The organism is Butyrivibrio sp. AE2005 (assembly GCF_000686965.1).
GTDB classification, from domain to species: Bacteria; Bacillota; Clostridia; order Lachnospirales; family Lachnospiraceae; genus Butyrivibrio; species Butyrivibrio hungatei_A.
The window spans coordinates 173,015-217,403 of record NZ_JMMD01000004.1 but is presented as its reverse complement, the minus strand read 5'-3'; the positions used below and the strand labels follow the sequence as shown (position 1 = coordinate 217,403).

At 41.3% G+C, this 44,389-nt stretch carries 47 protein-coding genes; 12 read left to right on the top strand and 35 right to left on the bottom strand.

Going from position 1 to position 44,389, the window contains the following annotated elements; genetic code table 11:
- The 18 genes from DL92_RS18385 to DL92_RS0105650 form a co-directional block, all read right to left on the bottom strand.
- A partial coding sequence (locus DL92_RS18385; RefSeq protein WP_034468507.1) for an IS200/IS605 family transposase occupies nucleotides 1–163 on the bottom strand: 163 nt, incomplete at its 3' end.
- A gap of 177 nt (nucleotides 164–340) precedes the next feature.
- Nucleotides 341–1,630, bottom strand: a complete 1,290-nt coding sequence (locus tag DL92_RS0105740; protein WP_026667166.1) for a sensor histidine kinase — start codon at nucleotides 1,628–1,630, stop codon at nucleotides 341–343.
- A complete protein-coding gene (locus DL92_RS0105735; RefSeq protein ID WP_026667165.1) occupies nucleotides 1,624–2,301 on the bottom strand; it encodes a response regulator transcription factor in 678 nt (225 codons plus the stop codon). Before DL92_RS0105735 ends, DL92_RS0105740 begins: the two co-directional genes overlap by 7 nt.
- Before the next feature lie 89 nt (nucleotides 2,302–2,390).
- Nucleotides 2,391–3,272: a hypothetical protein gene (locus tag DL92_RS0105730; RefSeq protein ID WP_026667164.1), complete on the bottom strand. Its 882-nt coding sequence runs from the start codon at nucleotides 3,270–3,272 to the stop codon at nucleotides 2,391–2,393.
- 1,006 nt (nucleotides 3,273–4,278) lie between these two features.
- On the bottom strand, nucleotides 4,279–4,917 hold the full coding sequence (locus tag DL92_RS0105715) for a type I phosphoribosyltransferase (RefSeq protein ID WP_026667162.1): 639 nt from the start codon (nucleotides 4,915–4,917) through the stop codon (nucleotides 4,279–4,281).
- Nucleotides 4,918–5,011: 94 nt separating this feature from the next.
- Entirely contained in the window at nucleotides 5,012–5,416 is a 405-nt protein-coding gene (locus tag DL92_RS0105710; protein ID WP_026667161.1) for an amino acid-binding protein, read from the bottom strand.
- Between the two features lie 158 nt (nucleotides 5,417–5,574).
- Nucleotides 5,575–5,946, bottom strand: coding sequence for a response regulator (locus DL92_RS0105705; protein ID WP_026655941.1), 372 nt, complete (start codon nucleotides 5,944–5,946; stop codon nucleotides 5,575–5,577).
- A gap of 179 nt (nucleotides 5,947–6,125) precedes the next feature.
- On the bottom strand, nucleotides 6,126–7,784 hold the full coding sequence (locus DL92_RS0105700; RefSeq protein WP_026667160.1) for an AMP-binding protein: 1,659 nt from the start codon (nucleotides 7,782–7,784) through the stop codon (nucleotides 6,126–6,128).
- Nucleotides 7,785–7,792: 8 nt separating this feature from the next.
- A complete protein-coding gene (accA, locus tag DL92_RS0105695) occupies nucleotides 7,793–8,548 on the bottom strand; it encodes a carboxyltransferase subunit alpha (RefSeq protein ID WP_026655943.1) in 756 nt (251 codons plus the stop codon).
- 22 nt (nucleotides 8,549–8,570) lie between these two features.
- Nucleotides 8,571–9,404, bottom strand: coding sequence for an acetyl-CoA carboxylase carboxyltransferase subunit beta (locus tag DL92_RS0105690; protein ID WP_026667159.1), 834 nt, complete (start codon nucleotides 9,402–9,404; stop codon nucleotides 8,571–8,573).
- A gap of 3 nt (nucleotides 9,405–9,407) precedes the next feature.
- Entirely contained in the window at nucleotides 9,408–10,736 is a 1,329-nt protein-coding gene (locus tag DL92_RS0105685; protein ID WP_026655945.1) for an acetyl-CoA carboxylase biotin carboxylase subunit, read from the bottom strand.
- A 1-nt stretch (nucleotide 10,737) separates the two neighbouring features.
- Complete coding sequence (gene fabZ / locus DL92_RS0105680; protein WP_026655946.1) at nucleotides 10,738–11,178, bottom strand: 3-hydroxyacyl-ACP dehydratase FabZ; 441 nt, start codon at nucleotides 11,176–11,178, stop codon at nucleotides 10,738–10,740.
- Nucleotides 11,179–11,187: 9 nt separating this feature from the next.
- Entirely contained in the window at nucleotides 11,188–11,619 is a 432-nt protein-coding gene (locus DL92_RS21650; protein ID WP_026655947.1) for an acetyl-CoA carboxylase biotin carboxyl carrier protein, read from the bottom strand.
- 12 nt (nucleotides 11,620–11,631) lie between these two features.
- Nucleotides 11,632–12,867, bottom strand: a complete 1,236-nt coding sequence (gene fabF, locus DL92_RS0105670) for a beta-ketoacyl-ACP synthase II (protein WP_026667158.1) — start codon at nucleotides 12,865–12,867, stop codon at nucleotides 11,632–11,634.
- Nucleotides 12,860–13,600, bottom strand: coding sequence for a 3-oxoacyl-[acyl-carrier-protein] reductase (gene fabG / locus DL92_RS0105665; protein ID WP_026667157.1), 741 nt, complete (start codon nucleotides 13,598–13,600; stop codon nucleotides 12,860–12,862). The genes fabF and fabG overlap by 8 nt, the downstream gene beginning before the upstream one ends.
- Nucleotides 13,600–14,529, bottom strand: a complete 930-nt coding sequence (gene fabD, locus DL92_RS0105660) for an ACP S-malonyltransferase (protein WP_026655950.1) — start codon at nucleotides 14,527–14,529, stop codon at nucleotides 13,600–13,602. The genes fabG and fabD overlap by 1 nt, the downstream gene beginning before the upstream one ends.
- A 25-nt stretch (nucleotides 14,530–14,554) precedes the next feature.
- On the bottom strand, nucleotides 14,555–15,484 hold the full coding sequence (fabK, locus tag DL92_RS0105655; RefSeq protein ID WP_026655951.1) for an enoyl-[acyl-carrier-protein] reductase FabK: 930 nt from the start codon (nucleotides 15,482–15,484) through the stop codon (nucleotides 14,555–14,557).
- 21 nt (nucleotides 15,485–15,505) lie between these two features.
- A complete protein-coding gene (locus DL92_RS0105650; RefSeq protein ID WP_026513845.1) occupies nucleotides 15,506–15,727 on the bottom strand; it encodes an acyl carrier protein in 222 nt (73 codons plus the stop codon).
- A 146-nt stretch (nucleotides 15,728–15,873) separates the two neighbouring features.
- Between DL92_RS0105650 and DL92_RS0105645 the strand changes: the two genes are divergently transcribed.
- Both DL92_RS0105645 and DL92_RS0105640 read left to right on the top strand, forming a co-directional pair.
- A complete protein-coding gene (locus DL92_RS0105645; protein ID WP_026655952.1) occupies nucleotides 15,874–16,722 on the top strand; it encodes a MerR family transcriptional regulator in 849 nt (282 codons plus the stop codon).
- A 235-nt stretch (nucleotides 16,723–16,957) separates the two neighbouring features.
- Nucleotides 16,958–17,242: an HU family DNA-binding protein gene (locus DL92_RS0105640; RefSeq protein ID WP_013282588.1), complete on the top strand. Its 285-nt coding sequence runs from the start codon at nucleotides 16,958–16,960 to the stop codon at nucleotides 17,240–17,242.
- 68 nt (nucleotides 17,243–17,310) lie between these two features.
- On the opposite strand, the gene DL92_RS0105635 is transcribed toward DL92_RS0105640, so the two are convergent.
- Nucleotides 17,311–17,844, bottom strand: a complete 534-nt coding sequence (locus DL92_RS0105635; RefSeq protein WP_026667156.1) for a histidine phosphatase family protein — start codon at nucleotides 17,842–17,844, stop codon at nucleotides 17,311–17,313.
- Nucleotides 17,845–18,399: 555 nt separating this feature from the next.
- Between DL92_RS0105635 and DL92_RS0105630 the strand changes: the two genes are divergently transcribed.
- The gene (locus DL92_RS0105630; protein ID WP_026655954.1) at nucleotides 18,400–19,686 is read left to right on the top strand and encodes an aspartate aminotransferase type Ic; all 1,287 of its coding nucleotides are present in this window, start codon (nucleotides 18,400–18,402) and stop codon (nucleotides 19,684–19,686) included.
- Nucleotides 19,687–19,740: 54 nt separating this feature from the next.
- Here the strand turns inward: DL92_RS0105630 and DL92_RS0105625 are convergent, their stop codons facing one another.
- Complete coding sequence (locus DL92_RS0105625; RefSeq protein ID WP_197027237.1) at nucleotides 19,741–21,156, bottom strand: glycosyltransferase family protein; 1,416 nt, start codon at nucleotides 21,154–21,156, stop codon at nucleotides 19,741–19,743.
- Nucleotides 21,157–21,420: 264 nt separating this feature from the next.
- Here DL92_RS0105625 and DL92_RS0105620 point away from each other — a divergent pair, with 264 nt between their 5' ends.
- Nucleotides 21,421–22,077, top strand: a complete 657-nt coding sequence (locus DL92_RS0105620; protein WP_256379962.1) for a YgjV family protein — start codon at nucleotides 21,421–21,423, stop codon at nucleotides 22,075–22,077.
- Here the strand turns inward: DL92_RS0105620 and DL92_RS18380 are convergent, their stop codons facing one another.
- Nucleotides 22,078–22,311, bottom strand: a complete 234-nt coding sequence (locus tag DL92_RS18380) for a hypothetical protein (protein ID WP_034462078.1) — start codon at nucleotides 22,309–22,311, stop codon at nucleotides 22,078–22,080. It lies immediately after the preceding gene.
- A gap of 141 nt (nucleotides 22,312–22,452) precedes the next feature.
- On the opposite strand from DL92_RS18380, the gene pta reads away from it, so the two are divergent.
- Nucleotides 22,453–23,436: a phosphate acetyltransferase gene (gene pta / locus DL92_RS0105610; protein WP_026655957.1), complete on the top strand. Its 984-nt coding sequence runs from the start codon at nucleotides 22,453–22,455 to the stop codon at nucleotides 23,434–23,436.
- Between the two features lie 79 nt (nucleotides 23,437–23,515).
- On the opposite strand, the gene DL92_RS18375 is transcribed toward pta, so the two are convergent.
- From DL92_RS18375 to DL92_RS0105595, 3 genes are all read right to left on the bottom strand, one after another.
- Nucleotides 23,516–24,937 (bottom strand): diguanylate cyclase domain-containing protein, encoded by a 1,422-nt coding sequence (locus DL92_RS18375; RefSeq protein ID WP_026655958.1) that lies wholly within the window; start codon nucleotides 24,935–24,937, stop codon nucleotides 23,516–23,518.
- A gap of 74 nt (nucleotides 24,938–25,011) precedes the next feature.
- A complete protein-coding gene (locus tag DL92_RS0105600; RefSeq protein ID WP_026655959.1) occupies nucleotides 25,012–25,959 on the bottom strand; it encodes a GTP-binding protein in 948 nt (315 codons plus the stop codon).
- A 44-nt stretch (nucleotides 25,960–26,003) separates the two neighbouring features.
- Nucleotides 26,004–26,342 carry a hydrogenase maturation nickel metallochaperone HypA/HybF gene (locus DL92_RS0105595; RefSeq protein WP_242845836.1) on the bottom strand — a complete coding sequence of 113 codons (339 nt, stop codon included), beginning with the start codon at nucleotides 26,340–26,342 and terminating at the stop codon, nucleotides 26,004–26,006.
- Nucleotides 26,343–26,444: 102 nt separating this feature from the next.
- Here DL92_RS0105595 and DL92_RS0105590 point away from each other — a divergent pair, with 102 nt between their 5' ends.
- Nucleotides 26,445–26,660: a hypothetical protein gene (locus DL92_RS0105590; protein WP_026667152.1), complete on the top strand. Its 216-nt coding sequence runs from the start codon at nucleotides 26,445–26,447 to the stop codon at nucleotides 26,658–26,660.
- Between the two features lie 11 nt (nucleotides 26,661–26,671).
- Here the strand turns inward: DL92_RS0105590 and DL92_RS0105585 are convergent, their stop codons facing one another.
- The gene (locus DL92_RS0105585) at nucleotides 26,672–27,973 is read right to left on the bottom strand and encodes an ATP-binding protein (RefSeq protein WP_026655962.1); all 1,302 of its coding nucleotides are present in this window, start codon (nucleotides 27,971–27,973) and stop codon (nucleotides 26,672–26,674) included.
- A 132-nt stretch (nucleotides 27,974–28,105) separates the two neighbouring features.
- A complete protein-coding gene (locus DL92_RS0105580) occupies nucleotides 28,106–28,726 on the bottom strand; it encodes a GDSL-type esterase/lipase family protein (RefSeq protein ID WP_026655963.1) in 621 nt (206 codons plus the stop codon).
- Nucleotides 28,727–28,862: 136 nt separating this feature from the next.
- On the opposite strand from DL92_RS0105580, the gene DL92_RS0105575 reads away from it, so the two are divergent.
- Complete coding sequence (locus tag DL92_RS0105575) at nucleotides 28,863–30,029, top strand: serine hydrolase domain-containing protein (protein ID WP_026667151.1); 1,167 nt, start codon at nucleotides 28,863–28,865, stop codon at nucleotides 30,027–30,029.
- A gap of 83 nt (nucleotides 30,030–30,112) precedes the next feature.
- Here DL92_RS0105575 and DL92_RS0105570 read toward each other — a convergent pair whose 3' ends face one another.
- A complete protein-coding gene (locus DL92_RS0105570) occupies nucleotides 30,113–30,649 on the bottom strand; it encodes a biotin transporter BioY (protein ID WP_026667150.1) in 537 nt (178 codons plus the stop codon).
- Nucleotides 30,650–30,900: 251 nt separating this feature from the next.
- On the opposite strand from DL92_RS0105570, the gene bioB reads away from it, so the two are divergent.
- Nucleotides 30,901–31,860, top strand: a complete 960-nt coding sequence (gene bioB, locus DL92_RS0105565; protein WP_026655966.1) for a biotin synthase BioB — start codon at nucleotides 30,901–30,903, stop codon at nucleotides 31,858–31,860.
- A gap of 18 nt (nucleotides 31,861–31,878) precedes the next feature.
- On the opposite strand, the gene DL92_RS18370 is transcribed toward bioB, so the two are convergent.
- Complete coding sequence (locus DL92_RS18370; RefSeq protein WP_034462080.1) at nucleotides 31,879–32,772, bottom strand: biotin--[acetyl-CoA-carboxylase] ligase; 894 nt, start codon at nucleotides 32,770–32,772, stop codon at nucleotides 31,879–31,881.
- A 127-nt stretch (nucleotides 32,773–32,899) separates the two neighbouring features.
- Between DL92_RS18370 and DL92_RS0105555 the strand changes: the two genes are divergently transcribed.
- Genes DL92_RS0105555 through nadE form a run of 3 tightly spaced genes read left to right on the top strand, consistent with a single transcriptional unit; the run spans nucleotide 32,900 to nucleotide 35,406 of the window.
- On the top strand, nucleotides 32,900–33,418 hold the full coding sequence (locus DL92_RS0105555) for an adenylyltransferase/cytidyltransferase family protein (protein ID WP_026655967.1): 519 nt from the start codon (nucleotides 32,900–32,902) through the stop codon (nucleotides 33,416–33,418).
- Between the two features lie 29 nt (nucleotides 33,419–33,447).
- Entirely contained in the window at nucleotides 33,448–34,653 is a 1,206-nt protein-coding gene (gene pncB, locus DL92_RS0105550) for a nicotinate phosphoribosyltransferase (RefSeq protein WP_034462082.1), read from the top strand.
- Between the two features lie 3 nt (nucleotides 34,654–34,656).
- Complete coding sequence (gene nadE, locus DL92_RS0105545; protein WP_034462084.1) at nucleotides 34,657–35,406, top strand: NAD(+) synthase; 750 nt, start codon at nucleotides 34,657–34,659, stop codon at nucleotides 35,404–35,406.
- A gap of 86 nt (nucleotides 35,407–35,492) precedes the next feature.
- On the opposite strand, the gene DL92_RS0105540 is transcribed toward nadE, so the two are convergent.
- Nucleotides 35,493–35,699: a hypothetical protein gene (locus DL92_RS0105540; protein WP_026655970.1), complete on the bottom strand. Its 207-nt coding sequence runs from the start codon at nucleotides 35,697–35,699 to the stop codon at nucleotides 35,493–35,495.
- Between the two features lie 293 nt (nucleotides 35,700–35,992).
- Here DL92_RS0105540 and DL92_RS0105535 point away from each other — a divergent pair, with 293 nt between their 5' ends.
- Entirely contained in the window at nucleotides 35,993–37,270 is a 1,278-nt protein-coding gene (locus DL92_RS0105535; protein ID WP_026655971.1) for an O-acetylhomoserine aminocarboxypropyltransferase/cysteine synthase family protein, read from the top strand.
- A 115-nt stretch (nucleotides 37,271–37,385) separates the two neighbouring features.
- Here the strand turns inward: DL92_RS0105535 and DL92_RS0105530 are convergent, their stop codons facing one another.
- The 6 genes from DL92_RS0105530 to DL92_RS0105500 form a co-directional block, all read right to left on the bottom strand.
- Entirely contained in the window at nucleotides 37,386–38,093 is a 708-nt protein-coding gene (locus tag DL92_RS0105530) for a hypothetical protein (RefSeq protein ID WP_026667149.1), read from the bottom strand.
- A gap of 209 nt (nucleotides 38,094–38,302) precedes the next feature.
- Nucleotides 38,303–38,971 (bottom strand): beta-phosphoglucomutase, encoded by a 669-nt coding sequence (gene pgmB / locus DL92_RS18365; RefSeq protein ID WP_034468498.1) that lies wholly within the window; start codon nucleotides 38,969–38,971, stop codon nucleotides 38,303–38,305.
- Nucleotides 38,968–41,223, bottom strand: a complete 2,256-nt coding sequence (locus DL92_RS0105515; protein WP_034468495.1) for a glycoside hydrolase family 65 protein — start codon at nucleotides 41,221–41,223, stop codon at nucleotides 38,968–38,970. Before DL92_RS0105515 ends, pgmB begins: the two co-directional genes overlap by 4 nt.
- A gap of 17 nt (nucleotides 41,224–41,240) precedes the next feature.
- Nucleotides 41,241–42,083 (bottom strand): carbohydrate ABC transporter permease, encoded by an 843-nt coding sequence (locus DL92_RS0105510; protein WP_026667147.1) that lies wholly within the window; start codon nucleotides 42,081–42,083, stop codon nucleotides 41,241–41,243.
- Nucleotides 42,084–42,929, bottom strand: a complete 846-nt coding sequence (locus tag DL92_RS0105505) for a carbohydrate ABC transporter permease (RefSeq protein ID WP_026655976.1) — start codon at nucleotides 42,927–42,929, stop codon at nucleotides 42,084–42,086. It abuts the gene before it with no gap.
- Between the two features lie 65 nt (nucleotides 42,930–42,994).
- The gene (locus tag DL92_RS0105500; RefSeq protein ID WP_026655977.1) at nucleotides 42,995–44,260 is read right to left on the bottom strand and encodes a sugar ABC transporter substrate-binding protein; all 1,266 of its coding nucleotides are present in this window, start codon (nucleotides 44,258–44,260) and stop codon (nucleotides 42,995–42,997) included.
- Nucleotides 44,261–44,389 lie beyond the last annotated feature (129 nt).

Here is a 44,389-nt window from a genome sequence, read left to right as displayed (position 1 = left end):
CTGCCTCTATTATCTCTACACCTTTCCTCTTGCATAATGTACTGAGAATATTTGCAATGTCCTGCTTGATCTGACCATACGCAACCTTTCTCCTGAACTTAGGTGCAAATACTATGTGATACTTACACTCCCATCTAGTGTGTGATAAACTATTCATGTCCATTTTGGACTACCTCCTGTGCTTTACTTTGGTTGGCGAACCGTAGTAATTCTAGCACGGGAGGTTTTTTACTGTAAGCTGAAGCAGCTGTTGTCCCCCTGCATAGCAGGGGGTTTTATTAAAGATGCTACACAATAAAAAAAAGAGAAGTCCTTTTTCGACTTCTCTTTTTCAAGTAGATCAGATTATAACTTTTATTGTCATTGTTTTGCCGCTCGGACACTCTGCACTTATTGTGCCGCCATGAACTTCTGCCGCCGCCTTAGCAATCGCAAGTCCGACACCTGTACCTCCCGTCTCAGTACTTCTTGACGAGTCGGGTCTGTAAAAACGGTCAAACAGTTTTTCAGTATCCGGTATCGTACTAAGTTCACAGGTGTTAAAAACCTCGATCACCGCTCTGTTTTTCTTTTTATAAACACTTAACCTAATATCTCCGTTTGCATCGGAATACCTTATCGCGTTATCTAAAAGCACCGACAACATCTGATGAATCGCCGACTTATCTCCGTAAATATTCACATCATCCTGAATATCCACAGAAAAATTCTTTTCACTTGCCTTGGCCTGAACTTCAAACACCTCAGCTATCTCCCATGCGGCCGAACTTAAGGACAGATGTTCCTTGTCGGGAAGCGGAATATCTTCATCAAGCCTGGAGAGCTGTACAAGTTCGCTCACAAGCTTACTCATTCTCCCCGTCTGCTTCCTTATATTATCTATCCACTCATCTCCTTCATGTTCCATGCTAAGGACATCCAGACTTGTACTTATGGACGTAAGCGGAGTTTTCAGTTCATGGCTTGCATCCGTAATAAACTGCTTCTGCCTTCTGATATTATTTGCAATAGGGCGTATCGCCCTGTTTGAGAAAAGAACTACCAATATAAATACAAGTAAGAGACTTACACCGGAAACCGCAATCGTCAGTGTCCTTAAAGTATGCATTAATTGCAGCTCTCGCGTGGAATTAAGAAAAACGATTACTGTAGAATCTCTATACTTTACTTTTCCAAATCTGAATTCATTTTTATATCCACGTTCTTTTTTATCCAAATAGACTTGTTCTGCAAGCTGCTTTGCTCCCGAAGCATCGACTGAAGCGACAAAATCAAGCGATGTAGACATGACATTGCCGTTACCGTCAAGTCGCGCAATAAAAAAACGCGTCATATAACCGGCTTCCGCATCGGGTGAACCTCTAAAAGGGCCATCCGGCGGCGGTCCCGGTGGATTCCCATCAGGGCTTGGTGGATTTCCGTCAGGCACCGGTTGCCCGTTATTCATTCCGGAATCCGGTACCGGAGGCTTTCCGGCCTCAAATTCATGAATGGCCAAAATTGTTTCATCAAGCCTTTTTGTAACAACAGTGTAATTAATCAGATTAACAAGAAAGGCAACCATAAGTATTACTGCAAAAAAAGCAGCCATTGCTGCAATTATCACGCGGTAACGCATTCTTTTCAGCATGAGGTCACCTCCAGTGCATATCCGATGCCACGCATTGTCTTTATTTCCACATTGGCCTTGATCTGCCTTAACTTCTTTCGAACATATCCTATGGTAGTCCATACCACATCTATGTCAGATTCCGTATCATAGCCCCATATCTTTTCCATCAAATGCTCCGTTGAAAAGACCTGTCCCGGATGAAGAATAAAAAGTTCAATAAGTTGAAACTCCTTGTTTGTAAGCTTGATGCTCTTTTTGCCTACACTTATTTCGTACTTATTACTGTCAAGAATTATGTTTCCTATACTCTGAACAGAATCGTTGTAGTTCTCACTGCGGCGCCCCAGCGCCTTAACCCTTGCAATCAGTTCACTCGTAGCAAACGGTTTAGGCAGGTAATCATCGGCTCCCGCTTCAAGCCCTGCCACTCTGTCTTCAATCTCAGCCTTTGATGTAAGGAGCAGGACAGGCGTCCTGATTCCGTTCTGCCTTATGAGCGACAGAACTTCAAGCCCGCTTTTTCCCGGCATCATAATATCAAGCACGATCACTTCATACGAACCATCTTGTATGTAATCCCATGCAGCATCTCCGTTATGCACAATATCCACGGAGTACATCGCTTTCTCCATCAGGAGTTTAAGCGCTTTCGCCGTTGCAACCTCATCCTCAGCAATCAAGATTCTCATATACGCCCTCATTAAACGTTTTTACATCTTTAAAACATCTATAAATTAATAATATGATGCAAATGGAAAAAGGTCAAAGATACGAGACATCACTCACTAACCGTTTCAGGTACATCTTCTCCGGTATATGCGGAATCGTTTGTATATAGCTTGTCGAAAGTGCCATAGACCTTAAGCTTCAAATATATCTTTCCGTTATCCATAAGCACAGCAGTATACTCCGTACCATAGGTCGGAACAAGGCAATCTACAAATCTGCATTTCTCACCGGATTTAGTCTCGGTATCCTTATAACCGACCGCCCCGATTTCCGTTCCAAACTTAAAGTAATCCTCATACAACTCGTCGTCTCCAATAAGCTTTTTGATCTCAGATAATTGCGACTCTGTATAAGCTTTATTCAGTATGTCATCATTTATAAATGCTTTCTTATCTCGTGTATAATCTCTGCCGGCCCACACGTTCATCCCCAAACCGAGTAATCCTACCTGCTTGACATGCACGGTATCACCGTCCATTTCAAAGCTCAGATATTCATCTTCCGCTTCGGTATACTTGTAGACCGCAACATTATCTTTTACAAAAAGCGCGTCTCCTTCTATCTCCCCTGTGTGAAGGTAATAATAAAAGAAACCCGAAAAGTGAAATCCTTTTTCGCTCTGATCTGTTATTGTAATCTCCCCGCTATAAGACGAGTGCTCTCCGCCATACCATTTTCCTTCAAAATTAGCGGCATTAGGGCATTCTTTTGCCTCACTGTAAAGCTTGGACCAATAATCTTCTGAACTATCCAAAACGCTTGCACTGTCCTCTTCTGCCGAATCGACAGAAGCACCGGATACAACTTCCACCGAGGCTTCTGAACTTGTGCTTTCCTCACCGGACTCGATATTTACCTCATCCTTTCCACACCCGGTTGCAGAAGCCATGAGCAAAACAATCATCAGCGCCAAAATTCTTCTCTTATTCATCAGTACTCCAATCTCTAGCTCGTTAAACATCTATAGACAATAATATGGCGTATTGCAGAAATGGTCAAAATGATTCAGAACGGTCGTATCCCCCCCTGGCATACTTCTCAACTACAAATTTCACGGCTTCACAAAATCAAAGAAGCCTTCTGTACCATGAAAGAAAAGCCGAGAGGCCTCGTTAAACCGGTTGTGTATATTGAAGAATAAGCTAATACTATGATATAAATAGGAATAAAAAAATGACCTATCAGAAGTTATGGGATGAATCTGATAGGTCTGCTTTATTAATGATATTTATCCTTTGCTATTTTTCAAGTCATTCTCAGAAATATTATTTCATTCCAATCAGCAAATTGTCCAAAAAGAAATCACAAATCCCATTTACTAATTAGTTCATTTGTGGAAAAATTGAAAGTTTTATTAAATCGATTTCTTTATGATTAATCGTGTGATATAAATATATCGATTGGTTTTTTTGTTTTAAATTTGAGAAAAGAGGGATTGGAATGGCAGAAGTAAGTAATAGTTCTACTATGTTATCACAAGAAGAAATAGATAAGCTTATTAAAAAACTCGAAGAAGAAAAAGAGAATAACGCATAATATAAGGGGCTGTTTCAGCCCCTTTTGTGTTATATAGAGTTATCATAGCCAGCCCGAAATCAAAGTCATATGTTCGGAAAGTTTTACAGCTTTAGGCTTCATCGTATGGCTATAAGGCGGATTTTCTTGTTGTTGCATATGTTGATATTCAAGGCAAAAAAAAACTAAGTTTTTCATTCTTCGCTCCAAAACTCGCCCAAGAATGGGCTCAAACAGTTGGAGCGAAAACAGAATGAAAAGCTTAGTCTTTTTATTGCTCTTGAATATAGCAACATACGCAAATACTGCGAAAATCCGCCTTATAGCCATACGATGAAATTAAACCTAGAACTTTCCGAACATATGACTTTGATTCCGAGCGTTATAAAAGGCTGCAACACATAGTGCTACAGCCAGTTTTATTACAGCGTTGAATATCCAAATCCATTGCAGATTGCATCAACAGGAACTCCACTTTTGCACAGAGGGCATGAGTCCTGCGAAGCAGTTGAATAATCCGGAAGATCACGCACCGTGAACAACGCACGGATCGGAATGTTTTCAATCTGAGTAGCTAAAGAGAAGATCGCGGATATTCCAACAATTTCCCCTTTATAAAATCTAATAGACTCAAGCGCACTCTTTAACGTCTTTCCGGTCGTTGCTGAATCGATAAGGATAAGCACCTTCTTTTCATTTATCATGTGCTGATTATTCTCACGAAACATCATCTGACCGTTGACATTATATTCGGGTGCCGTAATGTACATGGACTTATGGGAATTCATGGATAATATTCCTGCCTCGGTAAGCTTATTGGCCATGTATGAGCCAACCACTTCCATTCCGTCAAGACACAGGATCGTATCGATAACATCGGAAGACATGTACATCTCAGCAAGCGATTCACCGGCCGCACGAGCCTCTTTCATTCTTGCTTTGGTATCACACAGATCAATATAGTAATTAACATGGGAATTTGGGGTTATGAAATGCCCCTTTGTATAACGAAGAATTACGTCAGTATTTCCGGTGTATTCAAGTTTTTTGTATCCTTGCATGTGTACCCTCCTATGAGCCCATCGGCAAACAACAAAACAACCTAAATCTTATTACCATATTTACTTACAATACCATTATAATTTATATCTTATATCAGATGCAATTATAGCCTCTATTAATAAGGATGTTTTCAACCTGTGCAATGTCGTCTGTATGGATCACCATAATAGGAAGACCTGAATCACGGTTAAAAGAAAGATATGTGTAATTTACGTTTATATTGCTGTCAAATAAGGTCTTTAAGATCTTATCCAAAGATCCGACTTCATCCTGACACTCAACGGCAAGAACAGGAGTTGTCTTGCAAATGTAGCCTGCGCTGCTGAGTACTTCGATGCTTTTTTCAGGATCTGAAACAACCATTCTTATTATTCCATATTCTGCAGAATCATTAGTTACAGATCCAAGAATATTGATTCCGTTTTGGCAAAGAATTCCTGTCACATTCTGTAAGCATCCTTTTTTATTTTCTGCATAAATAGATATTTGCTTTAACATATAATTGCCCCTCTTCCAGTTGATTTATGCATGTATTCTAACATTGCACTTTATTATTGTCCAGTGTAAAAGAACTCCTACACTCCTCAAAATTTCCTCGTATTCAAAAAGAAAAGCGAGGCTACAAGCATTATATAGCCTCGCTTATCGTAAATTTATTAACCTTCGCCCTCTTCAAAAGCTTTGTTCACCGCTCTCAAAACATCCGAAGTATTAAACGGCTTAACGATAAAGTCTTTTGCTCCCTTTTTTATTGCCAGGACTATCATTCCTTCATATTTCTGATCGGAACACATGATAACACGTGCTTTTGGATCGTATTCCCTCACAGCGACCAATGCATCTATCCCGTTCATCTTCGGCATATTTATGTCAAGAACCATAAGATCGGGATTCTTTTCTTTATACATATCGACTGCTTCGTCCCCGGTAACGGCTTCGCCTACAATATGATATTCTTCGGAGCTAAGCGCATTCTTTATCATCTCTCTGAATAATGCTGTATCATCTGCTATCAATACCTTCTTCATAACGTGGTCTCCTTTATTTGAAACATCAACGAATTGGCACGATTTGACTTTTGACACCTATATCATATGATATACGGATTGCTCCATGACTTTCGTCACCTATATCATATATATATTATGTCTACAAAAACGTATATATTTCAAATAAAATATTGATAAATATAGCACGATTTTTCAGCTTATTTTTTGTTGAGTCTGGCTAAATCCGCCTGTCTTATGCGGGCTCTGCTTATCTTTCCGCTGCTTGTTCTCGGTAATTCGTCTACGAATTTGATTATCCTGGGATACTTGTATATCGCAACACGCTTTTTTACGAATTCCTGAATCTCAGTTCCGAGCTTGCCTGTATCTTCAACGCCATCTTTGAGGATAATGCTCGCTTTTACAACGGCGCCTCTGTTCTTTGAAGGAAATCCCGTAACAGCGCACTCAAATACCGCAGGGTGGCACATTATAACGTCCTCTACTTCGGAAGGTCCTATACGGTAGCCGCTTGATTTAATGACATCGTCATTTCTTCCCAGGAAAAAGAAATGTCCGCTTTCATCCATGATAGCTTTATCCTTTGTATGATAAACGCCACCGTGCCAAACTTCCTTATATAATGCCTCATCACCGAGGTATCCCTTAAAAATGCCTATAGGTCTTTTGTCCCCTTCGGGAATTATGACTATCTCGCCCTCTTCACCTGCAGCAACAGGTTTATTATCCTCATCGACCAAAGTCACCTTATATAAAGGAGACGATACACCGATGGAGCCCTTTATCTGCTCTTTGCCTACAGGTGTGCATATCTGTAGCGCGGTTTCAGTCTGGCCGAACCCTTCGCGAATGCGGATTCCCGTCATGTCAAAAAACTTTTCCGCTACTTCTTCAGGCATCGGCTCGCCGGCAGTTGTCGCATTTTTTAAATTGCTAAGATCGTACCTGGAAATATCTTCCAGAATAAGATACTTATAAATAGTAGGCGGAGCACAGAACGTGCATATCTTTTCCTCAGCGATAAGCTTCAGCAAATCTGCGGCATAGAACTGCTCATAGTCATAGACCATTATGGCTGTTCCTATAAACCACTGGCCATACAGCTTGCCCCATGCAGACTTAGCCCACCCTGAATCGGCAACCGTAAGGTGCAGTCCGTCATATTCCACACCGTGCCAGCATTTAGCCGTGTAGATATGTGCTATCGGATATGAAAAGTCATGTATTACCGCCTTTGGCGCACCGCTTGTACCTGACGTAAAATAGTAAAGCATATTGTCATTTACATCGGTACTTATTCTGTCAAGTTCCTCAGAAGCTTCTTCCATGATTCCCGCAAAAGAGATTGTATCCTTATAGCTGTCTCCAACTACAATCTGAATGACATCATGCCCTGAAACGGCGCGTTCCACTTTATCACAGATCTGCTCTGAATTAACACAGATCACGGCCTTTGCTCCAGAGATATTAATTCTCTCTTTAATATCCTCGGAAGATACCATATGTGACGTAGGTATAGCTACGGCTCCAAGCTTATGAATCGCAAGAATGCTGATCCAGAACTCATATCTTCTTTTTAGAAGGAGCATTACAGGATCCCCTCGCTTTATTCCAAGCGATTTAAGAGCATTTGCAGCTTTATTGGTAAGTCTTTTAAGATCACCGAAAGTAAATCTCGTATCCCTGCCATCCATGCTTCTGTGCACCATAGCCGGCTTATCCGGACATTCTTCGGCAAATTTGTCTATCACATCATAAGCGAAATTGAAATTGTCATCAAAACTTGTTTCAATACTTACTATATTTCCGTCTTTATCGCATTTTTCCTTATAGTATTTTTGATATATGTTAATCATCTTTGCCTCTAATATCCGACTCTTCTGAATTTTTCATATCTTTCATCGGTAAGTGTATCAATATCCGTAGCCAACAATTTCTTAAGCTCCGAATATATATCGTTTTCTAAGTTCTCAAAAGAATCATTGCTACAAATCTTATCTATAAGTCCCAGTTTGTACAGCTTCTCGGCCGTAAGATAAAGCGCATCCGCGACCACATCTGCTTTTTCCGTACTTTTCCATAAGATATTCGCGCAACTCTCAGGTGATACCACGCTAAAATACGCATCCTCCAGCATCCATATTCTGTCCGCATGTGAAAGAGCAAGTGCGCCTCCGCTTCCACCTTCTCCGATAACTACCGATAAGATTGGTGTCCGCAGGTCAGACATTTCATACAGATTCTCGGCAATTGCTCTTCCCTGGCCGCGTTCTTCCGCATCTACGCCGCAGAAAGCACCTGCTGTATCTATAAAGCACACTATCGGTCTGTGAAACTTTTCCGCCTGCTTCATGAGTCTCAAGGCTTTTCTGTAGCCTTCGGGATGAGCGCTTCCAAAGTTATGAGCTATCCTGTCTTCGGTATTCTTACCTTTTTCAATTCCGATAACTGTCACAGGCATGTCTTTTATCATTCCTATACCTGCGATAACGGCTCCGTCATCACCAAAGTATCTGTCACCGTGAAATTCAATAAAATCACCGATAACGGCGTTCATATAATCAACCGCCGTGTACCGGTTGTCACTTCGTGCACCGAGCACGATATCATAATCTCTCATATCTGCCCTCTTGTATTCTTCTTTAGCAGTTGTGAATCTTAAGTATCTTTTCAAGGTAATCCCTTTGCTTATCTCTTGTTACAATGTCATCTATAAATCCGCATTCCAGAACTCTTTCTGCTTTCTGGAAGCCCTTGGGAAGCGCTCTGTTAAGAGTCTTCTCAATAACACGGGGGCCCGCAAATCCTATCCTTGCTCCGGGCTCTGCAAGCGTTATGTCCGCAAGCATCGCAAAGCTCGCATCCACGCCTCCCGTCGTAGGATTGGTCAAAAGATTTATATACAGATTTTCCGCATTGTTATGTCTTTTAACCGCCGCGGAAACCTTAGACATCTGCATAAGAGAAAGCATTCCTTCCTGCATTCTTGCTCCGCCGGAGACTGTAACTCCGATAACGGGAAGGCTCTTTTCGGTAGCATATTCAAAAAGACTTGTAATGCGCTCTCCGACAACCGCTCCCATTGACCCCATCATGAAGTTTGCATCCATTGCAAAAATGCATGTTCTGTAGCCGCCAATCGTTGCAACACCGCAGATAACGCCTTCATTTTCACGGCTCTTTTCCCTGGCTGCCTGCAACTTACTGTCATACTCGGGGAAATCAAGAATATTCTTTGACTCAAGATCTCCGAATAATTCCACAAAACTTCTTTTATCCGCGAGCATCAGTATTCTGCGCCTTGCTCTTACGGGAAAGTAGTGTCCGCAGTTCGGACATACGAAATTGTTTTTTCTAATCTTGGCTACGGCTGTCTCTTTCTGGCATCTCTTACAGGTTACTTTTCTGCTTTTCGGCTTAACATCGCCATATTCAAGCTCATTATTTGCTTTTAAAAAAAGACTTTTTAATTCCATAGTTTACAAAACCTTCTGACATATCCCCGTGTCGTAATTGCCGATCACAAATTTGTTGTTGTCCATGAACTTCATATGCATCTCTCTGTTGTTATCAACACCGACAAGCACAAACTCTGAGAGTGCACTTTTCATCTTACGGATCGCACCGTCCCTTGTATCCGCACAAACTATGAGTTTACCAAGCATGGAATCATAGAACGGAGTCACCTCATAGCTCTGATAGAGCGCCGAATCAAATCTCACGTCTACTCCTCCGGGTATATGCAAAAGCTCAACCTTTCCGGTAGACGGCCTAAAGTCTACTGAATTTTCCGCACAGATCCTACATTCAATTGCATGCTTATTGTGCGCGATATCTTCCTGATTAAAAGGAATATCTATTCCTGCCGCAGTCCTTATCTGCCACTCAACTATGTCTATGCCGCATACCATCTCAGTCACGGAGTGCTCAACCTGAAGACGGGTATTCATTTCCATAAAATAGAAGGAATCCCCTTTAACAAGAAACTCCACGGTTCCAACGGTTACATAGCCAACCGTTTTGGCAAGATCTGAAGCAGCTTTGTACATCTTTTCACGTGTTTCATCAGATAAAACAGGAGCAGGACACTCCTCTATAAGTTTCTGGTTTTTGCGCTGAACGGAGCAGTCTCTGTCGCCAAGGACAATTACTTTTCCTCTCTGGTCCGCAAGAATCTGAACCTCAACATGCTTTACGTTCTCGAGATACTTCTCCATAAAGATGGCATCATCTGCAAAAGAGCTCTTTGCTTCCTTTTTTACCTGCTCAAAAGCCGGTATTAATTCGCTTTCCTCTCTTACAACACGGATTCCCTTTCCGCCACCGCCGGCTCTCGCCTTGAGTATTACCGGATATCCTATCTCTTTTGCCCATCTGATCGCAGCCTTGTTGCTCTCTAAGATGTCGCTTCCGGGTGTGACGGGAACTCCGGTACTGACAGCAATCTGTCTCGCAATCTCTTTTTGTCCCATCTTCTCCATGACTTCGGAGCCCGGGCCTATAAGCGCAATGTCGTTTTCTTCACACTTCCTTGCAAACTCAGGATTCTCGGAAAGCATACCGTATCCGGGGTGGATTGCTTCAGCTCCGACAGCCTGAGCCAACGTAATTATGACGTTAATATTCAAATAGCTGTCGTTTACTAAAGGTCCGCCGATGCAGTAGCTCTCATCAGCCATCTCTACATGAAGTGCGTCCTTATCTGCATCGGAATAAACCGCAACGGTCTCTATTCCCATTTCCTTGCATGCTCTGATAACACGTACGGCAACTTCACCACGGTTTGCTATAAGAATCTTAGAAAACATGTCACGCTTCCTCTCTTTCTCCTACTTCCGTAATGGCAAAAGAAAAATCTCCGCTCATACATTTTTTCCCATCTACAGTCAGTTCCCCATGAAGTACATACATGGGGTGAAAAGACCTTATGACCTTAGTGTCGACTCTGATCCTGTCTCCGGGCTTAACCATGTTTCTGAAACGAACTTTATCAAGTCCCGTATAAACAGGAATAACTCCGCCATTCGCCATCTTATCCGCAAAAAGAACGCAGGCTGACTGTGCCATTATCTCGCACTGTATTACTCCGGGCACGATGGGATTACCGGGGAAATGTCCCTGTAAAAAATACTCATCGCCGCGCACGTTGTAATAACCTGTTGCCGTTCCGTCCTCATTGAGATACGCCTCATCAACAAGAAGCATCGGCTCTCTGTGCGGAAGTATCTTTTTCAATTCTTCTCTATTCATAAATTCCTCTTACTCAATAACAAAAAGTGTCTGTTTATACTCAACAAGCGCGCCGTCTGTAACACAGACTTTCTTGACAACCCCGCTCACGGGAGCTTTTACTTCATTCATCATTTTCATTGCCTCGATGGTGCAAAGTACGTCTCCTTCGGATACTTTGTCGCCTTCCTTGAGAGCTTTCTTTTCACCGACAGATGCATAGAAGATTCCAAGAAGCGGTGCGTTTACTGCAGTTCCGGAAATGCTTTCTTCCGCTCCCTGCGCGCTTTGAACGTCCGGAGCACTCTCCTTTTGTACCGGCGTAGCTTCTACTACCTTTACGCTCTCGGTCTTACAGGAGTTCTCTCTTTTCATTTGAATCTTAAAGTCTCCTTCTTCGACAGAAAGCTCTGTTAAATTCAATCTTAAAAAAAGATCACCGTACTCTTTTAATGAACTCATAATTGCCCTTTCTCAATTAACTTTCTTAAATGCTATACATGCGTTGTGTCCGCCAAATCCGAGTGATGTGCTGATCGCATAATCAACAGCAACTTCCTCAGCTTTGTTTACCGTATAGTTAAGATCGCACTCTTCATCTTTTTCTTTGTAATTGATTGTCGGAGGTATGATTCCGTCATTAAGTGCAAGAACGGAAGCAATCGCTTCAACCGCACCTGTTGCACCCATCATGTGTCCTGTCATAGACTTTGTTGAACTGATGTGGATGTCATATGCTTTCTTACCAAAGACTTTCTTTATTGCCTTTGTCTCCATCGCATCGTTAAGGTGTGTTCCTGTTCCGTGTGCATTGAAATAAATCTCGTCGCTGTCGCTTACTTTTGCTTCATTTACAGCAGCCTGGATTGCTCTTACTGCGCCGTCTCCTTCCGGATCGGGAGCTGTGATGTGATAAGCGTCAGATGTATTTCCGTATCCTACAACCTCAGCGTAGATCTTTGCTCCGCGCTTCTTTGCATGTTCGTATTCTTCAAGGATAAGGATTCCTGCGCCCTCACCCATCACGAAGCCGCCTCTTCTCTTATCAAAAGGAATACTTCCCTCTGAAGGATCTTCTGAAAGATTGAGCGCCTGACAGTTGATGAATCCTGCCATGGCAAGTTCATTGATTGAAGCTTCACTTCCTCCTGCGATGATCGCATCTGCATATCCGTGCTTGATAACTCTGTAAGCTTCACCGATTGTATGTGTTGAAGTAGCACATGCAGTAACAATAGGAAGTGTAGGACCTTTAGCGCCAAACTTGATTGATACGGCGCCTGCTGCCATATTGCTGATCATCATGGGAACAAAGAAAGGAGAAACCATCTCGGGGCCTTTTTCATCAAGCTTTCTTGTTTCGCGTATTGTTGTATTAATTCCGCCGATTCCTGATCCTATATATACTCCGAAGCGCTCTTTATCAAGTTCACTCTCAAGAATTCCGCTCTGCTCAACGGCCTGTCTTGCAGCTGCCATTGCATACTGCATGAAAAGATCCGACTTACGGATTTCCTGAACGGTGTCATAATATTTCTTTGGCTCAAACTCTTTTACTTCTGCATCGAGACTAACCTTAAGTCCTGAAGCATCAAATCTCTTTATCTTGTCAACGCCGCATTTTCCGGCCTTTAAGCTCTCCCAAAAAGTATCAATATCATTTCCAACAGGGGAGATTACTCCCATTCCTGTAACAACTACTCTACACATACATTCCTCCATCTACTTTAATAACTTCACCTGTGATATAAGAAGATCTGTCACTTGCAAGGAAAAGTGCAAGTTCAGCGATATCTTCCGGCTTTCCGAGTCTTGCAAGCGGAAGCTGCTTCTTAAGCTCCTCCGTCTGAGCTTCTGAGAGCTGCGCCGTCATCTCGGTAGCGATATATCCGGGTGCGATGGCATTGCATCTTATATTCTTTCTGCCATATTCTTTAGCTACAGTCTTTGTAAAACCTACTATTCCTGCTTTTGATGCAGCATAGTTTGCCTGGCCTTTATTTCCCATCAGTCCTACAACAGAACTGATATTTATGATGTTTCCACCTTTTCTCTTTATAAAATTACGGATAAAAGAGCGTGTTACATACATTGTTCCTTTTAAGTTAATGTCAATAACATCGTCTATATCCGCAATACTCAGTCCCGGAAGCAAGTTGTCTCTTGTTATTCCGGCATTATTTACTACTATGTCCACTCCGCCGAAGTCTGCCAGGATTTCCTCTGATACAGAAGTTACCTGATCGGCGTTCTTTATATCACACAGATATAACTTTACATCTGTACCGTTCTTCTTAAGTTCTTCGATAGCGGCCTGCGCCTTTTCATTGTCTTTTGTTGCGATTATCGCAAGGTTCGCACCGTTCTCTGCGTATTTCTTCGCAATGGCGTTGCCTATTCCTCTTGTTCCGCCTGTGATTACAGCAACTTTTCCCTTTAACATTATTTTTTCAGCTCCTCCACAACTTTATTCAATGAATCAATATCGCTCACGTTATAAATGTTTGCTCCGGGAACAGTTCTTTTTACAAATCCGGAAAGAGTTTTTCCGGGGCCACATTCTATGAATGTGTCAATTCCTGCTGCCGCCATATTGTTAAGTGTCTCTTCCCACTTAACACTGTTTGATATCTGATTCGAAATCGTATCGATTATGCCTTCTTTATCATCGGGATACGGCTTTGCAGTCATATTCGCATATACCGGAGTCTTGGGATCGTTTATGGAATACAGATTTTCGTTTCCTATCTCTTCCTGTAGTCCCAAAGACGCTTCCTTCATATACGGTGTATGGAAAGGACCGCCCACCGCGAGTGCCACGAATCTCACTCCTTTTTCGGAAAGAGCTTCTTTTAACTTCTCAATCCTGTCTTCCTCCCCGGAAACAACAATCTGTCCCGGGCAGTTATAATTGACAGGATATACTCCGAATTCATCGCATAATGATTCAAGCTCACTCTTATCCATTCGCATAACAGCTATCATGCTGCCTTTCTGCGCATCTGCAGCTGCCTGCATAAGCTTTCCTCTTTTACATACCAGTCTGAACGCATCATCTTTGGCGAGCGTTCCGGACATTCCCATAGCAACGACTTCTCCAAGTGAAAAGCCGGCGATTGCATCAGGTTCAACCCCACTGTTTACCAATGCTATCGCACTTGCAATATCAGCCAGAAAAAGACAAGGCTGTGTGTTCTCTGTTCTTTTCAGCTCCTCTTCCGTTCCCGAAAACATCTGATCAAGCGTTCCGGGCCTTACAGTTTCGGCAGTGTCAAAAAACTCCTTCACTTCAGTTACATTCTCATATAGGTCTTTTCCCATTCCGGCGTACTGACTCCCCTGACCGGCAAATAAAAATGCGATTTTATTCATATCTTCTCCACTTTTCTACCACTTTTCAGGCACCCATAAGTGCCATCGCTTCATTGTATATGCCCTTGATGATCTCCTCACAGGTTCCTTCGCTCTTAACGAGTCCGGCAATCTGTCCGCACATACATGAACCGTACTTTACGTCTCCGTCTATAGCTGCTTTTCTAAGTGCGCCTGCGCCCATTGCTTCAAGCTCTTCACTTGTAGTATTGGGATCAAGCTCTTTTGCCTGAAAATCTCTTGTCATTCTGTTCTTCAAAGCTCTTACGGGATGACCGAGAGACTTTCCTGTTACTATCGTGTCTCTGTCTTTTGCACTAAGGACTTTCTCCTTATAGTTTTCATGCACACCACACTCTTTTGCTGTAAGGAATCTTGTTCCCATCTGTACAGCCTTTGCTCCAAGCATATATGCTGCAGCCATTCCTCTTCCGTCGGCAATTCCGCCTGCAGCGATAACAGGGATGTTTACTGCATCTACAACCTGAGGTACAAGTGCCATGGTCGTTGTCTCTCCGACGTGTCCGCCTGATTCGCATCCTTCCGCGATAACAGCGCTTGCGCCCATACGTTCAACCATTACGGCAAGTGCAACACTGGCAACAACACAGATGACCTTTATATTTGCGCCTTTAAGCTTTTCCATGTATTTCGAAGGATTTCCTGCTCCTGTGGTAACAACTGAAATACCTTCTTCACATACAACATCCACAGCCTCTTCAATAAATGGGCTCATCAGCATCAGATTTACTCCAAAGGGCTTATCTGTAAGCTTTTTGGCCTCTTTTATCTGAGCCCTTAACTGTTCGCCGTTTGAGTTCATCGCAGCGATAAGTCCAAGCCCACCGGCATTCGAAACTGCTGCGGCAAGCTTTGCATCGGCAATCCAAGCCATTCCACCTTGTATTACTGGGTATTCAATCCCAAGCATTTCGCAAACAGGATTTTTTTCCATCTTCTTAGTCCTCCAAGCGGATCACTGCTTTTCAATAAGCTCCGCAAGCTTGTCAATTGTTGTGATTTCCTGAGAAAGCTCGATCTTGCAATCAAGTTCTTCCTGCATCTGCATTACAAGTTCCATGATGTCGAGTGAATCAAGTCCGATTTCTGTAAAAGTATCAGTTGTCTTGATCTCTGACTCCTCCTTATCAAGGTACTCTGCGATTATACGTACAATTGTTGCTTTTACATCTTTCATGTTTTTTTCTCCCTTTTCCTAATTATTTTTCCTATTTTCTGAAAATAGGATTGTGAAAACTTAATTCTCTGTTACAATAAACTTGGGTGTTACCCCCAGGTCAAGTGTCTTTTTGATATTTTTTTATCATTTTTAAGGAGGTTTCTGTGACAAGATTTAGTGACTTCAAAGAAGAAGACATAGAGTATTCACTGAGCGTAAGCTCGTTTGCAAAACTATGTGGTACCACAAGAGATACCCTCAGATATTATTACGAACAAAATATTTTGACTCCGCGAGTTGATCCCAACAATGGCTATCACTACTATTCGGCATCACAGATCAGTTCATTCTTTTTTATAAATACAATGCGAAAAGCCGGTTGTTCGATAAAAGAAATAAGCACTACCATTCACAATTCCAGTAAAGAAAGTATCTCAAAATTGGTAAATTCAAAAATACTGGATATGCAACGTGAGTTATTTCTTATCAATAAAAAGATTAGTTCTCTTCACCTTGGACTTTGGATCTTGGAAAAATATGACGGTTGCAAACCCGGTGTTCCGTTCCTTGACACTATTCCTGATATGAGTTTTTCATCGACAAAAGTAAAAGATAAATCTTCTTCCTATCACGCCGCCGATGTTGCCAAGGATATCTCCGCCCATTTGGCAAAAGCCAGTTCAGACTCTTCTTTTGCCGCATTTCCTTCGGGAGTAACTATCGATTATAAAGATCTTTTAAAAGGGGATTACGTATATAACAATATAATAACTTTGTCTTTTTTGCCTGCGGATAATGTTGATTCGTTCCCTCTTCCGAGCAGAAGAGTGATAAGTTGTTATCACGATCACAACACTTCGGGAATAGACAAGACATATAAGAAAATGGTTACATTCATAAAAAGGAACAAGCTGACCGCCTGCTCCGATCTTTTTTCCGTGAGTCTTATAAATATATATAATAAAGAAGCAGACCACACGTATTTTAAGTATTTGTTCATCTGCGTCGAGTAATCTTACCTAAATAATGCAACTTTTAGACACATCATTATTTTATTTCGTTAATTACTCTGACATTAAGGCCTCACCCTCATTTTAAACCATTTAATCATGCGTCTTTTCAGAATTATGCACTAAAAAATACTATAATTTTTGGCGTTTTTTCGATTCAAAGCTCTTGTAAGGCGCATAAAAACATTGTAAAATCTTGATTAGTAGTTAAAATACTCATTTTGAGGGAGGTATTATCATGAATAAGACAGAACTCGTTGATGCTATTGCAAAAGAGACCGGTCTTTCTAAGAAGGATTCTGAGAAGGCTGTAAAGGCTTTCACAGAGGCAGTTTCTAAGGAACTCAAGAAAAAGGGCAAAGTTCAGCTTGTTGGATTTGGTACTTTCGAGACAGCTAAAAGAGCTGCCAGAACAGGTAAGAATCCTCAGACTGGCGCAGCTATTAAGATTCCTGCAGCTACTGTTCCTAAGTTCAAGGCTGGTAAGGCTCTTAAGGATGCTGTTAACGGTAAGAAGAAATAATAATTTCAATTCCCCTGCTTATCAGTGTTGATTTGCAGGGGATTGTTTTTGCTTAATTAATCGTAATATCAATATTCATATCTTCTGATCTCGCAATTATTTATCCCAAATCTTGAGAATTCTTCGTTATCCATTTCCCTGAAATAAGATTCTACAATCCTTACGATTCCGTTATGTGCAACAAGTATATACTCTTTATCGTCTTTCTTAATATCATCAAGAAGGTTATATATTCTCTGAGCCAGTTGCATCATTGATTCACCGGTTTTGAAACGGCTTGCCATGTGCTTTTTAGCTTCATGAAACTCAAGTCCGTCTCTGGCCGTCGATTCGTATATTCCAAAATTCTGTTCTATAAGCCTCTGCTCAACTCTTACCGGAATACCGGTGACTTCCGAGATATGTTTTGCCGTATCGTATGCTCGCAACAATGGGGAAGTAAGTATCTCATCCGCCTTGATATTCTTTCCCTTGATCATGCGTCCAACCTCGATTGCCTGTTCATGCCCTCTTTCGGTCAGTGCGATGTCAGTTGCTCCACAAATCTTGTTTTCAACGTTCCAGATGGTTTCCCCATGTCGTACAAAATAAAAATGATCCATTTGTAATTATCCTTCCAAAAATAAATGTGATATTTTATTATTTTCGTTTTTTCGAAAACTTAAATTAAGTTTCACCTTTAATTATATTCACATAATGAACACAACTTTTTCACATAAATAACACACGAAAAAGCGAAAATAGCTATTGCGATTTGCAGGAATCGACAATCCGGTTTTCGATTATATATTTTAAGAAAGAATATCTTCTACACTAAACATCTTTCAGTTTCGGCTACAAATTCCAATGTGTTTTTTTATTTCTTTCTAGCTAAAAAATCTTATTCGCTATTTTAGGAATAAGCGTCTTTAATTGAAATGATTTTTCTTTTCTGTTATCTTTGGCTCCTTCGAGACTTGTCCGTCATGATCCTGCAGTCACCGGCACTATGTCACGAAGGAGTATCCTTATTATATCAAAAGACAACCGTTCGGGGCACCGCCATTTGCGCACTTTTACGATATGCCTTATTTATACTTGACTTGTCAGGACGATACTGCAATAATATGTTAGATACATACCAAAATACTTGTATACAATTTGCAGGGGATTGATTTATGAAAAAATACAGTGAACTGTCACAAGATGAATTAATTAAAGAGAAAGAAGTTCTTTCAAACGAGTACAAAAAGTGGCAAGCCAAAGGCCTCAAGCTCGATATGAGCCGCGGAAAGCCTTCTGTTGAGCAGCTCAATCTTTCTATGCCTATTTTTGATATCTTAGACGGTAAGTCTTTAATGAGATGCATGAATGGTGTTGAAACAAGAAACTATGGTTGTTTGGAAGGTATCGTTGAGGCTCAGCATCTGATGGCCGAAATAATGGACTGTCAGCCCGAGCAGGTTATCGTTTGCGGTAACTCTTCCTTAAATATAATGTTTGATACCGTTGCGCGCGGATATATGTTTGGTTTTGGCGGCTGCACACCTTGGTGCAAGCTTGATAAAGTTAAGTGGCTCTGCCCTGTACCGGGATATGACAGACACTTTGCCATAACACAGCATTTCGGATTTGAGATGATAAACATCCCCATGAACGAAGACGGTCCTGATATGGATATGATCGAAGATCTCGTATCAAAGGATGACTCGATCAAGGGAATCTGGTGCGTTCCGAAATATTCAAACCCTCAGGGAATTGTTTATTCGGATGAAGTTGTTCGTCGCATGGCTAACCTTAAGCCTGCAGCAAAAGATTTCAGAATCTTCTGGGACAACGCTTACGCAGTACATCACTTATATAAAGAAAAATGCAAGATCTTAAATATCCTTCATGAATGTGAAGAAGCAGATAATCCAAGCCTTGCCTTTGAATTCGCTTCAACTTCAAAAATCACATTTGCAGGTGGCGGAATCGCTGCCATTGCCTGCAACAACGCAAACAGACAGGAACTTAAGAAAACTCTCACTGTTCAGACTATTGGATTCGATAAGATCAACATGCTTCGTCATGCAAGATACTTCATGGATGTTGAATCCGTAGATGAGCACATGAAAAAGCATGCCAAGATCTTAAGACCTAAATTCGAGATGGTCATCAAGACTATGGAACGAGATCTCGGTGATACAGGTTGCGGAACATGGACTTCTCCAAAGGGTGGTTATTTTATCACTTATGAAGCTCCAAAGGGTACTGCTTCACGTATCGTTGAGCTTGCAAAAGAAGCAGGTGTCATCTTAACTCCTGCAGGAGCACCTTTCCCTTATCACATGGATCCTATGGATTCCGTAATAAGATTTGCTCCTTCACTTCCGCCTCTTGAAGAACTTGAGCAGGCTGCAGACATCTTTACAGTATGTGCAAGGATCGCATACTTAGAAAAACTGATATTAGCCAAAGCATAATTTCACACCATACGAAAAAGCTCGGACATTTACCATAAAATGTCCGAGCTTTTTTTATTTTCTTTTATTCACGATACTTTTTAATTTAGTAAGATACTCCATCTTCTTTGCAATATCAAAAAAATTACTCATACCAAGAATTCCGGTAATGACATATATCGGAGCAAAAACAATCAGATACCTCGGCTGCGCCTCAAACAACATAACAAAGGCAGATAAGCCTATAATACTCAGCATAATAAAACGATAATTCCATTCATTTTTTATAAACAGACTAAAGAAAAGAATTCCAAGCCACATAAGCTGCGTAAGATTCAGATAAACCGGAAAGCCTTTATGATCCGGTCTGTAAAAAAATCTGATTCCTGAATTCGCCGGTGTATCCTCCGAAAACTTATCGGTAATAAATCCTTCTCCGTCAAGGCCGTTTCCGAAAGAACCGTCATTGTAATTTAAAATAAGTTTATGGATCATCAATTCACAAAATCCGCCGGGACCCATTTCTTTCAAACGTTTCTTTATAACCTTTTTATTTTGTGACACACGCTCTTCTCTATCGGAAATATAATGTGAAAAGTTATCATCCTCGCCGTTAAACGTACCGTCAGAATCAACATTCATACCGATCATCAGCCAGTGAAACATTGAAAAGCTCTTTTCCCGATCATGTTCCATTCCCGTTTCACTTTCAAAAGTCTTGATCACGGAATAACTTCCCAGTTTAAATGCCGGCACCAGAAGTACCAATATAAGTATTATCGGAACAAGCTTTTTAACAATTTCCACTCCCTTATTTTCAACAAGCACATAAACGGAATGTGCTATAACAATTGCAATCAGCATTATCAGCGATTCCGCTTTGATATGAAAACCGATTATCGAGACAAGAAGCAGCACTATCCACTTTATGATTGTTTTTTTTACAGAGTTCTCATTAATAGATAGGTATATCCACAACACAAGCACCGGGAAGATAATCCCCAATGAGTCCGTATATAATACAAAATTCCAAGGTGAGATACATACGAATACATAACATACCAAGAATCCCAACGACCGCATTTTCTTATCGCCCGTCAGCTTGTATATACTATCGGCAAGAAGCAGTCCCACACAGTAATAAACAATGCAATTAAATACCACACAAAATCCGTAAGCGGATATATAAGAAAATAATCCGATATGCGTAGCTAATGAAAACAGTTTGGCATATATAACCAGTGAAAGCATGTTGTTGGTGTAATGCGAGTAATATCCCGGCTCAAAAGAATTTCCAACCGCCAGATTATATGCATCTTCGGTAAGCGTTCCCGCATCCCATCCGGTTCCATACATCGAACATAGAGCGATTATCACCTGAACAACAAAAAGAACTATAAGAATGACGCCGCTTTTAATTTTGAATCTTTGAAAATCAAAACGCTCAAAGCACCAATATAATAAAGAAAAAAATATGATTCCAAATAGCATCAAAATGGCGTTCTCCAAAACAAGATTTCTTTTAAAATATTCATTGTAAGGGATAAACGTTGATATCAGGATAAAAAACAATGCTACTATAATAAGAATTCGAAAAAGTACAGAAATACTGCTGTTTAATATTTTTTTTAACTGCAACATAAGGACCGCTCTTTTCTCTTAAGATATTATTCCTTCAAATTTTCGCTTAATTCTAACATTGCCAAAATAAGCGGTCAACCTACGCAGGACATAATTTGAATATCGTATAATCTTTTGTTATCATACGTATATCAAATACTTTTTTTATATAATTGGAGCGTTATTATGAATAATACATTTATTGAAGCAATCGGATATTTAGGATCGACATTGGTTCTTGTTTCTTTCCTTATGGCCTCTGTGGCAAAATTAAGAATCGTAAATTCGATAGGTAGTGCGATCTTCACATTATATGCGTTTATCATTCACTCTTATCCCACTGCGATAATGAATATATGCCTTGTTTTGATAAACATATATTATCTTGTAAAGCTGAATAATACATCTGTTGAATACACTTGTATAAAAATATCAAAGGATGATTCTGTAATAAAGCATTTCCTTGATCACTACAAGGAAGATATTTTCAAGTGTTTTCCGGGCATCAATACCAACTTCGAATCGGCAGATGTCGGATATGCGATTCTACACGAAGGAACTCCTGCCGGAGTATTTCTTGGAAAAAGACAAGCCGATGACAATGTAGACATTCTTTTAGACTATTCTATTCCTCAATTCAGAGACTTCTCTATAGGTAAGTTCTTGTATTCAAAGCTTCCCGCCGACGGAATAAAAACCCTTACCTATAGCGGTCCCGATAAGCATCACATGAAATATCTTGCAAAGCTTGGTTTTGAGAAATATGAAAGCTGTTACAAAAAAAGATTTTGATTACCTGTTTTTGGCGATATCCATTATCTGCTGAAAAGTTGTTATATCATTGGCGGTTATCTTAATGTTTGACTCAATCTCTTTTCCGTCAGGTGTAGTCACTTTCACGGCAATAATTGTTCCTTCTTTCATTGAATCATTTCCGATTGCTTTGAAAAAAGCGATGATCTTGGGATGTTCCTGTTGGAATATCTGAAAGCGCTGTTGTAATTGCATTAAACTCATTGGATTCATATTTTTAAAATTTCTCCTGTTTTTCTTTTTATACTAATGTAAAACTTGAGCGAAATCAAATTATTTTCCCGACAATAGGTCTAGAATATGTATGCGCTTACATATTAAAGAAATACCTGATATATAAAAGGAGGATAATAAATGTACGGATTTGGTGATATGATACAGAAGCTTAAGGCAAACCCGAAGACCATCGTTTTTCCCGAAGGATCAGATCCCAGAATCTTGGAGGCTGCTTCACGTCTTCTTGCCGGAAACTTTTTGAAACCTATATTGCTTGGAAATGTTGACGAGATCAATCGTTCTGCCGAAGATGCCGGATATAACATCAGAGGCGCTCAGATAATCGATCCCGAGAACTATGATAGATTTGATGAAATGGTAGAGACTTTCTGCGAACTTCGTAAGAGCAAGGGAATGACTCCCGAGAAAGCTATACCGATTCTCAAGCAGACAAACTATTTTGGAACAATGCTTGTAAAGATGGGACTTGGTGACTGTCTTCTCGGTGGTGCAACATACTCAACTGCAGATACAGTAAGACCTGCACTCCAGATCATTAAGACAAAACCTGAAAACACTATTGTTTCATCATGCTTTATTCTTGTTCGTCCTTCAGCTACAGGGGAGAACGAAGTGATAGCAATGGCAGATTGCGGTATCAACATCAACCCCAACGAAGACGAGCTTGTTGAGATCTGCGGTGAGACTGTAAACTGCGCTCAGAGATTTGGTGTTAATCCCAAAGTTGCTTTCCTTTCATTCTCTACAAAGGGCTCTGCAAAAGATGAGACAGTTACAAAGATGCAGAACGCAACAAAGAAAGCTCAGGCAAAATATCCTGATGTTCCGATCGACGGAGAGCTTCAGTTTGACGCTGCGGTAGCTCCCAATGTTGCAAAGCAGAAGGCTCCCGGTTCACCTGTTGCAGGATATGCAAACACATTCATATTCCCTGACATCAACGCAGGAAACCTTGGATACAAGATTGCTCAGCGTATGGGCAACTTCGAAGCATACGGACCTATTCTTCTTGGTCTTAACGCTCCGATCAACGACCTTTCTCGTGGCTGTAATGCAATCGAAGTTTACTCAATGTCTATCATTACAGCTTCTCTTGCATAAAGCAGTTTCTTTGTAAAATATAAACGAACATAAAACACCCCATAGAAATCAGATATCCTGACTTTTATGGGGGTATTTTTTACTCATCTTTATTTAGTTCGTGCTTTCCTCTGCGTTCGTGTTCTTTATCTTTGTAATAAGCAGCCTTATCTTCATACATACGCTCATCTGCTTTTTTAACAGCTTTATTGATTTCCCTTGAATCTTCAAGCCATATATAGCCTGTCGCAGCAGATACTTTTTCCAGTTTAGTGCGAAGTTTTTTCACAAGCTCTGTAAACTTCTCTTCGGTTATCTCGGGGATGATGGCTATAAACTCATCTCCGCCTATCCTGTAACAATACTTCCTCTTAAATACCGAAGCAACGATTGACGATGTCTCTCTTATCTTTTCATCTCCGGCATCATGTCCTTCAGTTGCATTGATTGCTTTAAGTCCGTTTATATCTATGTAGCACACGCCTACTACAGAAGACATTCCTGACAAAACAAGCAGCGCCTGATTCAGAGAGTTTCTGTTTCCAAGCCCCGTCAGCGCATCGTGGCTTCCAAGATACATCATCTCTTTTGTCAGAGCTCTGTTTCTCATATCGTAGGAAATAAAGATTGCTACCGACTCCATTACTTCTGCGACATTTATCGGCAACGAATTTTCATAATTATCGGCAACAAGGTATCCGATGATCTCATCGTTATCATGAAGCGTTGTCACTATATATCTCGAAACACTTCCCGCAAGAAGTCCGTTATAAACCTCTTCTTCATACTGCTGGATAATAGAAGTGTCATTTATAACTATAGTGTTCTTTCCCTTAAGCTGTCTGTCCCACATATCAACTATGTTCATCCGCTCAAAATCTTTTCGACTCGGAAGATTAGAAGCATGTGCATCATTAAGCCACTCTCTTACATCTACAACCTTTTTGTCTTTTACCTCAACGATTCCTACACGGTCAGCTTTTATCGCCTGTCCGAGTAGCTTCAGTACTTTACGTATTCCTTTGCCAAACTCTGCGGATGACAAGGCTGTAGCGCAATCAATAACAAGCTTACTGGTATTGGAAGCAAGCTCGCGATTATCCTCACTCTTTTTTGCAATTGTTATGTCATGGATTATAAATGCACAAAAGCCCTTCTGATAAACAGGAACAGCGCAGTATTCAAGCCACTTGTCATGTTGTGTGTTATAAGTCCTTATTGTCGAAGACTGTCTTAAGATCGCAGCCTGATAACTATATTTGATCCAGTCCTCATCTCTGTTCATAACAGTCTTTAAATATGTATTGCCAACAAGCTCAGCCGAAGGCTTTCCGACAAGCTGAGAATACTTCTCATTTGCGAACAAAAAAAGCATATCCTTCACTGTTCCGAAAGGATCTGTCATAACTTTAAAAATACAATATGCATCCGGCAGATCTTTTAGCATATACAAAATATCACTCGGCGCAAAATTAGAAGATGATGAGTATCCAATTTTTCCGTCATTCTGATTGTCCGGCATCTGCATTCTCCTTAATTAAGTATATTCTTTTACTTCCTTTCGTAAATTATACTATAAAACAGTACACTTTGCACCTATACCGATGGCTCCCCTACATATTTTACCAATTCCGCGCGGTCAAGATTTTCTCCGATTATTATAAGTACCGCCCTGTCTGTGTTTACGCGCTTTGTATCATACCTTTTCCTTGTAACATTAAGTTCAATCTTTTCGGTATCGCCTACTTGGATAAATCCCTTTATCCTGTGCACATTCCCGCATTTCTCATCCTCAAATATCTTAGTTACCGTTTCATGCAACAGTTCTTCATCTATTGTAAAATCAAAATAAAACAGCGTTTGATATCCGGAATCTCCTACGTGCATTCGCTTGGGATAATCAGCTTTTTTATATCCCGAACCGATCATCTTGTTATAATCCGCATCTGAAAATTCATCCCAGTTTTTCGCGATTATATCTTCAGGTCTTATTACTCTCGAGCACTCAAATTCATCCATGACTGATTCGATATGCGAAAGAATCTCATCTCTTTTTTTCTCATTTTCTTCGTCCAACTTACTTACGACAACCACTCCTGCCGACGCAATCTCAGACATCAGCATATAACGGGACTCCTGTGACAGATCCGCCACGTGCTCCGCATCGTATATACATATGACGCTTCCCATCTCATACCACATATCTATCGGCGACTCATACAATATGTCAAATAACTCATCCGGATCAAAAACGCCTGACGGCTCGATTATTACCCTGTCATATCCAAGCATTCCCATCGCTATAAGCTTTGTCTTTAGCCTTCGCTGATGCGCCACCTCTCCGTCTCCGCCGACTATCATCTCAATATTACAGTTTTCACCGAGCAGCTCCTGCAAAAGAACCATATCTACATTTATGGCTCCGAAATCATTTTCGATGATGCATATTTTTTCACCTTTTTCCATGAGCTTTTTTGCATATTTTTTTAAAAAAGTGGTCTTTCCCGATCCGAGAAATCCTGTTATAAGATCGACTTTGGTCATTCTTTCTCCATCCCAAAAAAGAGGCCCATAAGACCTCTCTTTTCTTAATCTTCAACTGTTATACTCTCTATCACTATGTCCTTGCCCTCTATTATCTTTGCCTTTTTCCCGCCGCAATTAGGGCATAAATATCTGTTGCTCTTATCGGGAAAATACTCTTTTCCGCACTCCTCGCACAGCGCTTTAACAGGAACCTCTTCGCATATCAGCTCAGCTCCGTCAAGCGGTGTGCCTTCCACGACTTTTGTAAAATACTTATTTAAGTAATATGGCAACACTCCGCTCGTCTTACCGACAAGAACATGAATACTCTTTATCTTGCTGTCTTTTGCCGAGTCCATCGCCATCGCCACTATTTTCGTAACGTAACTCATTTCATGCATAACATTCACCATACATCATATTTTAATTATCATTTTATAGCATTTTAATTGAATAAATCCTGCGTTAAAAAGATAATATTAATACCTAAAGGAGGGTTTACCATGTCACATAATACCACAAAAATCTGCATAGGCTGCGGTCGTACATTTAATGCCCGCAACAGTAACATGCCCTTTTGCTGTAAATTCTGTAAAAAGAGATACTCCTATCACTACACTTTCAAATGCAGTGATTGCAGAAACGCAGCATGTGAAGTAAGAAACAACTATTTAAGCGGCTGTGCAATAGGCTGTCCCAATCTTAAATGGGTTCCGTAAGTCTCTTGTTATCACATGCCAAGCAAATGGTTAATAAACTGCTGCGCAACACGACCGGAGATGCCGCCGTGGTTCATTTCCCATCTGTCTGCCTCTCTAAACAATTCTTCTTCCTTCATATCTATTTTATTCCTGATTGCCAATTTTTTGACAATATCGTAATATTCCTGTCTTGAAGGCTTATAATAGCCGATCGTCACACCAAATCTGTTTGCAAGCGAAAGCTTCTCTTCCATTGTATCCGAGTGATGAATATCAGCATTCTGTTCAACATCATGCCTGTCTCTCCAAGTCTCGCGGATGAGATGCCTTCTGTTTGACGTCGCATAAATAAGGATATTATCGGGTCTTGTCTCAACGCCACCTTCGATAACCGCTTTGAGGAACTTATAATCGGATTCATCTTCTTCAAAAGAAAGATCGTCCATATAAATAATAAACTTATAGTTTCTGTTCTTGATCTGCGAAATAAGTCCGGATAACAGCCTGAACTGATACTTATATATCTCGATCATTCTAAGTCCGTCGCTGTAAAACTCATTTACTATAGCTTTTATACTTGTCGATTTCCCCGTACCGCTGTCACCAAAAAGAAGTACGTTGTTCGCTTTCTTTCCCTCAACAAATGCCTTGGTATTTTCAACAAGTTTCTTCTTCTGGATTTCATATCCCACAAGGTCGTCAAGCACAACACTGTCCATGTTGTTTATTGATGAGAAAAGAATCTTTCCGTCGTTTCCCTCATTTAATCTGAACGCCTTATTAAGACCGAATGCGCCAACACCGATTTCCTTGTAAAAATTCGTTACGGTATCAAAAAAAGCATTTTCATCCTTAGCATTTTCAAGCTTTTCAGAAAGGCTTCTCACCTTTTCGCTTACGTTGTGATTGTACATAAGCTCAGGCTTCTCAATTGCCTTATAATCCGTTATGCATGAAAAACAATCTATCTCAAGCGCATCTTCTATTTCTGAGAAATCATATTCAAAAAGTTTTTTGAAAACGCCAAAATCACTCTTTGCAAAATGATTTACGCTTCCGTCCTTGCTTCCGACTTTTTCACATGTCAAAGAAAAAGGATTTTCCTGCATGATCAGAAGATATGTCAGATAGTTATGCCATAAGTTTTTATCAAAAGCATAATCTGTTCCCAACTCAAGAATTCTTTTTATCTGTTTATATATTCTTGTCGTCAGGTCTGTCTTATCATAATCATTTGAGTGAAAATCCTTAAAAACAGACGCAAGCTGCATTAATATTGAGTTTTGAGGCTGATCGCCGTAAATCAGCAAATTTGATACCAATTGTTCCATAATATTCTCCGATAATAATTTCTATGATGATATACAAATTCTTTTTTGTACCTACATCATGTATGATAGGTAAATTATATATCAGTTATCTGAACTTGGCACCATTTTGCATTTATTTTATTCGGTATTTCCTTAGATCTGCATAGCTTTGATCTTACTTGATATAGCGGTAGCAAGCGCCTCATGACCTTTTTCATCAAGGTGCTCATCGTCGCGCTTACTGGGTGAAGCATATGAAGAAGCCGCAAGGAAAGTGTTTCCTCTTTTTTCCGCAATCTTCTTGTAAGTTTTTGCGAGTTCTTTACTGCGGTTCACAGAATCCGTGTCAAACTCCGGATCCTTTGTGGGCTGCCACACATCGTCGCCGAGGTGAATGGGCGATACGACCAAAACTTTCTCAGGCGATACATATTTTTCAATCTCCTCTATGCAACGCTCGAGGCCTTTTCCTATCACATGTGGGTTGGCATGGTAGTATGTTTTGCAGTCATTTGTTCCGAGCATGATTATTACTCCGTCTAAAGGAGAAGCACTCTCAAGAATAAGGGGAAGTGTATCGACACCTTTTCTGAAAGGTCTTATCTCATCTTCAAATACGGTTGTTCTTCCGCAAAGTCCCTCTTCTATTATTTTTGTATCATTAAGTTTGTTCTGAACAAGTCCCGTCCATCTGATCTCATCGGGATATCTTTCCTTTGTTCCGGGGATAAGCCCCCATGTATTCGAATCACCAAACGCAAGTATGTTTTTCATAGTTTTTTGTACTCCTTTGATAATTCCATTATGCTATTCAAACTTTATTTTGTATAATATTGACATCTTATAGGCAGACATAAGCATTTCATATTACAATATTTAAAAGTCATTACTTATGAAAGGAAAGATATTTATGAGAGATAAGCAGAAACTTATTCAAGAATGCATGGACAGAGCCGTTGAGAATCAGGAAGTAGCAGGAGTTATCGCACTTGAGATAAAGGATGGAAAAGAAATCTTTTTTGCAAAAAGCGGCTATGCCGATATAAAAAACAATATTCCGATCGGTCGCGACAATATCTTCAGATTATATTCACAGTCAAAGCCGATAACAGCGACTGCCGCCATGATGCTCATAGAAGACGGAATCCTTGACCTTGGCGAGCCCGTCGGCAACTACATCGAAAGCTATAACAAGCAGACTTATCTTTCCAAAGACAAGGTTCATAAAGTACCGGAAGAAAATAAAATGAGAATACGCGAGCTCCTTAACATGACTTCAGGACTCGTATATCCCGGACTCAATACCGCTTCCGAAGTTGAAGTCGGCCGTCTCATGAACAAGATGGAGAAAAAACTCGGATCGGATAAGATGATGACTACAATGGAATTTGCGGACGAACTCGGAAAGATCCCTCTTAATTTCATACCCGGAAGTCATTTCCAATATGGTACAAGTGCGGACGTTCTCGGTGCCGTTATAGAGAAAGCTTCGGGAATGAGCTTTGGAGACTTTGTAAGATCAAGAATCCTTGAGCCGCTTGATATGAAAGACACTGATTTCTATGTTCCCGACAGTAAGAAGGACCGCCTTGTAAAAGCATACAGATTCACAAAAGGAAAGCTTTGCAAGTACTCCGGTGACCATCTTGCCATTAGAAACAACGGTGATCCCAATCCGTTTGAATCAGGCGGAGCAGGTCTTTTCTCAACAATAGATGATTACGCACATTTCGGACAGATGCTCCTAAACGGCGGAACATATGAAGGCAAGCAGCTCCTTACCCCTAACAGTGTAAAGTATCTGACTTCCGGAAAACTAAACGGGACTCAGCAACTCGACCTTCAGAAATGGCAGGGACTCGAGGGCTACACCTACGGAAATCTCATGCGCGTTTTGGATGATCCGAGGCAGGCTTCTCTCATTGCCAACAAAGGGGAATACGGATGGGACGGATGGCTTGGTGCACACTTCTCAAACGATCCCGAGACCAACACTACCTTCCTCATGATGGTTCAACGCTACGATTACGGTACAGGCCCGCTCACAAGAAAGCTTAAAAATATTATCTTTTCATAAATAAAAAACTTATTATAAGTAGGAGCATTTCATGCCGTTTAGTGAAAAGATCTGCTCCAAAGCTGCCGGCGCAACAACTCCGCTTATTTAAGAACCTTCTTAAATGCGGGTATTATCTGGGCTGCCACGACTGCTTTGACAAGGTCGAGAACTATAAATGGTGCAAATCCCATTGTGAAGCCTGTCAGCAAATCATAATGCGACATTGCCATAAGATAGATCATTCCGATAATATCTATGACCACAACGCCAATGACCGCGCTTACGGTATATCTGATTCGATTGTAGGCTTTTCCGCGGATAAGTGGAATAAGTACCGCTACAACAATAAACGCCCATGTATAAGCTCCCCATGGCTGAATGAGATAGCCTATGCCACCCTTTCCTCCTATGAATACCGGAATGCCTACAACTCCAAGAAGCATCCATACCGTAACGATCAAAAATGACTCTCCGACGCTAAATAACAAAGCGATAAGCAAAAGCACAAAGTTTATCATAGTTATATGCGGTGCTCCGGGAATCGGAAGCGGAACACTGATATATGCGCCTATACATAAAAGTGCTGCAAAAAGCGCACTTACTACAAGTCTTTTGGTCTTATTACTCTGCTCGTTCATGATTTGTCCTTCTTTCATTCTGTCTGATATTGTTTTTTCCTATGATTTATCTTTTTCAAAAAATACATTTATAAACACGTACCTTAGGAAGTATATATTCCTGTATTCTCATTGTCAACCTCTTTAAATTAATTGGTTGACAATATCTTTTTATCGCTTATACTAAAATTCAATTGGTAAGCATAACCACAATGGCATAATGCTTTCATGACATTTGCAATTATTCGCAACACTAACGGGAGAGATAAACTATGACTGTAAATGAATTAAAAGAGAAAGTATTAAACGATAAAAGCATTACAAAAGAAGAGGCTCTTTTTCTTGTAGACGCAAACCTCGAAGAACTCGCTTCTGCCGCAGATGAGATAAGAAAAAAGAATAACGGAAACAATTTTGATATGTGCGCCATCATGAGTGTAAAAGGCGGACGTTGTCCAGAGAACTGCAAATTCTGCGCTCAGTCGAGCTGTTCAAATGCAGATATCCCCGAATATAAAGTCAGGGATACAGATTACGTTGTCGCTGACGCAAAGAAACGTAACAAAACCGGAATAACACACTACTGCCAGGTTTCATCGGGAAGAAAAGTAAGCCGTGAAGAACTTGCGCAAATATGTGAAAACGTAAGAGGAATAGTATCGGAGACAAACCTTATCCCCTGCGTATCTCTGGGGCTTTTATCAAAAGAAGATTTGGAAGAATTAAAGAAAGCCGGCGTTAAACGCGTGCATAACAATATTGAAACAAGCCCCTCATACTTTGGAAAGTTATGTACTACGCATACTACCGATGAAAAAATAAAAGTAATGAAACTTGTCCATGAAGCAGGACTTGAACTTTGCAGCGGAGGAATCTTCGGCGTCGGAGAAAGCTGGGAAGACAGGATTGACATGGCACTTGCTTTAAGAGAAGTAAATCCCGAATCCGTGCCTATCAACATGTTAAAGCCCATCAAAGGAACTCCGCTGGAATCCTATCCTTATCTGTCCGAAGATGAACTAAGAAGAATCATAGCCGTCTTCAAATTCATCCTTCCACACTCCGAGATCCGCTTTGCGGCAGGAAGAGACATAATTGAAGATGCGGGAATATCATTTTTCAGATCAGGCTCCAATGCCACAATCTCAGGGGACATGCTGACCGTAAAGGGTGTCTCTTTGGAAAAAGACCTTGAGAACATCCGCGCGCTCGGATATGAAATCGCAGAATAAAACATAGAGTTTTTTCTTCTAAAAAGTCATATGATTTTCAATCAGTCTGTTGTTAAACTCCATCTTGATTTCATCCGTATTCGCGTTCGCAAGCGCAAACAGATTATAAATAATCCTCGCGATGAGCCCGTTCTTTGTCACCGTAGATTTTCCGGGCTCAAAAAGCGCTCCCGCTATGCTTTGCAAGTCTTTTGGAAATTGACTCATATCGGAATCAAAGTTTATACCGATCCCGATAACGATCCACTGCACCGTTCCCGTATCAAACTCGGCTCCCGACTCTGTAAGGATTCCGCAGATTTTTTTACCATCGACGAATAGATCGTTCACGGGCTTTATCTTCGCCATAATCCCGCATAAATCCTGCACCGCTTTGCAAACAGAAACACCCGCAAGCGCTGTAATAACGTCGGGTTCAAGACTTGGAAGCATTTCGGGAGTCAGAATGATACTCATATAAATTCCGCCCTCGGGAGAAAAGAACTCGTGCTCTCTCCTTCCTTTTCCCAAGGTCTGACTCTTGGCAATGACCACCGTTCCGCCGGCCGCTCCCGCTATTGCCAGCTCCTTTGCGGTTCTGTTGGTTGAATCAAGCGTTTCATGTATATGTATCATGCCATGTGATGAAACGATCGTGCTATAAATCTTTTCTTTTTTCCCTGTAGGAACTTTTTCAGAATATGCCGAAAGCTCAGCAATAATCCCCGACTCAGAGATTATATCGTTCGATGTTCCCAGAATATATCCTTTTTTGCTGGACGCCTCAATCACGTATCCCTGATTTCTAAGCTCCTTTATTGCCTTCCACACAGCGGTTCTGGACAGTCCGAGGCTCTCCGCCATGAATTCTCCCGAGATAAAATCCTCTTTATTTTTTTCCAAAAAATCCAGCACTCTGTCTTTCGAACTCATGCATATTCTCCTTCAGCCAGTCTAAATCAAATAAACTATGTACATATTAACATACTTTTTACCTTTCTTTTGAATCCTGACAAAAAAGTGATATAATACCCAAAACGAAATACCAAGAGGAAATGAAATGATAAATATTGGAATTGTGTTCGGATGTTTCATACCGATGCACAAAGGGCACGAGTCCTTGATAAAAAGAGCTCTTGATGAAAATGACAAGATCATTCTCGCCGTCTGCGGTTATCAGACTGACAGAGGCCGCGACTTTATCGACTTCGAGACAAGAATACGCCTTGTTGAAAAGATGTATGAAAATGAGAAAGACCGCGTCATTGTAATTAAGATTGATGACAAAAAACTCGGTCTCGACGGAACTTTTACCCATGAAAACTGGGTGCTCTGGGGCGACGAACTTTTTACCAATGCAGGCATAAGTCCTGACAGCGCACACTTTACCTGGTATACGGGCGAGCCTTCATACGTCGACAAATTGGGAGAAATATATCCCAATCACACTTTTACTCTTGTTGACAGGCAGGTGATCAAGACCTCCGGAACAGAGATAAGAAACAATCCAAACGTACATGAAAGCGAAATAAACAGCGTTTTTCTCGAATACCTAAGATCAGCGGGAAAACTCAAATAATGTATTAGAATACAAAAAAGGAGCCAATTATGGAAAATATTATTCAAAGCCTTCTGGAAACAGACCTTTACAAGTTTTCAATGGGCCAGGCAATTTATCACAACTTCCCTGACTACACTACAACATGGACATTCAAGTGTAGGAACAAGGATGTAAAATTCACCAAGGAGATGGTGGATGAGGTCAAGAATCAGATTCTTGCTTACTGTAATCTCACATTCAAGGAAGACGAACTCACTTACCTTTCCAAAGTCACATGGATAAAAAAATCTTACGTAGACTTCCTTCGTCTCTGGCACCCCAGATATGAAGACTTCACAATAGGCACCGATGCAGAATGCGGACTTACCATCGAAACAAACGGCACATGGCTTAACACATCCATGTACGAGATTCCAACTCTTGCCATCGTAAACGAAGTTTATTTCAGAATGGCTTATGATTACAAGGAGCTCATGGCTTCTTTCGAAGAGAAACTTGATGAAAAGATTAAGCTTCTTTCGGATAACACATACAATATCGGCGCTTTCAGCGAATTCGGATTAAGAAGAAGACTTTCAGCCGAAGCACAGGAGCTTGCTGTTAAAAAACTCAAAGATTCCAAACTCGGCAATTCAATATTTGTCGGTTCTTCAAATGTCTTTTTAGCAAAAAAACTCGACGTAAATCCCGTAGGAACAATGGCTCACGAGTGGATCATGTGCGTAGGCCAGGGCAATCACAAACACAATCCCGCATACTCCAACTGGTATGCTCTCGACTACTGGGTAAAAGAATACGGAATCCTCAACGGAACAGCTCTTACCGATGCGATCACAACAGACTGCTTCCTTCGCGACTTCCAGCTAACTTATTCAACTCTTTTCTCAGGTGTTCGTCACGACAGCGGAGACCCGATCGAATGGGGTGAAAAGATGATAAATCACTACAAGAGTCTCGGAATCGATCCTGCAACAAAGACTCTCCTGTTCAGTGACAGCCTTGATTTCAAGCGTGCAAACGACATCAACGCTCACTTCAAAGGAAAAGCAAAAGTTGCTTTCGGTATCGGAACATACATCGCAAACGACACAAAGGTTCCCGCGCTCAACATCGTTATGAAGACAACCGCATGTAACGGACAGGATGTTGCAAAGATCTCTGACGTTGAAGGTAAAGGAATGTGCAAGAACCCCGATTATGTTGATTATCTTCAGAGATGTATCGACTGGAGAATGACTCACGAGAAGGTATGAATTATGGAAAACTTAGTTAAGATAGATCCGAACGAACAGATTGAAAAGATCACAAAATGGATATGCGAATGGTTTGACGAAAACGGAAAGACCGCAAGTGCCGTTATCGGACTCTCAGGCGGTAAAGACTCTACAATCGTTGCCGCACTCCTTGTTAAAGCCCTCGGCAAAGACAGAGTTGTAGGCGTTATGATGCCAAACGTTGAACAGAAAGATATCGCCGATTCCCGTAAAATCGCCGAGCTTCTCGATATCAAGACATACACGGTAAACATCGCTCCCGCTGTCGACGGAGAGAAAAAAGCTCTCGAAGAAGCCGGAGTAACCCTGTCAAATGATGCAAACATCAACACACCTCCGAGAATCCGTATGACAACACTGTATGCTATCGCACAGTCACTTCCAAACGGTGGCCGCGTTGCAAATACATGCAATAAGTCTGAGGACTACGTCGGATATTCAACAAAGTACGGTGATGCCGCAGGTGATTTCAGCCCCTGCTCAGATTTTCTTGTATCAGAAATGCGCATGATCGGAGATGCATTGGGACTTCCAAAGGAACTCATTCACAAGACTCCTTCGGACGGATTATGCGGACTCTCTGATGAAGACAAGCTTGGATTTACTTATGATACTCTTGATAAATACATAATTACGGGAGTTTGCGAAGACGACGCAGTCAGAGAAAAGATTGACCGCCTCCACAACATAAACCTTCACAAGCTTAAGACTATTCCTATGTACAAAAAATAAAATGAAATAATATAAAAAGTAAGGACATTTCATTCTTCTCTAATCGTCTGTACAGACTTTGAAAAAAGAATGAAATGTCCTTATTATTATTCTTCAGAATCTTCAGAATCGTCGTACTCTGCAACGATTGTTGACTCAGCCTCAGAAGCTTTTGAATTGTCACGCTCTTTTACCAAAACAATAAGTCTTTTCGGCTTTTCAGGTGCTTTTCTTTCTGAAACAAGGCTGATCCTGCCGCATCCGGTCAGGCATAATGAAAGTACTATTACTAATGGTAAAACTCTTTTAATCATATTCGTATCCCTGTCAAATCTGAAATCGTGAATTTGTCCCCTTGTGTGCTGTCTTGTTGATTTTTAATGATAAATCAATAAAAATTCTAAATCCCAACAAGACAGCACACTTAAAAAACCGCATGTACACTGGCTTCGTACAATAATATGGTACCATAATCGCATGGTTGCTTCAATTTTAAAGATATTTTCACATAATTTACAAACTGGTTTCATGTGGTTTAATCGCAAACACGACTTTATTGTGGTAATATATATGGTGATTTTATTTTGAACATTTTCAGGAGGATATTATGGACCAGCAAAAGATCGGAACCAGATGCGTACAGGCAGGCTATACCCCGGGCAACGGAGAGCCCCGTCAGATACCTATTATTCAGTCTACAACCTTTAAATATGATACAAGTGAGGACATGGGTAAGCTCTTTGACCTTGAAGCTTCGGGCTACTTCTATACAAGACTCCAGAACCCCACAAATGACCATGTTGCGGCAAAAATCGCAGCTCTTGAAGGCGGATGTGCCGCAATGCTCACATCTTCAGGCCAGGCCGCTAACTTCTTTGCGTTATTTAATATATGTGAATGTGGAAGTCACATTGTTGCCTCATCTTCCATCTACGGCGGAACATTTAATCTCATCGCCGTGACTATGGCTAAGATGGGAATCGAAGTTACTTTCGTATCTCCCGATGCAAGCGATGAAGAACTTGATGCAGCATTTAAGGACAACACAAGAGCCGTATTTGGCGAAACAATCGCTAACCCCGCTCTTACCGTTCTTGATATTGAGAAATTTGCAAACGCAGCACACAGACACGGTGTTCCTCTTGTTGTAGACAATACATTCCCGACTCCTGTTAATTGCAGACCCATTGAGTGGGGTGCAGATATCGTAACTCATTCAACAACAAAATATATGGACGGACACGGAGCAGCCGTAGGCGGTGCAATTGTTGATTCCGGTAAGTTCGACTGGATGGCTCATGCCGACAAATTCCCCGGACTTACACAGCCCGATGATTCATATCACGGAATTGTATATGCTGAGAAATTCGGACAGGAAGGTGCTTTCATAACAAAGTGTACAGCACAACTCATGCGTGACTTTGGTTGCATCCAGTCACCTCAGAATGCATTCATTCTTAACCTCGGACTTGAATCACTTCACGTTCGTATGCCTAAGCACGTAGAGAACGGACTTGCTGTTGCAAAATTCCTTCAGGAGCAGCCTCAGGTAGAAAAAGTAAGCTATCCCGGACTTGAAACTGACAAGTACTACGAACTCGCAAAGAAATATCTTCCAAACGGCGGATGCGGTGTCGTATCCTTCGAGCTCAAAGGCGGAAGAGCCGCTGCTGAGAGCTTCATGAAAAAACTTAAACTTGCAGCTATCGAGACTCACGTTGCCGATGCACGCACTTGTTGCCTCAATCCCGCAACATCAACACACAGACAGCTCACAGACGAGCAGCTTGAAGCAGCAGGAATCCCTGCAGGTCTCGTACGTATGTCTTGCGGTCTTGAAGATAAAGAAGATCTTATCGCCGACATCAAGAATGCACTTGCGTAAGTAAAACTAACCACGCCCGGTACATTGTCTCAACATGATTCATAAGAATCGAAAAACCCTGCCCGAAAATCGGACAGGGTTCATTAAATATTAAAATGCTAAAAAATACTTTGTATTACTTTGATGTAGATACGTTTGGTTTATATGCACCTTTCATATTAGGCTTATATGCACCCTTCACATTAGGCTTTGAAGCGCCCTTAACCTCGGGTGTGTCATTGACAGGCTGAGGCTGTGGTGTTACAACCGGTGCGGGTGTAGGCTCCGGTGTAGAATCTGAATCATTATCATGATTATCATTGTCTTCATGATGTTCAGGTTCAGGTGTTGGCTCCGGTGCAGGCGCTGGTGTAGGTTCACAAACCGGCGCAGGAGCTGGTGTAGGTGCAGGTGTAGGCTCGCATACCGGTGCGGGTGTAGGCTCCGGTGTAGGTGTGGGCGTACAAACTGGTGTGGGTGTGCACTCAGGCTTTGGTGTGCACTCAGGCTTCGGTGTACATTCCGGCTTAGGCGTACACTCAGGCTTTGGTGTACATTCCGGCTTAGGTGTGCACTCAGGCTTCGGTGTACATTCCGGTTTAGGTGTGCACTCAGGCTTCGGTGTACATTCCGGCTTTACCGGTGGCTGGAAATTCCACCAATCAAATCCTCCACAATATGATGACTCCATTTTAACAGAATCCGAATACTCTGATACCACTTCAAGGTCATCAGTGTTTTTGTCGGTTTTATCTACGAAATAAGAACCGAAACAATAAACTAACGGAACTGTCACTAAAGCAGTGATGGCCATCGCACCTGTAGATAATAATCTTTTCTTCATGTTTTTATACCCCCATGAGCAGTATGATAATGCATTTTTAATATTTTTGTCGCATTAATTACTTTATCATTAACCTTTAGGGTATTCAATACATATACAAAATATATCGCATCTAATGCAATACATATAAAAAGATTCAGCAACCGGCTGAATCTTCTCATTATTAGTCACCATAAAAAAACATTACAATTCTTCTACATTAGATTAATCTATATTTCACTTAACCCCGATAAACAGGCCGTATCACACAACACTACATCAGGAAGTTCGGTCATATCCTTAATCGGATAAGTCACCTGTGGATGAGTTGATGCCTCACCTATTCCGATACATTTAAAACCTCCCGCAAGTGCCGCATCTATGCCCGAAAGAGCGTCTTCCACAACTATCGCATCCGAAGGTTCTACTCCGAGCATCTCTGCCGCCTTTAAAAAGACTTCCGGATCGGGCTTTGATTTTGTTATATTTGTTCCGTCGGAAACAGCGTCAAAATAGTCTTTAAGCCCAAGCTTCTCAAGTATTTTCTTGGTATTCTTACTGCTTGAACCTATTGCAAGAAGCGTTCCTCTCGACCTTAATGTATCAAGCGCATTCTTGACCGAGACATCAAGATCTTTTTCACTCATGGTATCAAGAAGTGACACATAGATATTATTCTTCTCTTCTGCAATTTTTTCTTTTTCAATAGCAGAATACGTTCTGCCTGCCTTCTCCAAGATAATATCAAGCGAAGCCATTCTGCTGACTCCGCGTAATCTGTCATTTATCTTCTCATCAAAATATATCCCCTGCTCATCGGCAACGGTTTTCCAAGCCTTGTAGTGGAGCTTATCGGTAAAACAGATTACTCCGTCAAGGTCAAAAATTACTGCTTTCATTTTTCATACCTCATTTCTTTTACGCCTTTTACCTCGATCTTTTCTCCCCTTAATACTTCGCAGACTGCTCCGCTCTTGGTGACGGTAAATTTCAAAAGGCTCTTTCTGTACTTAATCTTGAAGCTGTACTTCTTCCAGCCCGTCGGCAGGAACGGATCGACCGAAATTCCTTCCGCGTTTATCCGTAGCCCCGCAAAACCGTTTACTATCGCCATGTAGCTTCCGCCCATATTTGCCGTATGAACGCCATCTCCGGAGTTGTTGTGCGTATTCAACAGATCGAGTTTTATCGAGTCTCCGAAATAATCCACAGCTTTTTTGTGCATGCCAAGTCTTGACGCAACAATACTGAACACACACGTTGAAAGAGAAGAATCATGAGTCGTGATCTTCTCATAATATTCAAAGCTCTTTTTCATAACCTCCTTAGGCTGCCTATCCTCAAACAGAAAGTAAGAAAGTACGGTGTCAGCCTGCTTGCAGACCTGATATCTGTACAAATGAAGAGGATGATAGTGAAGAAGTAACGGAAATTCCTCTTTAGGCGTGTTCTTAAGATCCCACACAGGCTTTTGCAAAAATGAATCATCCTGAGGATTAATGCCAAGTTCCTCATCATAAGGAAAGTACATCTTTTCCGCTGCTGCCTTTATCTCCTTAAGCTCCTTGGTTGTCACACCGAGTTTATTAAGAAGCTCTTTTAACCTCTTACTTGATGCGTGCTTCTCGGCAAAAGAAACCGCCATACTCATGTTGTAAGCCGCGCAACAATTGGTGTAATAATTGTTGTCAGTCATACACGTATATTCATCGGGCCCCGTCACTTCATTGATCACAAAGCGCCCCTGTCTGTCATAATTTCCGACATCAAGCCAGAGCCTTGCCGTCTCAAGAAGCATCTCTTCGCCCTGATCAAGCATGAAATCAAGGTCTCCAGTCGTGAGATAATACTGCACGATCGTATAAGCTATCGCACCGTTAATGTGATACGCAGCGGTTCCTGACGGAAAATATCCCGAGCACTCTTCTCCCGTGATTGTTCTCCAGGGATAAAGAGCTCCCTTCTTATGTCCCAAAAGAGCCGCATTTTCCCTTGCTTTATCAAGAATTCCGTACCTATACTGCAAAATATTTTTGGCAAGTTCAGGATTGGTCAGTATGAAAAAAGGTGCTACATACATCTCTGTATCCCAGAAATAATGACCTTCGTAGCCTTCTCCCGAAAGCCCCTTCGCCGCTATACTGCAATGTTTGTCACGCGTCGCCGACTGAAAAAGCTCATACATATTGAAATTTACGGCCTGTCCAAGCTCTTCATCTCCGTCAATTTCCATTTCAGAATTGTCAAAGAACTCTGTGACATACTCTTTTTGCCTCTCATAAATATCCGCAAGATTTCCTCTCATCGCTTCCTTAAGAGTTTCCCTTGCAAACTCCTCGGGATCGTCTTCGCGGACAGAATCCGAGAACGTTGAATATTTTATAAGCGAAAGTTCCTCTCCCTGCTTAACTTCAGCCTTAACATGGTAAAGAGTCCTTCCCTCTTCTTTGCCGTAACTAATCTCCGCTTTGCCGGGAAGCCTTAACCTGTGCGAAACTGCTGACGCCACAGTTATTCCGCTGACATCTGTCGTGCTTACCGCAACGCTCATATCCTCGCGCCACTTCACAACCTCAACATTAAGAAGTGCTCCGCTGTCATCGGCAAGCCTCGGATCGTCAGGGTTTGAGTAGTTCCTTACATCCGCAATATGATATGACTCTATCTCTATTTCCCCGTCAAAATTTAACGCCTTCACGTTGTACTCAATTGTGAAAAGAGAAGGAATCAGAAATGATGTCATCCTTGTAACCGAAAGTTCTATTTCTTTTCCGTCAGGGGAAGTCCAGATTACATGGCGCCTCGTGACGCCCTGCTCCATATCAAGGATTCTCTCGTTCGTACATACTTTTCCTGTAGTCAAGTCGAACCTGTCACCGTCCGCTATAAGGCATATTGTCTGAGTGTCTGCAACATTTAGCATCGTCTGTTTCTTCTCTATAAGGTTGCACAGACTCTCTGCCTGTTTCATCGGGATAATCTCGTACACACCGTTTATGTACGTTCCGCGCATGGTATTCCAGCCACAAGGAACACCTTCTTCGACATTACCCCTCACGCCTATATATCCGTTTGCATTGGAAAAAAGAGCCTCATGAAGATTGACTTCTTTTTCCTCAAATTTTTCCTGTCTTGTAATGATACGCTTCATATACTTTTCCCTGCTTTTTATCCCTTTACAGCTCCTGCTGCCACGCCTTTTACAATATATTTCTGTGCCGCAAGATAGAAAATCGCAACAGGAATAATTGTTATAACAAGAGCCGCCATAGCTTCATTCCAGCTGATCGTATACTGCCCGAAAAACTTTGCAGTTGAGATCGGTATTGTTCTGTTTGCCGTAGACTTAAGAGTAAGCGAAGGCAAAAGATAATCATTCCATATCCAGATAACATCAAGAATAATAAGTGTCATCGTAGTAGGTTTGAGAATCGGGAAAACAATCCTCCAGAACAATGTCCAAACGCTGCATCCGTCAATAATTGCCGCCTCTTCCAAAGATACGGGAATCGACGATATAAAACCGTGATAAAGAAATACGCCCATTCCTGCGCCAAAACCGATATACATAAATATCAGTCCGCCGACGGAGTCTGTCATCTGAAGGCCTGTAACCTTACTAATCTTGTTCATCTCCTGCATAAGAGGCATCATGATAGTCTGGAAGGGAATCAGCATAGTTGCCACAAGAATTGAGAAAAGCGCTATACTCAGCTTATTTGCACTTCTCACAAACATCCATGCAGTCATCGCAGACAAAACAACAATGATAGTTATTGAAACAATCGTAATGACGACTGAATTAAACAAAGATATGGTGAAATTCATCTTTCCGATTGCTGAAGAATAATACTTAAACGAGAACTTCCCCGGAAGCGCCACCATGTTTTTGTACATCTCGGCTCTGCTCTTAAATGAATTCGTAAGTATCAGATAAATCGGGAACAGGTACAGTAAACACATAAGTGCAACAAGTACGTTCGGAATAATCTTTTTTACACTTTTAGCCATTTACATTGCCACCTCCCTTTTCTTTGTTATCGATACCTGAACAAAGGTAACTATCGCAATGATCAGGAAAAAGATAATTGCCTTAGCCTGACCGTATCCGAAATTACTGAGACTGAAAATCTCGTTGTAGATATTAAGCGAGAACATCTCAGACTGGAAATTTGCCCCTTCGCCCGTAAGAGATACGTTGACATCGTAGATCTTGAAACAGTTTGAAAGAGCAAGGAACAGGCATATCGTAAATGACGGCATAAGAAGCGGGAACTTGATTGAGAACAGAGTCTGAAAATAGTTCGCTCCATCAATTGCCGCAGCCTCCATAACATCATCCGGAATTGCCATGATTCCCGTTATGTACACGATCATCACGTAACCTGCAAGCTGCCATGTTGTTACAACGATCATCGCGATTATTGATTTTGTTGAATCCGTAAGCCAGTTACCAAAACCCACGCTAAGGAAGAACTCACTGAACACGCTCTTCCAGATATATCCCAAGATAAGTCCACCGATAAGATATGGTAAAAAAAGCATGGTTCTGGCAAAGTTCTTTACCTTGAGCCCCGTAGTTACGAGAAGGGCAAAAAACAATCCCAGGACATTTACGGTTATTACACTTATGACTGTAAAAATCGTTGTCCTTGCTGCTGCGTTTATAAACTGTCTGTCTCCGAATACCGCTTTATAGTTACTCATCCCTACAAAGTTTGCGGCGTGTTTGGCAAATCCGTCCCATTCCACAAATGAATATCCGATTCCTATAAAAAACGGAATGATCACAACCACAAAGAATGTGAACATAAGCGGCGCCGTAAACAATGCGTACCATCTTTTTTTAATCTTCATACCTTTATCTCCATAATAGGTGCTGCAACATATGCTGTTACAGCACCCTCATACCGTTAAAAACCTTATTTTGCATTTACAAATGCTTCGTTAAGTTTGTCGATAAGTTCCTCACCCGTCATTGAAGGATTTGTAAAGAATTCCTGTGTGATAGGTGAAAGACTTGTTGTAATGATTCCTGCAGGCCAGTTGCTCATTACCCACGGAATGCTGTCCTTTGATGCCTCTGAGATTGACTTTGAAAGAGGATCGAGTTTGTCTGAAGTCATTCCGTCTACAACAGGAACGAACCCAAACTGATTCATAAGATAATCTGTTCCTTTATCGCTTGTGTAAAGCCACTCAAGAAAATCTTTTGCCATAGTCTTCTCTTCATCCGAAGCATCAACATTGATGTACCACGCTGCGGGAACAGAAACTGCTACTTTCTTATTGCCCTTGATCGGCACGGGAGCGATACCCATGTCAAAATCCACATCGTAATCTTTGAACATTCCGTATGCCCAGTTACCCTGGTGGATCATTGCGGCCTTACCTGTTGCGAAATCACCGCAGTTGTTGTCGTATGTAACATCTACAGGGTTTGTGCAATTCTCACGGATTGCTTCCATAAGTTTTGCAAACTCTTTGAATGCATCGTTGTCTTTCATTTTTACTTCGCCGTTTAATACCTGCTGAAGGTATGCATCAGGATCGTCCTGAACCGCAAACGGTGTATTCAATATATGTGCTATAAGGAAATAATCTTCCTGTGAAAGTCCAAGTCCGTTTATTCCCTTACCCTTTGCTTCTTTAAGAAAATCAATAAGTGCGTCGGTTGAACCTATCTTTGATGTATCTACAAGATTGCCGTCATATACAAGTCCAAATCCCTCGATCGTATAAGGAACCCCCACAACTTTTCCGTCTACAGAATCTTTGAGATTATCGCTTATCTTGCTCATAAAAGAGAGGTCGCTTACATCTTCGAGATAATCTTTCATCTCAACAGACTCAGAACCGGGTGCAAGTGAAAACAGTACAGGGCCTGACTCTGTAGAAATACCTGTTTTAAGATCCTTGTAGTAGTTGTCACCACTTGTCTCCCATACCTCGATCTCAACACCGGTTTCATCCTTGTAATCTTTGGCAAGCTGATTAAGCTGATCCATAATCTCAGTCTTTGACTGGAAAATTGTAAATTTACCCCCTGCGCCGGCACTTTTTGTTCCTGCACCGCCGGCAGAATCTCCACCTGCTGCCTGTGAAGACGATGCTCCACAACCGGTAAGTACGGAACCTGCAAGCATAGCCGTTGCCAAAAGTGCTGCAAACAATCTGTTATTCCTCATAGTTAATTACTACTCCTTTCCCATAACTCCCCTTAAATAAGGTAAAAAGGTTATCTTCTTAACTACATAATCCTATTTTTTACTAAAAAAAGACAATACCCCATCTGTTTTTTAGAGGTATTGTCAGTT

Bases quoted from the DNA above. Each gene is read 5' to 3' on its own strand.
- DL92_RS0105740 (WP_026667166.1), bottom strand. From the start codon at position 1,630: ATGCTGAAAAGAATGCGTTACCGCGTGATAATTGCAGCAATGGCTGCT.
- DL92_RS0105735 (WP_026667165.1), bottom strand. From the start codon at position 2,301: ATGAGAATCTTGATTGCTGAGGATGAGGTTGCAACGGCGAAAGCGCTT.
- DL92_RS0105730 (WP_026667164.1), bottom strand. From the start codon at position 3,272: ATGAATAAGAGAAGAATTTTGGCGCTGATGATTGTTTTGCTCATGGCT.
- DL92_RS0105715 (WP_026667162.1), bottom strand. From the start codon at position 4,917: ATGCAAGGATACAAAAAACTTGAATACACCGGAAATACTGACGTAATT.
- DL92_RS0105710 (WP_026667161.1), bottom strand. From the start codon at position 5,416: ATGTTAAAGCAAATATCTATTTATGCAGAAAATAAAAAAGGATGCTTA.
- DL92_RS0105705 (WP_026655941.1), bottom strand. From the start codon at position 5,946: ATGAAGAAGGTATTGATAGCAGATGATACAGCATTATTCAGAGAGATG.
- DL92_RS0105700 (WP_026667160.1), bottom strand. From the start codon at position 7,784: ATGATTAACATATATCAAAAATACTATAAGGAAAAATGCGATAAAGAC.
- accA (WP_026655943.1), bottom strand. From the start codon at position 8,548: ATGAGAGATTATGATATCGTGCTCGGTGCACGAAGTGACAACCGGTAC.
- DL92_RS0105690 (WP_026667159.1), bottom strand. From the start codon at position 9,404: ATGGAATTAAAAAGTCTTTTTTTAAAAGCAAATAATGAGCTTGAATAT.
- DL92_RS0105685 (WP_026655945.1), bottom strand. From the start codon at position 10,736: ATGTTTTCTAAGATTCTTATAGCAAACCGTGGTGAAGTTGCCGTACGT.
- fabZ (WP_026655946.1), bottom strand. From the start codon at position 11,178: ATGAATAGAGAAGAATTGAAAAAGATACTTCCGCACAGAGAGCCGATG.
- DL92_RS21650 (WP_026655947.1), bottom strand. From the start codon at position 11,619: ATGAGTTCATTAAAAGAGTACGGTGATCTTTTTTTAAGATTGAATTTA.
- fabF (WP_026667158.1), bottom strand. From the start codon at position 12,867: ATGTGTAGAGTAGTTGTTACAGGAATGGGAGTAATCTCCCCTGTTGGA.
- fabG (WP_026667157.1), bottom strand. From the start codon at position 13,600: ATGTTAAAGGGAAAAGTTGCTGTAATCACAGGCGGAACAAGAGGAATA.
- fabD (WP_026655950.1), bottom strand. From the start codon at position 14,529: ATGAATAAAATCGCATTTTTATTTGCCGGTCAGGGGAGTCAGTACGCC.
- fabK (WP_026655951.1), bottom strand. From the start codon at position 15,484: ATGGAAAAAAATCCTGTTTGCGAAATGCTTGGGATTGAATACCCAGTA.
- DL92_RS0105650 (WP_026513845.1), bottom strand. From the start codon at position 15,727: ATGAAAGATGTAAAAGCAACAATTGTACGTATAATCGCAGAGTACCTT.
- DL92_RS0105640 (WP_013282588.1), top strand. From the start codon at position 16,958: ATGAATAAGACAGAACTCGTTGATGCTATTGCAAAAGAGACCGGTCTT.
- DL92_RS0105635 (WP_026667156.1), bottom strand. From the start codon at position 17,844: ATGGATCATTTTTATTTTGTACGACATGGGGAAACCATCTGGAACGTT.
- DL92_RS0105630 (WP_026655954.1), top strand. From the start codon at position 18,400: ATGAAAAAATACAGTGAACTGTCACAAGATGAATTAATTAAAGAGAAA.
- DL92_RS0105625 (WP_197027237.1), bottom strand. From the start codon at position 21,156: ATGCTATTTGGAATCATATTTTTTTCTTTATTATATTGGTGCTTTGAG.
- DL92_RS18380 (WP_034462078.1), bottom strand. From the start codon at position 22,311: ATGAATCCAATGAGTTTAATGCAATTACAACAGCGCTTTCAGATATTC.
- pta (WP_026655957.1), top strand. From the start codon at position 22,453: ATGTACGGATTTGGTGATATGATACAGAAGCTTAAGGCAAACCCGAAG.
- DL92_RS18375 (WP_026655958.1), bottom strand. From the start codon at position 24,937: ATGCCGGACAATCAGAATGACGGAAAAATTGGATACTCATCATCTTCT.
- DL92_RS0105600 (WP_026655959.1), bottom strand. From the start codon at position 25,959: ATGACCAAAGTCGATCTTATAACAGGATTTCTCGGATCGGGAAAGACC.
- DL92_RS0105595 (WP_242845836.1), bottom strand. From the start codon at position 26,342: ATGCATGAAATGAGTTACGTTACGAAAATAGTGGCGATGGCGATGGAC.
- DL92_RS0105590 (WP_026667152.1), top strand. From the start codon at position 26,445: ATGTCACATAATACCACAAAAATCTGCATAGGCTGCGGTCGTACATTT.
- DL92_RS0105585 (WP_026655962.1), bottom strand. From the start codon at position 27,973: ATGGAACAATTGGTATCAAATTTGCTGATTTACGGCGATCAGCCTCAA.
- DL92_RS0105580 (WP_026655963.1), bottom strand. From the start codon at position 28,726: ATGAAAAACATACTTGCGTTTGGTGATTCGAATACATGGGGGCTTATC.
- DL92_RS0105575 (WP_026667151.1), top strand. From the start codon at position 28,863: ATGAGAGATAAGCAGAAACTTATTCAAGAATGCATGGACAGAGCCGTT.
- DL92_RS0105570 (WP_026667150.1), bottom strand. From the start codon at position 30,649: ATGAACGAGCAGAGTAATAAGACCAAAAGACTTGTAGTAAGTGCGCTT.
- bioB (WP_026655966.1), top strand. From the start codon at position 30,901: ATGACTGTAAATGAATTAAAAGAGAAAGTATTAAACGATAAAAGCATT.
- DL92_RS18370 (WP_034462080.1), bottom strand. From the start codon at position 32,772: ATGAGTTCGAAAGACAGAGTGCTGGATTTTTTGGAAAAAAATAAAGAG.
- DL92_RS0105555 (WP_026655967.1), top strand. From the start codon at position 32,900: ATGATAAATATTGGAATTGTGTTCGGATGTTTCATACCGATGCACAAA.
- pncB (WP_034462082.1), top strand. From the start codon at position 33,448: ATGGAAAATATTATTCAAAGCCTTCTGGAAACAGACCTTTACAAGTTT.
- nadE (WP_034462084.1), top strand. From the start codon at position 34,657: ATGGAAAACTTAGTTAAGATAGATCCGAACGAACAGATTGAAAAGATC.
- DL92_RS0105540 (WP_026655970.1), bottom strand. From the start codon at position 35,699: ATGATTAAAAGAGTTTTACCATTAGTAATAGTACTTTCATTATGCCTG.
- DL92_RS0105535 (WP_026655971.1), top strand. From the start codon at position 35,993: ATGGACCAGCAAAAGATCGGAACCAGATGCGTACAGGCAGGCTATACC.
- DL92_RS0105530 (WP_026667149.1), bottom strand. From the start codon at position 38,093: ATGAAGAAAAGATTATTATCTACAGGTGCGATGGCCATCACTGCTTTA.
- pgmB (WP_034468498.1), bottom strand. From the start codon at position 38,971: ATGAAAGCAGTAATTTTTGACCTTGACGGAGTAATCTGTTTTACCGAT.
- DL92_RS0105515 (WP_034468495.1), bottom strand. From the start codon at position 41,223: ATGAAGCGTATCATTACAAGACAGGAAAAATTTGAGGAAAAAGAAGTC.
- DL92_RS0105510 (WP_026667147.1), bottom strand. From the start codon at position 42,083: ATGGCTAAAAGTGTAAAAAAGATTATTCCGAACGTACTTGTTGCACTT.
- DL92_RS0105505 (WP_026655976.1), bottom strand. From the start codon at position 42,929: ATGAAGATTAAAAAAAGATGGTACGCATTGTTTACGGCGCCGCTTATG.
- DL92_RS0105500 (WP_026655977.1), bottom strand. From the start codon at position 44,260: ATGAGGAATAACAGATTGTTTGCAGCACTTTTGGCAACGGCTATGCTT.